Genomic DNA, 57,671 nt, shown 5'->3' with positions numbered 1-57,671 from the left:
GATGTTCGGCCAGCAGGGCAGTGGCGTCGTCGACCGCGAACGGCTGACCGAACACCGCCGCGGTCTGCACCAGTTGGCGCTCGCCGGCGCCCAGGCCCTGCAGTTTTCGGCGTGTGGCGAAGACGAACTCGGTCGGGACCTGGTCCTCCGGTTCGCCCTGTGCGCGGGCCCGTGCCACGCCGTCCAGGATCTGCGTGATCAGAAAAGGGTTGCCTCCAACTCCATCGAGCATGCTTCGGACCTTCTCGGAGGGGGTGCCGCCGAGCCGGTCCAGCGCGAGGGCGCCAACATCGGGGTCGCTCAGAGGTCCCAGGTGGATGAACTCCACGGGGATCAACGGGATCTCGGTTCGCAAGAGGTCCGAGACCAGGCCACTGGCGGCGTTCCGCCCGGCGACGACCCACACGATGGGTGACCCGGCCAAACGTGCGGGCAGGGCCTGCACCACGAACCTGGTCAACCGGTCCGCCCATTGGGCGTCGTCGATGGCGAAGATCACCGGGGAGGCACAGGCGAGCTTCTCAAGATGGGTGCTGACTTGTTCGAGCAGTTGAAGAGGCTGGTCGACGCTGCGCTGGAGTTCGTCCAATGTGTCGGAGGCGATGAGAGGAGACGTACCGGAGCGCAGCGCCACAAGCAGTGGTGCGCCCGGGGAGATTTGCCCGGCCTCATCGGCCTTGCCAGTCCCCGAGGCGAATCCTCGAGTCCGGCCCTGAGCGATCAGTTCCTCGAGCACCGCAGTCTTGCCGATGCCGGCTTCGCCGGTGAGGACGACGATGCCGCTGCGTCCGTCCTGTTCTGTACGCCTGACCACCGAGAGGGCCGACGACATCGCCGTCGCACGTCCCCGCAACACAGTCCTGGCCACTTCAGGGTCTTCCAGCGCCCGCGCGACGGTACCGGAAGCGGCTGTGGTTCATGATTGCCGCGGAGGCCGGGTGGGACCAGCGACGCACGTTGTACATGACTCCACCTTAGTCAGTTGTGTGTTGCGACCGACAACCTGCAGGGAGTGGCGCGGTGGGAGAGACCGGCACGGCCGCTACGCGAGACGGGCACAGTGCAGATCCCGCTCCGTGGCCGGTACACGATCCGATTCGCCCGCATCCGGGATCGTCACCTCAGGTCAGGCTTGTTGTCGAAGTTGCCGGCCTCCCACAGCTCGTACATCCGGGCCACCGCCGTGGGGCGAGGTTGGACACGGCGGAGACGAAGCCCGCGCCGCCGAGCGCGAGCAGTGGCAGGCAGAGCAGATCGATGCCGGAGCAGACCAGCAGCGAGCGTTCGCAAGCGTGCAGGACGCGGGAGAAGTGCTCGAAGTCCTTTGTCGCCTCCTTGACTCCGACGGCCGCGTCTGCGCCCAACTCGAAGGCGGCGTGGGGCATCGCCAGGGTCTCGTCCAGCTTGTGCGAGCCGTGATTCACGCGTCGTCGACACGTCTGGACGGTCACCTGTTCATGTGGTGGTGCGGGCTGCGCACGCCGTGGTGTCCTCTCCTGGACACGGCCGTCTCTGCTCGGGAGGACCTCTCATGCGCAGACGCGCGCCGTTGGCGGCGTTCCGGGGACGACGACTTCCAGTCGAAAGGTCACACCATGAGCAGACTCACCGCCCGCCGAACGAGCCGTAAAGGGAAGGTCTCGCTCGGGCTTGGTGCCGCCGTGGTCAGTCTGGCGATCTTCGGCAGCGCGGCCGCAGCGTACGCCGCGTCTCCTCCGGCACCCGGGCAGGCAGCCCGCACCACCGGCGGGGGCGTCACTCTCAGCGAGGTTGGTTGCGCTCCGGGCACGATCACGGTTAAGCCGGTTCCGCAGGAGCCGGTCGGTGCCGGGGGCGAGAAAATCGTGGACAACGCCAACTGCAGAGACATCGCGCATGCCATTATCGGCACCTGGCTGAGCAAGGACTGCGAGACTGCGAGTCAGGACCTGACGCGGCGGCGCACCTATGTGTTTGACAGGCATGACGTCGCCACCATCACCTACGATCTCTACGGTGGTCCTGGCTGCGACGAGAGCGCAAAGCTCTTCACGATCACGACCCGTGGGATTGCAGCATTCGTTGGTCCGTCGGCCACGGTCGCGGGGGCCTCGAACGTCCTCTTCACGTTTCTGAGCCGCGCGGCCACGCCCACCACCGCCGGGCTAGGCGCGCTGCAGAAGGCGTGCCCGCAATATGACTGGGCGCCGGGAGCCTCCGTGGACCTCAGCAGGGATGGTTGCGGCGCGCTCGTTCAGTCGAACACGGAGTGCCCCGTTGAGTACGACCTCGCAGCGATCGTCTCCGGCGTCGCCTATTTCGGTGATCGAAGCCACCCACTTTGCACGGAAGCCACACGACCGACGAAGCTCGCATCGTGGGGTGTCGTAAAGAAGCGGAAGCCATACGACCGATGAAGCGCGCACCGTGGAGTCTGGTAAAGAAGCCGTAGACGGTCTGTCTGAGCTCGGCTCCTTTATGCCGAGCTCAGAGGGCATTCGATGGTGCTGCTTCCATCTTTTTCCGATTAGCCAGTTTCAGTATCGGTGGCGTCCCATCGAGTGGTGTAGCTGGTCGCGGATGTGTCCCGGCTTGTTGCGTAGTCACGGGACAAGCTCGTTCGGTTCCCGTTGTGGAGGGAGTTGGTGGCGGGACCACACGGGAAACTCAGGGGTCGGTGTCGATTGTTCGGAGGTCGAGAGTTTCGCGAACGTCCTCGATCGAGTGCGACCGAGAGCGGGCGACAAGGTCCTCAAAGAAGACCATGTACCCCTGCCCTGCGAGTTCGGCCTCCTTGCGAATGTAGGGCTCCATGATCTTCCAGAACTGATCGAGATAGCCGCCGAAGAAACCGATGACGAGTTCTTCCGACACCACCCGGTGGGCAACAAGTAGTCCGAAGTTGTCGAAGAGAAAGCCGACTTTGCGGAGCGCGGCGCGGGCTTGTGGTGGTTGCCGTGTCACGCCTTGGGCGGGAGAAGCCTCGGCGGCCAGCCGCTCATAGATGAAGTCGCGCGCCTCGAACCACTCCGGGCTGCGAGCTTCCCTGAACGCCTCCAGGACGACAGGGACCAGGCTCTGACGTGACATGAGCCGCGTCTGCCGTAGAGACAGCGCAACCGCAACAACGGCCGTCAATGCGCTGGCCACGCTCACCACACCTGCGATGCCCATCGTGTCCCCCCTGATACCGCTGCCTCTCAATCCCATCCGCCCGGCAGCATGTTCAACCGACGGAACTGCGCCATAGCGCACACCTCCGACCTACCGCAGCCTGCGACGTGCGTCACCACTCAGTCCTCTGAGGGACCGGCGCCGAGGCAGAGCACGGTTTCTGCAATTGGAGATGGTGTCCCGTCGAGTGGTGCAGTCGGTCGAGGGTCGTGAACGCGCGGGTGTCTGCCCGGGGCGTGCACCCGCTGTCGCTGCTTGCTCCCTGAACAAGAGCAGGCCATCGCGCAAGTCTCCCTGGTGAACGGGCAGTTCAACCGGAGGAGCACACGATGGCCTTGTCCCAGTCTGACCTGATGCAGCTGCTGGAGTCACTACGTACGGCCGACGGAGTTGAGACGATCAGGGTGCTGTGTGAGCGCATCCTGCAAGAACTCATCGAGGCCGAGGCGACCGACGCCATCGGTGCCGCCCGAGGCGAGCACTCCGACCAGCTCACCACCTGGCGCAACGGCCACCGCGAGCGGCTGCTGACCACCCAGGCCGGCGACCTCGACCTGAAGATCCCCAAAGTGCGGACCGGTTCCTTCTTCCCCTCGCTGCTGGAGCGGCGCCGGAGGATCGACCGGGCGCTGTTCGCCGTGATGATGGAGGCATACGTGCACGGGGTTTCGACCCGTTCCGCCGATAACCTGGTCAAAGCCCTGGGGTCGACACCGGGATCTCCAAATCCGAGGTGTCACGGATCTGCGGCGAACTCGACGCCGAACTGACCGCGTTCAAGGAACGGCCGCTGGACCACACCGTCTTCGCCTATGTCTTCCTGGACGCCACCTACTGCAAGGCCCGGGTCAACCACCGGATCGTCTCGCAGGCCGTGGTCATCGCGACCGGGATCTCCGCCACCGGGCACCGCGAGATCCTCGGACTGATGGTCGGCGACAGCGAGTCGAAGCCGTTCTGGACGAAGTTCCTGCGCTCGCTTCGGGCCCGCGCGCTGGACAACGTCCAGCGGGTCATCTCCGACAGCCACAGCGGTCTGGTGGCCGCGATCCGCACCGTTTTCCTCGGCTCGGCCTGGCGAAGGTGCCGGGTTCACTTCGTGCGAGACGTGTTCGGTGTGATCGAAAAGGGGTCGGGAGAGATGGTGGCGGCGACCATCCGCACCGTCTTCGCGCAGACCACCGGCGAGGTCGTGCGCACCCAGCTGAATGTGGTGGCCGACATGCTCGGACGGCAGTTCCCCCAGGTCAAAAGCATGCTGCTGGACGCCGCGACAGATATCACCGCGTTCGCGGACTTCCCGCCGGCGCACTGGAAGAAGATCTGGTCCACCAACCCGCTGGAGTGGCTGAACCGGGAGGTCAAACGCCGGGCCGACGTCGTCCAGGTCTTCCCCAACCCTGCCGCTCTGGAGCGGCTGGCCGCCGCGGTCCTAGCCGAACTCCATGACGAATGGCAGGTCTTCGACTGCCGCTACTTCTCCGAAGCCTCCATGGCCGAACTCCTCACCGCCAAACCGGCCGAGGATGACCACCAGCTTCCACAACAACAGGAAGCGAATCAGCTCGGCCAGTGACTACACCACTCGGCGGGACACCATCTCAGTATCCGACTGATTCGCCCGATATTGCGCTGGCGTTGGTCCAGTGCGTCGGAGGAGGTCAGAGGAGACGCGCCGGAGCGCAGCGCCACAAGCAGTGGTGCACTCGGGGAGATTTGCCCGACCTCATCGGCCTTGCCAACCCCCGAGGCGAATCCTCGAGTCCGGCCCTGAGCGATCAATTCCTCGAGCACCGCGGTCTGCCGATGCCGATTCGCCCACATCCGGGATCGTTGCCTCAGATCATCCTCGCGCTCCCCGTACTCAGCCGCACAGGGGAAGCCTCAGGTGGAATCTGGGACGTACTCGACTCGTTCGGGTCTGCGGAGCGGCACCAGGGCCACGCTGGGTCAGGCCACCGTCTGATCGCAGTGCCGACAGGCCAGTTCGGCCTCCAGGTGATGACCGCAGTCATGCCAGAGCTCCAGGTCGGGCTCATCCACTGCCCATTTGCTGGCCCACTGGAACCGCGCGAGGAGTAATTTCGCGACCGGTCGTGGTGTGCGAACCGGCGAATCCGGATGGGCGGTGTCAGCACCCCACCAGGTATTCTCCGGTCCGCGAACCGGATCAGGCGTGTATGCCCCGTTCGACGTCTTGAAGCTCGGCTGACCCGACAAGTGGATCACGGTCGTGGTTCTGTGGCCGTCACCGGAATCCATCAGTCCGCACGGGCGGTACAGGTCGACTTGTGCCGCCCCTTACCTGAACAGGTGAGGGACGGCTCTTTGCGGTCGGCGAAGCTCCTGCCTTGTCGACCTGTTGGGAGCTCTCCTTCGGATTTGGCCTTCTGCGTGTCGGGCGGTCAGAAGACGAGGTCCTCGATGCGCTCGGAACCGGAAGTGACCGCGAACTGGTGCCGAATGCCGACGCCCTCGCTAAGCAACCGGGCGATCAGCGCGGCCACGTCGGCGCGAGGAATGCTTCCGCCGCCGATCCCGTCGCCCAGCTGGACCCGCCCAGACCCCGGCCGATCATCCAATCCGGAAGGACGCACGATGGTCCAGTCCAGTGCGCGCGCACGGAGGTCCGCATCTGCCTCGCTCTTGAGACGCAGATAGATCTGGAACGGATTGGCCGAACCGCTGTCGAAGTAGTCGGCACCCATCGAGGAGATGAGTACGTAGCGGTTGACCGCAGCCTTCTCGGCTGCGTTGGCCAGCAGAATTGCCCCGTCGCGGTCGATGGCCTCCTTCTGCCGGGTGGTGCTGCCATAGCCGGCACCCGCCGCGAACACCACGGCGTCGACACCGGACAAGAACTCGGCAAGCGCCTGCACACTGATGGTCTCGATATCGAGCACCAGTGGCGTGCCTCCGGCCGTGACTACGTTGTGCCCCTGGCTCTCGGAGCGCACCGTGCCTACCACTGTGTGGCCTTGTCGGCTCAGAAGAGCTGTCAGCAGCAGTGCAATCCGGCTGTGCCCACCGACGATGACGACCTTCATGTCTTCACACCCATCCATGTCCGTGGACCCGCGTCGCAGCGGGCCCGAGCCGTTCGCCCAGGTGGACAGACCGCGATGCCGGGCCAGAGTCGGCGTGTCCGCGGCTCGCTCTCGTGCCGATCTCGTTCAGCCGGGACGCTGCGACGGCGCCGGTACCGGCCGGGGAGACCGGTGCGCCTCGTGCAACCAGCCAGTCCGGCCACGGGTTGTGGTGTAGGAGAGTGCCTCATGGCCTTCAGCTCCTTGTTGCACGACCGATGCCAAGTGCAGCCAGGCATGTGCCCGCAGGAGGGAGGTGCAGGCGCTGCCGCCGGACGTGCGCTGGCCCTGTTCTCCGAGTCCGCGTGCATCGATACGTCGAGGACCCGACGTGCCTGGGAGTGCTCAGCCTCGGTGGTCGGCATCAGCCGTTTGCTTCCGTGGGAGGTCTGCCTTGTGGTGCGTGCGGTAGTGAGGTCGGCTGGCCTGCATGTACAGGCAGCCGACTGGCCGCTGATGTTCAGGGACACGCGCTTCGGTAAGCATTCCTCGTGCTCGTTCGTAGCGTGCGGCCACAGCACGTCTACTGCGCTGCTTCCGTGTCCGGGACCGCGCCCATGTGATGGCCCATCCGGACGTCGAAGTCTGCTCCGGTGGCCCGAGCGTAGGCGCTGACCCGCCGGAACCGGTCCAGGAATGCAGGGTTCTGGACCAGTGTCTCCGTGGTCCCCTGGGATTCCAGCAGATCTTCGGGAGCGGGCAGGGTGTGACGGTTGATCATAGTTTTCGCTGTGCCGAGCGCCACGGAGTCGAAGGTGGCGATGCGTCGTGCCAGTGCGTCAACGTAGCCAGTCAGTTCCGCGCCCGGAAGGGCTCTGTTGATCCACCCGTATCGCTCAGCGGTCGCCGCGTCGAAGTCGTCCGCGCTGAGAACGATCTCCAACGTTCGTCCCCGACCCACGAAGGCCGCGAGCCGTTCGATACCCCCGCCGCCAGGGATCAGGCTGCTGCCGATCTCAGGCTGCCCGAACAGGGCTGTCTCTGCGGCGGCGAACCGCATGTCGCAGGCGAGCGCGAACTCGTTTCCGCCGCCCCGTGCCCTGCCACGGATCTCCGCGATGGAGATCACCGGCACCTGGGAGAGCCGAACCGTCATGTTCAGGAACGGCGGCAGCCCCGTCGGGCCCGGAGCGGTCGGCAGGGCACCGCCGGAGAGGTCGTAGCGGGCGAAGAAGAAGTCCGGGTTGGCGCTGTCGAACACGACCACCCGCAAGTCGTCCGTGTCTTCCACCGCAGTGACGATGTCCTGCAACTCCGCGGCTGTCGTGGCATTCATCAGGTTGATTGGCGGGTTGTCGAAGGTGACCCGCCAATATCCCGGCAAAGGGACTGTGATCGTGAACTGCGTCAGCTGGGGCGTCGTGGCAGTCATGGTGACCTTCCAGGTCAGGCGGTCTGTCGCGTGGGCAGGACCGCGATCTCGGGCAGGTTCACGCGGGCGGGCAACCCCACCGCGTAGGCGACCACGTCGGCGATGTCCTGAGGAATGAGCCACTCGATCGTGTCCCGGGTGGCGGCCAGCCGTGTGCGTACGTTCTCGTCAGCGATATGGCTCTGCAGCTCTGTGCCGACGATGCCCGGTTGGATCGTGGTGACCCGCACGTTCTTCGGTCCCAGCTCCGCGCGCAGGTTGTTGCCCAGGTGGATCACATAAGCCTTTGATGCCGCGTAGACCGAGAACGTCGGAAACACGCCCCTGCCGGCAACCGAAGCCGTGTTCACAAGGTCCGCTACACCGATAGTCGCCGCGGAGCGCACGAGCTGGTCGGTGAACGCGATCAGCGTGTTGTTCACCGCACCGATATTCAGCTCGACCTGGCGGCTCCAGTCCTGTGGATTGAGGTCACCGAGCGGCGTCGGCAGCATGATGCCCGCATTGCTGACTACGATTCCGGCATCGCCGAGCTCACGGGCAATCTCGCCTGACACCGCTGTGGTGGCTGCTGCGTCGGTGAGGTCGACCGGGTAGGACGCCGCTCTGCCTCCCGACGCCGTGATGTCCTCGACGATCGCATCGAGCTTGTCCTCGCGGCGGGCAAGCAGGGCCACCGATGCACCGCGCGCAGCGAATGTCCGTGCGATCTGTTCGCCGATGCCGCTGGATGCTCCGGTGACCACAGCGACACGGCCGCTCAGTTCTGTCGAAGCGGACATGGTCCACCCTTTCAGGGAATGCGGTGGGAAATTGACCCCGGATTCGGCCGCCGAACGGGGGAGGCGGCAGCCGGATCCGGGGAGCAAATGTGGGGCTAACTGAGACGCCGTACGAGACCGCAGAGTCACCAGCACGTTGAATGGTGTTCCTCAGATGCCTGGGCGGTGCTGACTCCCGCCTGCAGAGTGCAAGCGCGCCACCAAGCGGCAGGCACCTACGCCTTGCTGAGCAGCTCCCGCACGTGCTGGACGATCTCCTCATTGGTGTAGGCGTGGCCGGCGATGCCCCAGCCGCCAGACACCGCCTCGGTGAGGGCAACCCAGGTGCGCCCCTCCAACGTCGGGTCACCTGCAGCCTTGGCGACCAGAGCGGTGAAGTCCTTGACCAGCCCAAGCTGCTGCTCGCGGTCCAGCGCGCCGGCGTTGGTGGTCACGTTCACGCGAACACTGGTGCTGCCGCCGCCGGCGGTCGAAAAGGAGTCCGGGTCCAGTTCGTGGATGAACGCGGCGGTGTTGTCGAGGAAGAAGGGGATCGCGGGCACCTTCTCCCATCGCATGATCGTCTGGGCGAGTTCCTGGGCGAGCGCATGCTTGTCGGCGAACGTCCCGGTCGGGGCGTACACATCGATCATCGGCATGGCGATGTCCTCTCGTGAGTGGGGATTCGTGATGACGAGACATCCTCGGGACGGGGCTTGCTCTACCCGGCCCCGGTCGGTCCGCTGGCCACGGAGCCAGGAGAGCACGATCTTCCAGCCGGACAGCCGTCCATTCAGTGCACTATCCACAGTCTGGTCTTCTGCCACTTCCCGCTCACTCACCCAAACACGTTAGAGAGCCCCCCAAGAGCCCCGCGAGGGTCAGGCGGGCACCGGCGACTGCATTGGCGGGTTCGGCGTAGTGGTCCTGCCACTGCTGAGCTCAGGCGAGAATGGCCAGCTCGATCGCGCGGACCGTGAGAAAATGCAGGTCGACGCCGACGCCATGTTCGAGCAGCACGGACTCCGTGGATGGCACTGGCTGGGCCCACTGCGCGATCGTGTGTCTTGGTCCTGCGAACCCCAGCCGTGCCGAGCAGGGCCGGCAGCTGGTCCACGCACCGCCGAGCCCAAGCCCCCTCGGCCTCCGGCTGGCATCCAATGCCACCGTGGTCACGTCGGCAGGGTCGGGTGTCATCTCCAGCCTGACCGTCCGGCGCCAGGGTGAGGAGCACGGCCGCTCCGTCCGTCCCGGCACCGAGGCACTGACCGGATTGCACACGTTGTAACTGGGATCGATACGTGGTCCCCTGGCCGGAACTCCACGAGCACATCAGCGACGCCGGGCACGGCGCTGAGCTCGTCCAGCCGGTGCACGGCGACCAGCGCCGGGTGCGTCTTCGTTGCCAACGACATACGGAGCTGAGCACCGCCCTGAACCCCGTCGATCATGTCCGGACGACGACCGAGGCAGCATTCCACGGAGTCATGGAAAAGCCGCAGGTCAGAGTGACTAGCCCACAGACGTGCCCGTGAACCGGGCCGCGAGCTCGATCAGACAGACGTCGTCTCCGTCGCCACTGCGTTTGACCTCGAGGTGGCCTGGATCCTGACGGAGGTAGAACGCGTCGAGCACCCTGCCTGCAAAACCGCTCCACCGATCGTAGTCAGGATGGGCGCCGCCGATCTGGGTGATGTCCCACAACGGAGAGTTGCGGTCGTCGGGTCGCCGGTACTCCCAGATCTCACTTCCACCGTCCACACCGTGTCCGCCTCGTCCAGAGCCGCCGCGTTACTGAATACCGAAAGTCCGTGCGGCCCCGTTCCCATCGTCCGCTTCACGATGACGGGCAAGCCGATGAAGCAGGGTGTGGCCCTCGTTCTGGCTGGTGGGCACGTCAGAGGTTCCCGCTTCGACTGCTCCAAGGCGGGCCAGTTCGACGCGGGACTTGATGGAGAGCTTGGCGAAGATATGCCGCAGATGGCTATTCACGGTGTGCGGCGAGAGAAATAGCTGCTCGGCGACCTCGCGGTTGGTCAGTCCCTGGGCGACGAGTCTGGCCACAGACTCCTCGGCTTCCGTCATCGCGGCCCAGCCGCGAGTGGCTGGTTCTCTGACGACGATCCGCCGCCGGATGCCGAGGTCGCGCAGCTGGCCGCGGACCCGCCGAGCGTCCCAGACAGCTCCGAGATCCGTGTAGCGGACAAGGGCTTGCCCCAGAGTGGCCACCCCGGCTGCGCGATCGGAGGCAAGGAGGCAGATACCGAGATCCTCGGTGGCCATGGCCCACTCCAGCGGACGGCGGCACCGCTCGAAGCCGTCCACCCCAGCTCGCAGTTCGCGCTCATCATTCGACAGCAGGCCATGGACGTATGCCTGAGTCGCTGAGATCGCCAGCGAACTGGTGTTCGTGGCAGCGCGGCGTCGTGTGTTGGCCAGCGCGAGTTGTGCGAGCAGATCATCCCCCGTCGCGGCAGCGATTCTGGCCAGCACCATCTCGTCGGTGACGTCTTGGGGGAAGCGTGGAAGCACGGGTGAATCCGCGAGACCTGTCAGCCAGTCGCGTGCCGCGTTCATGTCGCCGTCGGCCATGGCGGTCAGCGCGAGCATCCAGGCAGCATGCTGCTTGATCACCGGTGTTCCGAGCTTGAGCATCACTTTGCCGATCTCGCCGGCTCGGCGAAGCTGCCGGGTGTCTGCCATGTGCATGGCCGCTCGCGCCATTGCGCAGAGCGCTGCCCCGTCCAGCGCGGCTACGGCACGCGTGCCGTCTTCCAGCTCGAATCGGCCCTCTAGGACGGCGGCGGCCTCGGAGATGCGGCCGAGACGCAGCCACAGGCGTGCCTGCCAGGTCTCGTACATTTCATAGATCCAGTCCTGGCGGTCGCGCTGCGCCGAGGCAAGCCCTTCCTGCGCGATCGCAAGGGCTTCGTCCTCCCGGCCGAGGTGGGACAGGATCTCGCCGCAGTACATCTGGACCATCCGGATCCGGGTGTTCTCGCCCGCCGCCAAGCCCTCACGAGCCGTCTTCGTGAACAGCTCGACAGCCTCGTCGAACCGCTCGTCGGCGTAGGCGATACCGGCCTCGGCGACACCGAGGATGAGCGATGCACGAGGATCGGCAGTCGCGGCAGTAGCTATGCGCGCCTCAGGGATCGACCGCCGTGCTTCCTCGATCCGCCCGGCGACAAGGAGGTTGTAGGTAAGGCACGCCAGATGTGCGGCCCGCAGCGTTGGCGAGACGTCCGGAAGCCTGAGAGCTTGGCGGCCGGCTTCCGCACGGGCATCGGGGGAGAGCGCGAACATGCCGGCGATGCTGAGGCGGACCTGCGCTTCCTGTTCAGCGGGGAGGGTGTCACGCAGTGCGGCGTCAGCGAACGCGATGGCCTCTCCGGAGCTCCCGCTTGTGTGAAGGGCCACGGCGGTGACGCTGACGATCTCTCCTCGTCGTGGGTGCTGGAGCGGGGAGAGATCCAGTGCCCGGCAACCGAAGTCCGAGGCGGCGGTGGCATCGGTGGAGACGACCGTTTTGGCGGCCTGCAGCAGGGTCGTGATCGCCACTTCGTCACCCAGCTCGGCGCTGGCGGCAAGTTGGTACGCCACCTCCACGGGAAGTGCGCCGCGCTCCAGAAGGATGGTCGCGGCTTGGCGGTCCATTGCGCAGCGCGCGCTTACCGGGACGCTGGCTCGTACCGCCTCGCGGGTGATGTCGTGCCAGAACGCCAGCTTGGCCTCGTGTTCGACGAACAAGTCGGCGTCCAGTAGCTCGCCTACAGGTGCGAGGAGGTCAGACGTCGGGCAGTCGAGCAGCTGCGCCATGTCCGTGAAGGAGAAACGCCGACCGAGGGACGCTGCGACGATGACCGCTTCCCGGGCCGGCGCGGACAGGTGAGCCAAGCGCTCGCGCATCTTCTGAGCGACGCGGCGTGGTAGCTGAGTGTTGCGGACGTCGGCGAGGCCGCCGACGATCTCGACGCGCGCTTCGTCCTGAAGGCCCAGGAGCGTTTCGACGAGGAGAAATGGGTTGCCGGCTGCCCGCTCGGCGAGCGTGAGGACGTTCCGGCCCGGCTCCGCGCCGAGAATTTCCGCCGTGATTGCGGCGATGGCCTCGGCTCGCAGCGGGCCCAGGCCGACCTTGCACAGGCCTCGACTCTGGAGGTAGTCCAGGGTCCTGGCGATCGGATTCGATTCAGGAGTCGGCCGCGCAGCGATGATCCAGGCGATTGGGACGTCGCGCAGCCGGAGCGGCAGCTCGCGCAGAGCCGCCGCCGTGCCGGCATCGACCCAGTGGGCGTCGTCGACGCATACGGCGAGTGGTGACTGGAGGGCGTTCTTCTCGAGGATGGCTTCGATGTCCCGGAGCAGCCAGAACCTCTGGTTCGGCTCTGGCTGTGTCGGCGGCAGTTCCTGCCGTGAAAGAAGCGGTTCGCGCCCACCGAATAGTGCTGACAGCAGCGTGGACATCTCGACGGCGCTCTCGTTCGGCTCCGCCGCCACGCTACCTGTTCGGATCCCGAAACGATCGGCGACGGTCTTGGTCTCCGCCAGGAGCCTGGTTTTACCGATACCGGCGCCGCCGGTGACCACGATGGCGCTGCCGCGTCCATCGGCGACCCGGCGGAGCTCGTCCTCGATGAGTGCGAGCTCCCCTGAACGGCCACGGAGTTCACAGGGCCACCATCGTTGCCTGTTCATCGGCCGTCTCCTTTGACCCTTTGCCGACTGACGCAAGATGCTGGATGACGGTCGCGAACGCGTTTCCTGTGGCGAACCCAGATCTGAAGTCGCAATGGGGTCGGGTTCTCGGTGCCGGTTCACAAAGTATCGCAGCCACTCAAGACGATCAGTAATGCGCCAGGGTAACAAGCGAGGTGACGTTGATAGTCACCAAGTTGACGATGCCAGGACCTGGCGGACCTGAGTTCTATAGACCTCGGCGACCAGGTGGACCTGGTAGACGCGTGGGGTCTTTCAAACGAACGGGTCTGTCATGTTGGTCATGCGGCGAGCACGCAGATGCTTGCGGTAGGGGGCGACGAGGGTGGGCCGGCAGGTGGGGGCGGTGCGCAGGAACCGTGCCCTCGTGGCCTTCCTCACCGGCCGGTCGTTGTGGCTGATGAACGTGGTCACACGCCGAGGTAACAGCTGTTTGGCTCCGACGACTTCGCGCTCTGAAAGCCAGTAATCGCGTTTCGTCTTTTCCGGATTCCGTCACACGGCTCTCTGTCTCGTCGGGATGACACACTCAAACCTATGGCACCCCGGGGTTTCCGCTGCGGATGCACCTGTGGCACAGGGTCAGATGCCAGGCTGTGCCTTGCTCCGTGCGGTGAGGTCGGCGAGGCGCCGCCACTGGGCGCGGGGCGGGGCCTCGGTCTGCTCCTCGGTGATGAGCTGCAGGGCCAAGTGGTCGGCGCCTGCTGTGTGGAACTGGGCGAGGCGAGCGCTGATCGCGTCGTCGGTGCCCCAGACGACAAGGGCGTCGACCAGGAAGTCGCTGCCGCCGCCGGTGAGGTCGTCGTCGGTGAAGCCCAGGCGCTTGAGATTGGCGGCGTAGTTGGGCAGCTGGAGGTAGTAGTCGAGGAAGCGGCGCGCGGTCTCGCGTGCACTCCTGGGCTCGCTCTCCAGGACCACTGTGACCTCGGGGGCCAGGAGTGATGCGTCGCCCAGGATGTGGCGAGCCTGCTCGATGTATTCCGGGGTGACGAGGTATGGATGGGCGCCGACGGCCCGGTCGCGGGCAAGGCGCAGCATCCTCGGTCCGAGCGCCGCCAGGATCCGGCTCTGCGCCGGCACGGGCGTGGTGGCTGAGTCGAGGGCGTCGAGGTACTCCACCATCGTGGCGTAGGGCCGTTGGTAGTGCTTGGCCAGCTGTGCGTGACTCGCGCCCAGACCCAGCACGAACCGGTCAGGGTGGGCGTGCTCCAGCTCGGCCCGTTGTTCGGCCACCGTGTCGGCGGCCTCGTACCAGATGTTCAGAATTCCTGTGGCCAGGACGACACGGTCGGTTGCCTCGGCCAGGTGCGCCGCGTGGTGCACGCCGCTGCTGCCGCCGAGCCAGATCGCGCCGAAGCCGAGTTCCTCCAGCTCTGCTGCCGCGTCGAGCAACTCGCCTTGTAGTGCGGGAGCTTCGGAGCGCAATTCCTGGCTGAAGATTCCGAAGCGGCCTACCGCGTCCTTGAGCGCCGCGGGACGTTGCGTGTGCATGTCTGCTCCCTCGTAAGGATGTTCGTGGGCGGTGCCGCTTTTAAACGGCTTCGCCGATTGCCTTGAACTCGACGTCGGTCAGGGTGATTTGTGCAGCCCGCGTGTTCTCCTCGAGATGGGATACGCGGGACGTGCCGGGAATGGGCAGCATCACGGGGGAGCGGTGTAGCAGCCATGCCAAGGCGAGTTGGGAAGGGGTCGCACCGTACGCCTTGCTGAGGGAATCGAGCAGGCCGCCCGGACGCGCCAGCCGGCCAGTGGCCATCGGGTACCACGGGATGAAGCCCAGATTCTCCCGCTCTGCGTAGTCGAGTACGTCCTCGGCCTTGCGGTTGGCCAGGTTGTACAGGTTCTGCACGGAGACGATGTCCGCGATCTTCCGGGCCTCTTGGATCTGATGGACCGTCACCTCGGAGAGGCCGATGTGGCCGATCTTGCCCTCCTGTTGCAGCAGGCGCAGCTCGCCGACCTGGTCGTCCAGCGGGACCTTGGGGTCGATGCGGTGCAGTTGGTAGAGGTCGATGCGGTCCACGCCCAGGTGGCGCAGGCTCAGTTCGGTCTGCTGCCGCAGGTATTCGGGTCGGCCCAGGGCACGCCAGTCGTCCGGGCCCGAGCGGGACAGCCCGCCCTTGGTGGCGATGACGAGGTCCGATGGGTAGGGGTGCAGGGCCTTGTGGATTAGCTGCTCGCTGACAAAGGGGCCGTAGGAGTCCGCGGTGTCGATGAGTTTGACGCCCAGATCCACGGCTCGGCGCAGCACGCGCACGGCCTCCTCAGGATCCTTGGGTGGTCCCCACACGCCGGGACCCGTGAGCTGCATGGCGCCGTATCCGAGCCGGTTGACAGGAAGGTTGCCGCCGAGCTGGAACACTCCTGAGGCGTCGGCAGGGCTTGAGGCTTGCTGTGTCATGGTCTGTACTCCCGTTGTTGTGCTGGGTTCTATGGGCGCCGGGGGACTGACGGTCAGTGCGCCTCGGCGACCGGCTCCAGGATGAAGAGCGGGATGCTGCGGCCGGTCCCGGCCCGGTATTCGGCGAAGGGCGGGTAGGTGGCGTCCGCGCGCTTCCACCACTTGGCCTTCTCTTCGCCGTGAAGTTCGCGAGCGAGCATGTCTTGCCTGGCCGCTCGGTCCTGCACTTCGACGAGGGGATGAGCAACCACGTTGTGGTACCAGGCAGGGTGCTGGTCGGCGCCACCGTTGGAGGCGGCCACCGCGTAGGAGCCGTTGTGCGCGACTCGCATCAGGGGCATCTTGCGGATCTTTCCGGAGTTCACGCCTTTGGTGGTTAGGATGATGACCGGCAGGTCCAGGAAGGTCCCGCCTTGTTCGCCGTCGCTGGCTTCGTACTGTGCGACCTGTTCGCGTACCCACGAGGTTGGGCTCGGTTCGTACTCACCTTGCAGAGGCATTGCTCGCGCTCCTAGTCGTTCTTCGGGACATGGGCCATGGGGTTCGCGGCCCGAGTGTGAGAGCTGGTGATGCCTGGAACGGACCGTTCCGGCTCAGTGACGTGTGTGGATGCGGTACTGCGCGATCAGCCCGAGGACGGCGGTGGCGATGATGGCGAATCCGTAGCCAAGGACGGTGTTCATCAGGCCCACCGGAGCGATCAGGAGTCCTGCGATGATCGCCGGGACTCCGAAGCTCAGGTACGCGACCAGGTAAACGGCTGCGAAGAGGCCTGCCCTCTGATGGGGTTGCGCGAGCGGAGCGACAGCCCGGATGGCGCCGGAGAAGGAAGCGCCGAAGCCCACACCACCGATGACGCCTCCCACCCACAGCAGGGGCAGGGTCCCGGAGGCGACACCCACCATGTTCACCGCGGTTCCCAGCAGTACGCCCGCACCGCCGACAAATATGGTGCTACGTGGTGTCAGACGTCCGAGGAAGAGGCCGGCAATGGCGGCCGCGGCCGGCTGGATGAAGGCCGTAACGCCGTTCAAAAGACCGCTGTGCAGGCCGAACAGGTCCCGAATGATGGTGGGCACGAGCCCCATGGACAGGCCTCCCAACATCCATGCCGCCACATGAACGGGAACGCTCGCCGCGAACTCATGGCGTGCGGCTCGGGGGACGGACACACGGGGAACGAGAGAGCGTGCCGCCCCGGGGCGCGTGGAAACCGTCTCGGCCGAGAAGACGGCGACAGCCGTGCCGACGACCATGATCCCCGCGAGGGCCGAGAACACGATGACGGACGCGTGGCTGCTGAACTGGACCGTTGCGCCTGTCAGCAAGGCCCCCAGACCCAGCCCGCCGGCCGGGGCGATGCTGGTGATGATCATGCCCAGCTTCTTGCTGCGCTCCGGGGCGTGTTCCACGACCGATGCAGAGAAGGCGCTCGTGGCTGCGCCCGTGGCGATGCCCTGGATCGTGCGGGCTGCGATGACCCAGCCGATGTTCGGAGCGAAGACGAACATGAGCATCGCTCCGAGCTCCACCAGGAGGGAGCCGATCAGGACGGGCCGCCGTCCGATGTGGTCGGACAGTGACCCGGCGACGAGCAGAGCCACGAGCAGGCCGAGCGCGTAGGCGGCGAAGGCGATCGTCAGCACCCAGGCGGAGAAGTGCCACTGCTGCTCGAAGACGACCAGGAGCGGAGTGGGTGCGCCTGCGGCCACATAGAGCGCTGCGAAGACGGCGGCCGACCCGGCGAATGCCGCGGGAGCGGGAAGCAGCCTTCGGGTCTGTAGGGGCTCGGGGGTTGCGAGGGCAGGACTGTGGTCATGCCTGGATGCGATGCTGAGCACCTCTAACCCTCCTAAGGCAAAGGTTTGTGCGTTAGGAGCACAGTAGACCCGGAGGGGACTTAATGCAAAGTGTTGTGCGTTATAGTGGGGTGCATGGTTGGAGAATCGTCCCGGCAGCGGCGCACCGGTGGTCGCAGTGCGATGGTGCTGACGTCCATTAGGAAGGCCGTCGAGGAGCTGATCGCCGAGCACGGCAGCGATGCCATCACGATCCCGATGGTCGCCGAGCGTGCGGGAGTCAATCACTCGAGCATCTACCGGCGGTGGGGCGACGCGCGGACCATGATCAACGACCTGGCGACCTACCGGCTCGACCCGGACCGCGGCCTTCCGGACACCGGAGACCTGCGGGGTGACCTGACCGTATGGGCCGACGAACTGGTCAGTCACTACAGCAGGCCGGTGAACGCTGCACTCCTGCGGGGCGGAGCTGCCGCAGCCGGCGAGAGCGAGTCGGACTGCCTGCGGGACCGCCGGGCGGAAGCGGCCGGCTTCGCCGCCCGGTCTGCCAGCACCTTCAGCAGCGACCAGGTCATCGACTGCGTGGTGGCCCCGATCATCTACCGGGTCATCTTCCTGCCCTGGACGTTGCCCGAGGTAGATGTGCGAATGTACGTCGACGACCTCTGCAAGCGCTCGGCGTGACCGCCGCCCCCACGCCGGAGGGCTCAAGCTGATCCGGTCACGGCAACCCGAGCGTCGGCGTCGTCGGCAGCCGCGGCGATGGAGGACTGCAGTCGGCGGACGGCTTCGAGATGGTCGCCGGTCCAGATGATGCGGACGCCTGTCCTCGTGGCCCGGCCATCCGCATCATGCAGGTCCCGGCGTACCGCCTCGATCAGTCGCGAATTGTTTCTGCGGTCGGATACCAGCGGACGGGGCACTGGTCCATCGCTCTCCATTCCCCCGGCCAGGCGCTCGTACCACTGGAAGATCCGTTCGGCCATGATCAGCAACTCTCGCTGTGCGGCGGCCCGGTCCTCGAGCGGCTCGCCACCCGCGGGCCGCCGCCACAGCTCTAGGACGGCGTCGGCGGCCAGGCGGAGCCCAACAACACCTGTGACCAGGGTCGTCATCTCACCCATCGGGATGGCCTTTGCTCCGCGCTCGGCCAGGTACGTCCGGAAGGCGTCGTCCAGTCGGCGCGCGGCGGCGGCCGCTTGGCGGGCCTCCTGTGGGATCTCGAGGGCCGCGGGTCCGAAAGTGCAGCAGGACACCGCGTAGCTCACCGCACTGAGCAGATACCGGGCGCTGTCGACATACGCCTCCGCCAACGTTTTGGCCAGGGCGGCGGACGCGCCTCGCGGCCAGAAGAACAGGCCCACGACCACGCTCACCGCACAGCCGAGCGCGATGTCCTCGATGCGAATCAGGATGACCGACAGCCCTGCAGGCTGGGCGATGCTGAAGAGGATCACCAGGGTGAGCGTGAAGGCCGCCTGCCCGGCGGCGAACGAGATCGCGGCCGGGACGATGCCGGCGGCCATCACCGCGACCGGCAGCAGGATCCACAGTGCGATCGTGTCGTGCCCGATCAGCTGGAGCAGAACGGCGCCCAGAACCGATCCGGCCAGGGTGCCCCCGACGGCCCGGAAGACGCTCTGCCCAGTGTTGAGGGCGTTGGAACGCAGCACTGACAGGGTGCCCAGCATGACCCAGAATCCGTGCTGGACACCGGTCGCATCGGCAAGCGCGACTCCGATGCCCAGGCCGATGGCACCGCGAATGCTGTTGTGCAGCCAGACCGAGTGCGGTTCGACATGCGCCGCCGCCCGCTCCCAGGCGCTGGTCAGCGCACCCGTCGGCGACCCGGGTTCGCGGCCAAGGAGGCGGTCCGACCAGCTGCGCTGGTCCGCAGCCCGGGCGATGTCGACGTTCCCTGCGATCTGTAGAACGACGAAGGCTACTTCCTGCGCTCGGAAGGACACATCGAGGCTGTTGATGAAGGTGTCGACATCAAGCCCGCCGCCTGCTTGGTTGTCCGGAGTGGGCAACCGGTTGACTGCCCCGTCCTCCAGTGCGGTCAAAGCCTCACGAAGTTCCTGTGCCGCTGCGTGCAGACGGTCCTGAGCGGCACCGGGATCATCAAGCATCTCCGCCGATGCATCCAGCACTTCAGCAGCGGCTCTGCGCACTGCCGAGGACTGAAGGCCGCCCGTTGGACCGGGTTCGTCCAGGGAGGATGCCGGCGCCAGAACCGCGCTCAGCCAGGTCAGCTCGTCGACGAGGCGGACGAGTGCCCGCGAACCGGTGGACAAGCCGGTGGGACGGTAGGGAGTGGCGGTAAAGGCTCGCTGCAGATCCTGCGCACTCGACATGGTCTGCAGGACGCAGGCACGGCACTCCCCGAAGGCCGGACCGTCGGCGCGGCCCGCGAAGTAGTCCGCGTCGGTGCGCAACTGCCGCGCCGCGGCTCGGCAGACCTGCGCCGCGGGCGCGCTGAGCGGATCGTCCTGAGTCCTCGGCCAGAGCAGCCAGACCGCGATCATCGAGGTCACGCCCGCCAGGACCACGCCGATCAGCCGGTCGGGCAGCTGCGCCAGTGGGGCGGGCGCCGACACCGGCAAAATGAACGCCAACAGCAGCGACGTTGTGGCTCCGGCCAGGACCGAGCTGACCACACCTGAGAAGAGCACGGCGAAGCCCACGACGACCGTAGCCGCTGTCGCGGTCCAGACCGACTGCGCCGCCAGGGTGCCCAGAGCGACCAGCACCAACCACGCCCCGGTGAGCGCCGCGTGCGCCCGCAGTCGCTGTGCCATGGGGCCGGTGAAATCAACCAGCAGGAGCATCGCGAACGCACCGAACGCGGCGAAGGTGCCCACGGCGGGTGCGTGGAAGACCTGGGTGCACAGGGCGAATAGGGAGGGCATCACCAACGCGTTCCTGGCGGCCCGCCGTGTGGCGGCCAGGCCCGGATCCCTGAGGCGCAGCCACGCGGTGATCTGGCGAATCTGGTTCATCACGACCTGCCTCGGTGGGGTGGTGGACGGCGACCAAGCAGCGCTTTCAGCCAGCGGGGTTGGCGATGCGCCGCAGCAAGGCCAGTACCTCGGCGTCGAGTTCGCGGGCTACGGTCAGGGAGCGCTCGTCCTGGTAGATGGACACTGCGCTGGCGACGGAGTCATAGATGAGACGGGTGCCGTCGTCGGCTATCTGTTGTACGAGGATCGCCGCAGGACAAGATGCGCCGGCATCGGGTAGGAAGCGGACCAGGTCCCCGGAGGCCGTCGGCATGTCGACGAGCAACCGGATCAGACGGCTGGTTCCGTGTTCCCTGCCCCAGCTACCGCTGATCTCAAGTTCTGCGATTCCGATGAGACGGACTTGAGCCAGCGTGCTGTTGACGCGCCGCACGGGACGCGCACGCTTGCCCGCCGTCGTCCGGCGGCGCAACTGGATGCCGGCCTCGGAAGTGCCGAGTGTCTCGCGGATGTCCTGGATGACGGCGGTGAAAGATCGCCGGGTGTTGAGGACGTGCCGCTCGATCGGGATTCGGAGCACGTATTCGCTCACCAACATTGCAGGCGCCTTCCATGAGGTGCCACCGGCCGACGGAGTCGTGGCACGGTGACGCCGGATGTCGCCGATCGGAGATGGACCGGGAGGTCCGTACGCTCCGACGCCACCGAGCATGTCTTCGACGTCGGCAAGTCCTGTTGGTCGGCGCACTGCTCCGCTCAGCGACGCGGAGCCGAAGACCTCAGCCGTCGGCGAGAGTCGCGCGCAGGGTGACTTCGGGGACGCCCGATAGCGCACGGCTGACCGGACAGTTCGCCTTCGCGGAGTCGGCGAACTCGCGGAACTGGTCCGCTCCGACCCCGGGGACCGCGCCCTCCGTCACGAGCTCGATCTTCGTGATCGTTGGAACGCCGTCGACCGGCCGCAGGGTTACTGAGGCGGTGGTCTCGATCGACTCGGCGGGGAAGCCCGCATTGGCCAGCGCGCCGGCCAGCGCCATTGAAAAGCAAGTGGCGTGAGCCGCGCCGATGAGCTGCTCCGGGTTGGATCCGGGGCCGCCCTCGAAGCGGGACTTGTACGTGACACCCCCGGTGATGCTGTCGCCGGCCGTGAAATCACCGGCACCGCTAGGGATGTCGCCGTACCACGTGGCGTGTGCCTTCGAGACAGGCATGTGTCCTCCGATACCTGTGGTGCAACGGGCGAAGCCGCCCGTTGCAGCGATCGTTCATGATGGCCGACGTTCCACGACATCGCCCATCGAGGTGAGTGGACGTCACTGAGGCTGAGCTGCTGCTTCGCCTTCGCGGTGCAATCTCGGTGAGTTGAGAGCAGCCGACGAGTGTGCCGGAGCTGCTCGTCTCAGACCGCCGTGGCCAGCGTCTTGAACTCCTCGTCCGAGAGCCGCACTGCCGCGGCGGCGACGTTCTCCTCGAGATGCGCGACCGACGACGTTCCCGGAATGGGCAGGATCACGGGGGATCGGCGGAGCAGCCAGGCGAGTGCGAGCTGGGACGGTGTCGCGCGGCGACTCTTGCTGATCCGGGCCAGCGGGCCACCGGCATCGGCGAGACTGCCGGTTGCGATGGGGAACCAAGGGATGAAGGCGAGGCTTTCGGCTTCGCAGTAGTCGAGGACGTCTTCTGAGGCGCGGTCGGCGAGGTTGTAGCGGTTCTGGACCGATACGATCCCGGCGGCCGCGCGGGCTTGCTTGAGTTCGGCCACTGAGATCTGCGACATGCCGATGTGGCGGATCTTCCCCTCCTGCTGGAGTCGTGTCAGCTCGCCGAGTGACTCCTCGACCGGCACCATCGGGTCGATGCGATGCAGTTGGTAGAGGTCGATGCGGTCGACGCCGAGGTTCCGAAGACTCAGTTCGGCCTGCCGCCGCAGGTACTCCGGCCGGCCGTTCGGATGCCACATGCCAGGACCGGGCCGGGTGAAGCCGCCTTTGGTGGCGATGACCAGTTCGGCGGGATACGGGTGCAGGGCCTGCTTGATTAGTCGCTCGCTGACGGAGGGCCCGTACGAGTCCGCCGTGTCGATGAACGTCACCCCGAGCTCGATCAGTCGACGCAGCACGCGCACCACCTCGTCGGGGTCCTGCGGTTCACCCCAGATGCCGGGCCCGGTGATGCGCATCGCACCGAATCCGAGGCGATGCAGGGGCAAGTCGCCGCCGAGCCGGAAAGTGCCCGAAGCCGCTGCGGGGGAAGGAGCGGTGGTCACGGTGGTTCCTTCTTTCCACGTGTGCTGAGTTGGGAATCGACGGCCGGGATTTCGTATCGAGTTGGGCTCACCGGAAGGAGAAAACGGTAAACGCCACGAGTTCCGCGTTGGCAGGTGCACTCGCCTCGAAGCCGTAGAACTGGCCGTACTTCGGCCGCATGATGTCCACCGCGTCCTTGGCAACGGCGGCCAGCTGCGCCGGGAACCAGGCCGTATGCGCACCCTGCGAAAGGTCGATGAAATCGCTGAACGGATGGGCCTTGAAGGCTTGGGACACCGCGTCCGTCATGTCCCCGTAGTACCCGAGCTCGAACTGGACGTCGGCACGGGAGCCGATGTTTCCGTGACCCGCCGAGAGGAAGTCCCAGTCCATCTCGTCGACTTCGTTCAGGTTCCGCTCCGCGAACAGGAATCGCTCGTTCGCGGTGAAGCGCCCGAACGGCGGCTGGTCGGGCCCCATCAGGTCGGGACAGTGCACGATCTTTTCGCCGATCAGCTGCCACGCCGAGTGGTCGTCCGTGTGCGCCGCCCATTCGAATCCGTGCATCCGGACGCTGAGATCTTCGAAGGTGAAGGTCCCCTTGGGCCAGTCGACCGTTTCCGTCGGGCGCGGCAGCACGCTGCCCACGGCCTCGAGTTTCCTGGCCGTCATCTCGCTGGCCACGATGCGAAGCACCCGGCCGTCCTGACTTGCCTGTTCGACGTACCTGGGGGCGTCGCCGATGTGATCGGCGTGGAAGTGCGTGTAGACGATGGTGGAGATCGGTTTGGCGGTCACCGACTCGATTGCCGCAAGGACGCCGTCGTAACAGTGCTCGATGGGATCCATCAGGAGGACGGATTCCTCTCCCACGTAGAAGAGGGTGGCGAAGACTCCGACCTCGACCCAGTACGCGCGCCCCGACAGTCGCTGCAGGACGAAGGGCTCGGTCATGGTGCGCCGGAAGAGCTGGTCGACATGGGCTCCGACCGGTAGGACGACGTCCTTCGAGGGGACGACGAACCGGCTGGCCGTGGTCGAGGGAAAAGTGGGGAACTCGGACATGAACTCGCCTTTCGTGTGCAGGGATACGGCATTCGCGGGCATCGACGGTCGCCGCTCCGGGCCTGCCGACTCGGAGCGGCCCCTGGCGCGGTCTGTCTGCTCGAGCAGGCGGCAGACCCCTGGAGGTGCGATACCCGCCACCGCGTGAGGCCTTGATCGTGACGAGGTAGACGTGGCCCGGTTGTTGTTGGTGCTCGCCGCCTCGCGCTGACTGCGCCTTATGCCTGGGCAGGCCATCCGGGCGAGAGTGGCCAGCGTCGCGGGAGGAAGGCGCGCGGCGGAAACAAGCTGGGCGATGAACGCTACATATGCCCCGTCCATCGCCAGTGTGGTCGCGCCTCGGGGTGGAGGAGCGCCAGCTCCTGGCAGGGCTCTCGGACGAGGGGGCGAGTCAGTCGATGAAGACGCTCCATGCGACGGCGTTGAGATTGTCGGCGAGGAAGATGTCGTTGCCGCCGAGGCGCTGGTCCCAGGACTCCGGCATGTGCTCCGCCGCCCGGGCGACGACCGCGTCCATCCAGACCTTCAGCTGAGCCTGGCGATTGTCGCTGGGCACCCCGGCATCGGCGGCAGCCTGCCGCAGGTCCACCTCACCGAGCGCCTCGGCGGCGGAGGTCCGCAGGTCTTGGATGTACTCGCGATTCGTCGCCACGTCCTCGGGGGTGCCGAAGAGGGACATGTGACCGGAGACCACGGTGTCGAAGTCGTATTCGAGCATGTCATCCATGGCGGTGAAGTACGCGGGCACATGCGGGGCAAAGAGAAGGCGGAAGAAGGGTGCGTTCTTGACGGTGAAGCTGTCGATCGCCGTCAGGATCCGCTGTTCTGGGAGATGTATGAACAGGTTTCCCGGCTGATGCCAGTCGCCCTTGTACTCGAGGACGAGCAGCTCGCCGTCGATCTTCAGTTCCGTTCTCGTCCCGCTGAACGTCTCATTGGGCAGAGGCCGGTGGTCGTCGTGCGACTCCTGGATGAACTCAGCGGTGGCCTCGTGTGCGATGATCTTCAGCCCGTTGCGTACCAGCAGGTGGGCGGAGCCGATGTGGTCGGCGTGTGCGTGGCTGTAGATCAGGTGGGTGATCGGATTCGAGGTGACCTCCTCGATGCCGGCCAGTAGCCTTTCGTCCAGGTCTGGCGGGGCGTCCACGACGACCACGCCCCTCTTCGTCACCAGGAACATGGTGTTCACCATCCCGCTGCTGATGCCATAGGCGCCGCCGCCGAGTTCCGTGACGAGATAGCCGGAGTCGGGGATGTCGGGACCTTTGGCGAATTCCGGAACGGGTGTGTATTCAGCCATGGAGGGATTCCCTTACCGTTGGGATCCGGGTGGTATGGATTGCTCCGCTATTTTCACGCGGGCGCTGATTCCGTTCCCTCACCCGAACACGTGAGAGCTGTCCGGTCAGGACGGTGCTGTGGTTCCCGCGCGGAGCTGTTCGGCGATCCAGGAGGCCGCGAACCCGGTCCAAGTGGCCGCGTCCCCGGCGCCTTGGGCGAGGCCCAGACTGTGCGGGCCGTGGGCGAAGACGTGCACGGTGTGCGCGACGTCGTGCGCGGCCAAGGCCGCGGCGAGGCGGTAGGTGTGCTCGGGCGGAACGTAGACGTCCTCGGCGGTGTGCCACAGAAAGAACGGTGGTGACGCCTCGGTGACCAACGAGTCCAGCGACGTCGCCCGGCGCAGGTCCGGTGAGGCGTCCTCGCCGAGCAGGATGATGCGCGAAGGCCGGTACGTCTCAGTCTCCATCGACGTGATCGCGTAGCCGAGGACGGCGAACTGGACGGACTCGCGTGGGTCGTTACTCGGCGCGAGTGCTGCCAGCCCCGCCAGGTGCCCGCCGGCCGAGAAGCCGACCACTCCGATGCGATCGGCCCCCTGCGCGCGGCGCCGCCGTATCTCGGACCGCAGCGCTACGAGGGGTGCGGGGTGGCGTGCGTTGAGTGGGTATCGGAAGACGCTGGCCGACAGGCCTAGTCCAGCGAGCCAGCCGGTGACGGGTTCTGCTTCGTGCGGGGAATGTGCCGCGTAGCCCCCGCCGGGCAGCACGATCAGGTGTGTTGTTGCGGGCCGGACGGTACCCGCGAGTCCGCGACGTGACTGTGCTGTTTGGGGTCGATCGTTCACGGCCAACCTCCACAGTGTTGTGCTGGCGTTGCTGGGGCCTGCTGTCGCGGTGCTGTGGCAAGGTCATCACCACATTGCGTTCCTCTACATCACTTGAACAGGTGAGGTGGGGCGGGGCGCGCTGGGGATGTTTCTTAGGTGGTCACCGGTGTGGCCATCGGTGTGGTCCGGTGATCAGGGGTGTGTGTCTGGGTTGCCACGATCTGGTCGTGGTACTGGTTGCTCAGGTGGGACCTGGAACGCACGCCGAGCTTGGTGAAGATGGATCGGGCGTGGGTGCCGACGGTGTTGGTGGACACCTTCAGTTCGGCGGCGACCTGTTTGTTGGAGTATCCGGTGCCCATGAGGCGGGCCACGGTGCGCTCGGCCTGGGTCAGCGCCGCCCAACCAACTGCCGGGCCGGGCTCGGTGGCGGCCCAGTCCGCGCGTCGGGCGCCGGCTTTGCGCATCACCTGCTGGACGCGCAGCATCGGGCCGATCGCGCCGGCCAGCTGGTACGCCTCCCAGGCCTGGTCCAGTTGTGCGATCCCGTCCGTGCGCCGCTGCTCGCCGAGCAGGTGTTTGCCGAGGTCCTCGCGTGCCCCGGCCAGCAGGAGCGGGCGGGGGCCGTCGGTCAGTACGTCGACCGCGCGGTGGAGGAGATCACCGTCTCGGCCGACCAGGCCCTGGATGTGCGCCGAGATGCCCTCGAAACTGGACACGCCGGGGTTTCGGGTGGCACCGATCTCGGCCAGCGACTGTGCTTGTTCGAGGAACTCCGCGTCGTCCTCGGCAATGCCGATTCTGGCCAGGACCGGCAGCCAGCCCGGCTTCCATGGCCAGGCGTCGCGGTCGGCGTGGGCCGAGCGCAGGAGCGGCGAGAGTAGACGGATCGCGGCGGCCGGCTCGCCTTCGGCCGCGGTCAGCCAGCCACGAGTCAGCAGCAGCGGCGGCGCGTGCGCCTCGTCGTCGGCCGTCGGCCCGTTCCCGTCGAGGGCCAGCTCGTGCCGGGCGTCGTCCAGTCGTCCCCGGAGCAGAGCGACCATGCTCACGATCGACGCCGCCTCCAACTCGCACATCCGCGAGCCCAATTCGCGAGCCAGGGTGAGCAGCCTCCGGGCGCCCGCCTCGGCATCGTCCAGACGACCCAGGTTGTAGTCCTGCCAGATCTGTGCGTAAAGGAGCGCCGGCAGTACCGCGGCCGGATGCTCGGCCGACTCGCTCCACGCCTGCTTCAGCAGCGCCTCGGCGTCGCGATAGCGGTCCAGGTTCTGCAGCGCCATGATCTCCTGGGCGAAGAACACGGGCTGGGACCGGGCCCGCAGTTGTCGGAAGTACGACAGGGATCCGGCGTGGTCGGCGCCGTTGCGGCTGATCTCGGCGAGGGCATGCAGTGCGGTGAACTGGGCCTCGCGGTCATCGAGCCGCCGGGCCGCAGCCAAGGCTGCTTCGGCCTGCGGGCGCATCGCCTCTGCCCCCTGCAACCGGGAGTCCACGAGTGCCTGGAGCGCCGTCAGTCGGGCACGCATCGGAGCGGTCAGGTCGGACCGGGCCAGGCCCGAGGAACATCGCACCGACGAGGACTCCCAGAGGCCGGCCAACCATAGGGCTCTGGCGAGCACGAGCTCTACTCGCCCGATCGAATCCCCGTCGTCCAGGTGCGCCAGCACCAGATCGCCGATGGTGATCGCGTCGTCGCAGCGCTGCACCAGACCCAGAACTCGGACGCACTGTTCGCCGAGGGTGGGGTATGCCGGATCAGTGGGTCGCAGCGCACGGAAAGCCGTGATGGCCAGGTCGCCGGCTGTGTGTGGTGTCGACGCCGCTAGATCGACTGCCGACTGCATGACGATCGCTGCGCACTCCGTTTCGCCGGGCTCGATGCCTTCCCGGGCGTGCACGGCGATCATCGAGCTCTCGGCATCGACGGCCACCAACTGCCTGGCGCATCGGCGATGCAGAGCGCGCCGGGTCGGCTCGGCCATGTCCGCGTACACGGCTTCGCGCACCAAGCGGTACCGGAACGCGATTCTGCCGCTGCGCCGGTCCAGCACACCGGCGCCGATCGCTTCGTCCAACACGGTGGCTGTCTGTACGCGTGAGAGCCCCGTGAGGTCCTGAACGTCACGGGGCGTCACCGGCTGACCGAGGACGGCCACGGCCTCGATCATGTCGACGGCCTGCGGGCTGAGTCCGAGCAGCGTGCGGTGCAATTCCTGGGTCACCTGGCGCGGGACGCATGCCGTGGTCGATGTGGATCGCCAGGCCATCTCGTCGACGGAGTCGCCCATGCCCGTCAGTGTGTCGATGACCTGCACGGCCAGGAGGGGACTGCCGTCCACCTGCACCAGGAGGTCAGCGGCGGCGAGCGGCGGGGACGTGCCGAACCGGTCGTGGGCGAGGTCCAGGATTGCCTCGGCCGACAGCGGCTGCAATTCCAGTCGTTCGACGGGGATTTGGCCGGCTCGGGAGCCGTTCAGGGCGCTCAGATCGTTCAGAACGCTGTCTTCTGCCGTGCGCCCGACCAGTAGCCAGACAACAGGGCACGACGCCAGTCGGAACGGCAGGCTCCGCAGGAGGAACCGGGTGAGCTGGTCCGCTTCCTCCAGATCGTCCAGCAACAGGAGAACCGGGCCTGCAGCGGTGGCGGTCTCCAGCCGGTTGCCAATCGCTTCGAGGAGCAACAACGGCTCGTCCACCTGCGCGACCAGCTCCGTCAACTCAGCCCCGGTCAGCAGGGGGTGAGGTCCGTGGCGCAGAGACAACAGGATCGGAGCGCCCGGGGACAGCTGGGCGATTGCGTCGGCGTTGGCAGCGCCGGTCCGGAAGCGCAACGCCCCGGCCTCCGCGGCGATCGTGCGGGCCAGCTCGGACTTTCCCATGCCCGGTTCGCCGGTGATGATCAGCATCTGCCCGTGTCCGCCTCGCGCCGTCGCACGCAGCATGCGCAGAGCCGTTGTCATCTCCTCGGTACGACCGCGCAGGACACTGGTACCAGTCACGCGTCGCGCAACTGTGTGCCTCTTCTCAGACCGCTTGGCCGGTTGCGACATCGTCGTGTCACCATGCCTCAACTCTGCCATCGATTCGCTCTCTGGGCTGCTCATGGCCTTGCCTCCTCGAGGCATCTGCGCTTCTGCCGACCTTCGCTCAAGAATCAGCCAGACACCGGCCTTGCCGAATCACTCGATCGAGCCATACGTCATGTGGTGCCTCACTCTTTGCACGGTCCGGAGAGGTCTCCGGCAGCGCACCGCTCATGAACGCAGTGCCGGTCCGTCAAACGCTGTATGCCTCGGCGGCGATCCGCACCCCGGCGGCATCACCTGCACGACCCAGTGGGAACCCGTCGTGAGCGGTCCGCGGGGAAGTCATCGCCATGCATGGGCAGGCCGCTCAAGGACTGCGCCCGGGAGGCCTCGTCCTCGATCACATCCCAATGTTCAGCCAGCACGCCGTTCTCCATGCGGAGGAAGTCGGCGGCGATCCACGGGGCGGGCAGTCCGTGCCCCGAGAAGCTTCATGGGCGATGGCCTTGTTCCTGTCTTCCGCAGTGCTCATGAGACAACCACCTTCGTGTTGCCGGTCGCGGAGTCGGGTGCCGACAGCCTGCAACGGTCCAGGTCAACGCCACGGCTCCGTTTCTGCAAGGGTGACCGTGCTGCCGATCCTCGTCGAAGGCGCCATGGATCAACGACGGTGTTCAGTGCCAGGGCTCGTAATTTTCGGGACATCTCAGGCCGACCTGGCCAGCTGGCCTCACGGTGCCGGATTCGCGGGTTTCCCGTCCGGTCGGACCAGCGCTGTGCCGTCCGACGGCTGGAAGGCCCGGCGGTAGGCAGAGGGCGTGGTGCCGAGGGCGTCGCGGAATCGGGCTCGAAGGTTGGTGCTGGTTCCAAAACCGCTATGGGTGGCGATCTGCTCGATGCCGAGGTCGGTGGCTTCCAGGAGTTCACGGGCGTGGTTGATGCGGGCGGTGAGTAGCCATTGGTGCGGCGTGATGCCGGTTTCCTGGCGCCACATGCGGATCAGGGTGCGTGCAGAGACGCGCGCGTGCCGGGCAAGGATGTCCAACGTGAGGGTTTCGTTGAGGCGCCCCAAGGCCCAGTCGCGGGTGTCGGCGAGGGTGTGGTCGGTGGGGGAGGGCAGAGTCCGATCGATGTACTGGGCCTGGCCGCCGTCGCGGTGCGGTGCGGCGACCAGTTCGCGGGCGATGCTGTTGGCGACCGCGGTACCTAGGTCCTTGCGGACGATGTAGAGACACAGGTCGATACCGGCGGTCATGCCCGCGGAGGTCAGCAGGGGATCGTCGTCGATGTAGAGGACACTGCGGTCCACCCGGACCTCGGGGTAGAGGCGTTCGAGTTCGTCGGCGCTGGACCAGTGCGTGGTCACCGTACGGCCGCTGAGCAGTCCGGCCGCGGCGAGCGCGAAGGCGCCGGTGCAGATGGAGGCGATGCGGGCGCCCCGGTTGAAGGCGGTATTCAGCGCGGCCGTGACCTCGGGCGCCGGTGGTCGCTGATACTCCCAATAGCCGGGGACGATGATCGTGTCCGCCCTGGCAAGCGCCGACAGCCCGGCCGTCGAGCCGATCGTGAAGCCGGTACTGGTCGTGACGCTGCCGCGGTGCCCGCTACACACCAAGAGCTCGTACGGCGTATAGGACCGCTCGTTGAAGATCTGCGTGGGGATGGCGAGGTCGATGGGGATCACAAACGGCAGCGCCAGTACCGCGACACGATGAGGAGCCATGGCTGTAATATTACGGCCGTAACTATCCTGAAGGCTTGCAGGCACAAGACTGTGCGGACTCACGCGGGAGGGCCCTGGTCCGCCGGTGCCGCTGTCCCTGTTCGGCGAGTCGCTCTTCCAAGCAGCGTGTCGCGAAAATTGCGGATGGTGGCGGACCGGCTTGTGGTTGATCGAGAAGGGCTGGACGACCATCGAGCCATGAGCAGCACGGCCCGACGGCCGGGCTCACGTCGGCAGCGATCGCGGTAGAGCGGCTCGGCGCCGGCCCAGGCAAGGACACCCGACTGCTGTGACCACATACACCCCGATCGGGCGGTACTTCGCCGTGAAGGACGGGCGGCTCTACGGCCATGTCCGCGAGGGCGACGGGCCGGCCCTGGTCTTCCTGCACTACTGGGGTGGCTCGCACCGCACCTGGCGGCCGGTCATCGAGCGACTGAGTCCCGCCCAGGCGTTCGTCTCCTGCGACAGTCGCGGTTGGGGCGAGTCCACCGAGGTGCCCGGCCCCTACGGCATCGAGCAGCTCGCCGACGACGCACAGTGCGTCATCGAGGGGCCCGGATACGGCGAGTATGTCGTGGTGGGGCATTCGATGGGCGGAAAGGTGACCCAGGTACTCGCTTCCCGCTACCCAGCGGGGCTGAAGGGCGTGGTGCTCGTTGCACCCGCTCCGCCAGCTCCGGTCGGTGTGACGCCTGAGTTCCAGAAGACGCTGTCCCACGCCTACGACAACGCGGAAACCATCGACCAGAGCATCGACCAGGTCCTGACCAACGGCGAACTGTGGGCCGAAGTACGTCAGCAGGTGCACGAGGACAGCTCCCGGGCAGGAGAAGCGGCACGCATGGCATGGCCGCGAGGCGGTCGCCCGCACGATGCGCGGATCTACGTATCCGGCGCATTGCTCAGCCGATCACCGGACGTGTCAGCCGCCCGGAGAGGATGGGGATGGGGACACCTGTGGCGACCAGCCTGCCGACGGGAGGGCTTGGGGCGACAGGGATCAGCCCCAGCCGATTTGGCGCGGCCGGGCCCGTCGAATAGAGCCGTTGATACTGCCCCGGGCGTGACGGGTACTTTGCAGCACGGTCAGGTGTCTATAGATCCCGTACGGCCTGGCCGATGGGCGTGTCCCCGCTGACCAGCTCGAGGGTGCGGTGTGAAACGTCGGATGTCAGCAGCGCGGCGATCACAGCGGCCACGTCGGCCCGCGGTACGAAGCCCAGGTCAGTGACCTTGTCCGTCAGCGTGACGCGGCCGACTCCGGGCTCGTCGGTGAGTCCGCCCGGCCGCAGGATCACCCAGTCAAGGTCCCGGCTGCGCAGGTCGTCCTCGGCAGCCGCCTTGGCGGAGAAGTAGGCAGGCCAGTCCCCGTCGCTGAATTGTGCCGGGGGAGTATCGACGCCCATCCCGCTGATCTGCAGGAATCGACGTACCCCGACCCGCTCGGCGGCGTCGGCCAGTAGGACCGAGGCGCCACGGTCGACCGTGTCCTTGCGGAGCACACCGCTGTTCGGCCCGGCACCGGCGGCGAAGACGGCCGCGTCGGCACCCTCCAGCACCTGCGCTACGGCATCGAGGTCGACCGACTCCAGGTCGAGGACCACAACCTCCGCACCCGTCGCCGTCACGTCTGGCACCTGCTCCGGCCTGCGAATTAGGCCTACAGCTGTGTGGCCGGCTGACGTCAGGTGCTGCTCCAAGAGGAGAGCGATCTGCCCATGGCCGCCAGCGATCACGATTCGCATGTGTCCATCCTCTTTGCCGAGCTCTTCAACCCCGTTTGTGCTTTGCGTAGCGAGAGTAGACGTGACCCTCGGGCCTGGAGACTTGGTGGTGACGGCGGATCTCGTCTCTTCTCGTCCGTGCCTTTCTGTCGACGGGCAGTCGAGTGCCCGGTGACAGTCAGTGGCATGGTCTCGCACGGCAGGCGGACCGCAACATCACCTGAATATGTGATCCCCAACCACTGGGTTCCGGGACGGGTTGCTCCGCGGCAGCGCCACGAGAGGATGCCCACCCGCCATCGGGCAACAACTCATAAGGTCGTTGCTCATGGACAGCACCTTGCGCCAGCTCGCCGCCTACGCGGCAGTTGCCCGGGCGGCCAGCTTCACGGCAGCGGCTGCTCAACTTCATGTGTCCCAGTCCTCGTTGAGCCGCGCCGTCGCTGACTTGGAGCGACAGGTAGGGGCGCAGTTGCTGGAACGAGATACGCGGAATGTGCAGTTGACGCCTGCGGGTGTGGAGGCGCTGCGGATCGCGGAGCAGATCGTGGCTGCTCATCATGCAGGCATGAACGAACTGGCACGGTTCATCGAGGGGGAGTCGGGTTCCGTGGCCGTGGCGACGCTGCCGTCGGTGGCCGCGGTGCTTCTGCCGCGCGTGATCTCCGACTTTCGCGCTCGGTGGCCTGCAGTCGGTATCCAGATCATGGACGGACTCGAAGGCGCTGTGCTCGCACGGGTGCTCTCAGGCGAGGCCGACTTCGCCATCACCACTGAGGAACTGTCGAGCCGTCTTGAGCACCGGCCCTTGGTGCGTGACCGGTTTATCGCGGTTGTTCCGAGAGAGCATGCGTTGGCCCAGCGGGAGGGGCTCACGTGGGAGGATCTCGCCCGCGAGCCCTTTCTCGCCATTGGCCGTGAGTCGAGCGTGCGGCGACTCACCGATGCTGCGTTTGCGCAGGTTGACGTACGAGCCATGCCCGCGGCCGAAGCTGGAAACGTAGCGACTGTGGGCGGTCTGGTGGCGGCCGGGCTCGGAGTCACGGCGCTGCCCGCCCTCGTCTTGCCGCTTCTGGGTGCCGGCCCTGTGCAACACCTCCCGCTCTCCGGCCCGGTGGTCAACCGGCGCCTCAGCATTGCACGGCGCGCCGGCCGGCCCCTGCCGATGGCGGCTCGGCGATTCCTGGAGACACTGAATGAGCACCGTGCCCAGAACGGGGAGCTGCCGACCGGTGTCTCCTGGGCTGACTGACCTTCGATTGATGCGTTGAGCGCATGTATATATCCGCTTCTCTTGCTGGACGCGCATATGTCGAGGCGACAAGCTGAGCCACATACGGCCCTGGACGGGGCCGTGAGGTTCGGTCGGGGAGAATTTCGTGTCAGGCGAGCAATGGGAGATGCAGGGGCGCGGCCAGTTGAAGGGCCTGAAGGTGGTCGAGTTCGCCCACGTTGTGGCTGGCCCGCTCGCAGGTGCGCTACTGGCCGATCAGGGCGCCGATGTCGTGCATGTGGAACCGCCCGGCACGGGTGACGCGGCCCGCGCGATGGGGCCGCGCAAAGACGGCCATCCCCTTTGGTTCAAGGTCGCCGGCCGCAACAAGCGGTCGGTCACCTTGGACCTGCATCACGACGAAGGGCGCGCGGTCGCCTACAGGCTGGTCGCCTGGGCGGATGTCGTCATCGTCACGCTGCGCAGCGGTCGGTTGCGTGCGTGGGGCCTGGACTGGGAGTCCGTTCACCGCATCAACCCGAAGGCGGTGTTGCTGCAGATCTCGGGTTACGGTGCCACGTCGTCCCTTTCCGATGCACCAGGCTTCGGAAAAGTCGGTGAGGCGCGCAGCGGCGTCGTAGGGCTTACTGGGTTCCCCGACGGACCGCCGGTGCACACCGGGTTTTCGCACGGCGACGCCGTGACCGGCCTCATGGGCGCCTACGCGGTGCTCGCCGCCTTGCACCGCCAGGACCACGACGCCGACTTCGACGGCGAATGGATCGACCTGGCGCTCTTCGAGCCGCTCTTCCGGCTCGTCGAATGGCAGGTCATCGTCCATGACCAACTCGGCCAGGTGCCCGAGCGTGCGGGCAACCAACTGGCGGTCGCCCCGGCCGCCGTGATCAATACCTATCAGTCGCACGACGGCGAGTGGATCACCGTAACGTCGGCGACACTGCGGTCCGTCCTGAACATCGCAGAGCTTCTCGGCTTCGAGAAGGAGCAATTCGCCACCGCCAAGCAGCAATTGGATCAGCGTCAACGGCTTGACGACGGTCTGCGCGCCTGGGTGGGCGAGCGCAGTGCGAGCGACTGCCTGAAGGCATTCGAGGACGCGGAGGTCGTGGCCTCACGGGTGTTCAGCATGGCGGACATCGCCGACGATCCGATCTACGCCGAGCGCGAGGACATCGTCACTGTGCATGACGCCGATCTCGGGCCGGTCCGCATGCAGGCCGTCCTGCCTCACTTCCGCCAACAGCCGGGGCGAATCTGGCGTACCGGTCCAGCGCTTGGCGAGGACAACGACCTCGTCTACCGCGAATGGCTTGGGCTGGATGAGGCTGAACTCGCGGGACTGGAGGAGCGTCATGTCGTATAGCCCGCCTCCTCGCCCCCGCCTGCGCTCGCTGCTGTTCGTGCCAGGCACGCGAACCGACCTGCTCCCCAAGGCCGTTGCCTCCGGCGCTGACGCGGTGATCCTCGATCTTGAGGATGCGGTGCCAGCGGCCGGCAGTCGGTCGGCGCTCGAGCAGGTGACGCACGCGGTCGAGCAATTCACGACGCGTGATCATTTCGCGCTCTTCGTCCGGGTCAAGCCCCTGGACGGATGGGAAGCCGCGGAGACACTGCGGGCAGTCGCAGGCCCAGGACTGTCGGGCATCATGCTGCCCAAGGTCACCGGCCCTGACGACATTCGGTTCGCGGACGAGCTCCTCAGCTGGTGCGAGCAGGAACGGGGCTTGCGTGAAGGGCACTTCGCCCTCGTGCCCCTTCTGGAGAGTGCATCGGCGCTGCATGCTGCCCATGCCTGTGCGACCGCATCGTCGCGCGTCGCCTACGCAGGTGCTGTCACGGGCGCCGGCGGCGACGTGGAGCGCGCCGTCGGCTACCGCTGGAGCCCGGAGGGCGCCGAGACCCACGCATTGCGTTCGCGGGTCCTGCTTGACGTGCGCGCCGCCGGCGCCCCGCACCCGGTGGCGGGCCTGTGGACCCGCATGGGCGACCTCGAGGGACTACGTGCATTCGCGGCCGATAACCGTGCCCTCGGGTACACCGGCATGCTGGCCATTCACCCCTCGCATGTGCCAGTGATCAACGAGGCATTCGCGGCCACCCCGGAGGAGCTTGCCCGCGCGCGCAGACTCCTTGACGTCTTTGACCAGGCACGCCGCGACGGTGCCGGTGCGGTCGACTTCGAAGGCGACATGGTCGACGAGGCAATGGCCGAGACCGCCCGCCAACTGCTGGAACAGGGCTGATGTCCCGGCGCTGCGCGAACTCGCGGCGCCGGAATGTCCCAGGATGGGCCCATCGTCCGCGATGGCAGAGGGCATTCTGCTCCACAGATGGCCATGGGTGCAGCACTTCGCACCTGGCCGAGCTTCACAACGGCGCAGAGGATGGCCCCAGCCCGAGCCGCGGAAGCTTACGCACCTGAGTGCAACGGTGCTGCAGGTGCTCGGCGACGGCGTCGCCAGCCCGCACGGGCCGAGTCTCACTCCCTACTCAATTGCGTTGTCGTACCTGGTTACGGATCTGGGGCGAGACCCCTGACGCGGAAGGATCGATCGATGATGATCGACGCAACAGCCCACTCGGTCGATGTCCCACGCCCTGGACATGGACCGATGCGACTTCGCCGGATCGGTCCGTTCCTTCTGATCGGACAGCTGGCCTGGGCTGTGCCCGGTACGGCAGGTGCGACCCTGCTGCAGTCGCTGGCCGACGACATCGATCCAGCGAACAAGGTGCGGACCGTTGCAGTGATCGCTGCCGTGGGTGCTGTCACGAGCGCGATCGGAACGGTGGCGGGCGGGCGGCTTTCGGACCGCACGCGCAGCCGGATCGGCCGTCGGAAGCCCTGGTTGCTGGGCTCCTCGATCCTGGCGACGCTGGCACTGGTCGGCTGCGGCATGACCTCGTCGCAGTTCGCCATCGGCGTGCTGTTCGCCGTGTTCCAGCTGGGCATTGGTACGTGGACGGCCGCACTGTCCGCCCTCATCCCTGACCATGTGGCGTCCAGCGAAGTGGGCCGCGCCTCCTCGTTCGCGGGGCTTGGCTTCCTCGTCGGACAGACCCTCGGCGGGGTATTGGCGGGAGTGTTCGTGACTCACCCTGCGCGCGGATTGGCCGTGGTGCCCTGGGTGATGGTGGCCGGAGCGATCCTGATGGCCATCTATGTGCCGGCCGAGGACAACCGCTCTGCGCCCCCGCCCGTTCGCAGTGCGAGCGGAGTGCGGTCCTGGATTCCGTCGGCCTCCCCGGACTTCTGGCTCGCCTTCACGGGACGGTTCCTGTTCATCCTTGCCGTCGTGATGATCACGCACTTCAAGCTGTACATGTTCACCGACTACCTGGGACTCAGCAAGAAGGACGCAGGTACGGCAGTTGCGGTCGGCATCACCTTGGTGGGTGCGTTCTCGGTCGTGACGACCGTCGCGGGCGGAGTGCTCAGCGATCGCCTCGGCCGTAAGAAGATCTTCGTGGGCGGGGCTCCGCTGCTGCTGGCCGCCGGCATGGTGCCGGTTCTCGCGGCACCGAGTACGACCACGGTGTACTTCTTCTGTGTGGCGATCGGCTTGACGCTCGGTACCTATCTCGCCGTCGACCAAGCACTCATGGTGGCCGTGTTGCCCGATCCCGACACCGCAGCACGAGACCTCGGCGTATTGGGTATCGGCTCGACGCTGCCCGGCGTCGTCGCCCCTGTCGTGGGCGGAGCGCTCATCAACACGATGGGCTACAACGCCCTCTTCCTGGTTTCCCTTGTACTGGCCGCCGCCGCGGCGGTCGTGATCATCTTCATCAGGAGCGTGCGTTGAACTACCAACTGTCCCCGACCACGTTTCCTGCCGGCTTCCTGTGGGGCACGGCCATCGGCGCGCATCAGTCCGAAGGCAACAACACGGCCAGCGACTGGTGGTACCGCGAGAACCTGCCCGCCTCTCCCGTCGCCGAGCGGTGCGGCGACGCCATCGACAGCTACCACCGCTGGCCCGAGGACCTTGACCTGGCCGCCGGTGCAGGGTTCAAGGACTACCGCTTCGGCATCGAGTGGTCACGGATCGAGCCCGCCGACGGTGCCATCTCGCGCGCGGCGCTGGACCACTACCGCCGCATCGTCGAGGGGGCAGTCTCGCGCGGCCTGCGCCCCACGGTCACGCTCCATCACTTCACGCTGCCGCTGTGGTTCGCGGCGCAGGGCGGCTGGCTGGCCGAGGACGCCGTCGAGCGTTTCCTCGGGTACGTCGACGCGCTCGCCCCTGTCCTTGAGTCGGGAGTGGTGCGCGTGATGACCATCAACGAACCCAACATCGTGGCCGTACTGCCGAAACTGGCTTCGGCCGGCGGAGATGTGGACATCACTCAGGGCCTCCCGGTGCCCGATGAGACCCTCACGAAGGTCATGATCGCCGTCCACCGCGCTGCGGTCGAGCGCTTGCGGGCCCGTCATCCGCACCTGGAGGTCGGCTGGGGCGTCTCAGTGCAGGACTACCAGGCCGATCCTGGCGCCGAGGACGCCGCCGACGCGTACTGCGAGCCCCGCGATCAGGTGTTCCTGCGAGCTTCAAATGGCGACGACTACGTGGGTGTCCAGACCTATACCCGTGGACTGATCTCAGCCGATGGCACGCCCCACCTCGGACCGGACCCTGAATTCACCCAGACCGGTTGGGAGTTCTATCCGGCCGCGCTGGGCGGCGCCGTGCGCCGGGCGGCCCGAATCGTCGGTGACGTGCCACTGATCGTGTCTGAGAACGGCGTAGCCACCAGCGACGACGAAAAGCGCATCGAATACATCACCGGCGCCCTCCAGGCGCTGCGCGTCGCGATGGACGACGGCGTGGGTGTGCGTGGCTACTTCCACTGGAGCCTGCTCGACAACTGGGAGTGGGGGCACTGGGGTCCCACCTTCGGTCTGATCGCCGTAGACCGCGAGACCTTCGCCCGCACTCCCAAGCCGTCCCTGGCCTGGCTCGGTTCGCTTGCCCCCGGCAAGGCATAGGCCACGAACCACCCACCAGCTCAACTCACTGCCCTCATAGGGACGTTCCATGAGCACTTCAGCAGTACCCGGCCTGGAGCAGGCCGCACCCGAGGACGTCGGTCTCTCCACCGCCGGTCTTGACCGCATCGACGCCGCCGTCCAGCAGAAGATCGACGACAAGGTCATCGCCGGCGCGGTCACCCTGGTGGCCCGCCACGGCAAGATCGTCCGTACCAGCGTGCTGGGCACGGGCGAGCACCGCAAGGGTGGTCGCTACACGCGGGACACGATCTTTCGTATCTTCTCCATGACCAAGCCCGTCACCGGTGTGGCGATGGGCATCCTCGCCGACCGAGGACTGTGGTCACCCGAGGACCCCGTCGCCAAGCATCTTCCCGAGCTGGCAGAGATGTTGGTGTGCACTGGATTCGACCGCCGCGGCAAGCCCGTTCTCGAAGAGCCGGAACACCCGCCCACGCTGGCCGAACTCCTGACCCATACGGCGGGATTCGTCTACGGGGGCAAGACCGATCGCGTCGCGCGCATGTATGCGAAGGAGAAACTCCTTCATACGTCGTCTCCGGACGAGTTCCTCGAGCGGCTGCGACGGCTGCCGCTGGCCTTCCAACCGGGCAGCGAGTGGCGCTACAGCATCTCGATGGAGATCCTGGGCGTGATCATCGAGCGGCTCAGCGGGCAGAGCCTGGCCGACTACTTCCAGGACCACATCTTCGGCCCGCTGGGGATGACCGACACCGCCTTCCATACCCCACCCGAGAAGCTCTCTCGACGGGCGCGTCTTTACTACACCGCCGGTCCACTGCGGCTGGTGCCCGGCCCCAACCTGCTCAACAAGGACTACACGCAGCCGCCGCCGTTCGCCCGGGGCGGGGGCGGTCTGCTGTCCACCATCGACGACTACGCACGTTTCGCGCAACTGCTCCTGAACCGAGGCGAGTTCGCCGGTCGCCGCATCGTCAGTGCCGACAGCCTGGCCGCCCAAATGACGAACCATCTGCCGGATTCCCTGCTCGCCCGTGGCTTCAAGGCCGGGCATATGTACATCCGGCCTGGATTCGGATTCGGCTGGAATGGCGTGGTCGTGCATGACCCACAGCAGGCTGATCTGCCGGTCGGTTGCGGTACCTATATGTGGGATGGCGCCGCGGGCACCTGGTTCTGGGTCGACCCTGAGAACGACTTGCAGTACATCGGTCTGATCCAGCTGCTGTCGTACAGCGCGCCACCGCTGCAGGCGATTACCCAGCGGCTCATGGCCGAGGCGATCCTCAGCTAGGAGCCGATGGAATTCTCTCCGGGGGCACTGCGCCCCCGGAGAGCCCTTTCTGCCCGGCGTTGAAGAGCGAGGTGGCGCGCATAGCGGCGCCGGATGCCGGGCCGCGGTCAGTTCTCGCGGGCGTTTGCGTACGTGCTGGACGATCTCGTAGTTGGTGTATCCACGGCCGCCGATGCCCCAGCCGCGGGGGACCGCTTCCGCAAGGGCGACCCAAATGGGGTCGGCGAGCGTGAGGTTCCGGCCGATGGCCGACGTGAGGACGGCGGTGGCCTGCGTCGAGAGTTGCGTGGCCGAAGGCGGGCGTTTCGGTCGGCTGAGGTGTACCGAGGGCAGCTCGCATATTCAGGTGATGTCGCGGTTCGCCGCCTCGGGACACCATGTCGCTGTCCGTCGTCGACGACCACTCGCTTGCACCAGGCACGGGTCGACATGTGCGGGCCGAGCCGCAGGGACGAACGGGCAGCATGGTCGACATCGGCGCGGTGATTCGGCACCGGGCGACTTCGCGAAATGACGTCGCCCGCTTGTTCAACCAGTTACGTCAGCAAGCACGATCGGACGGAGAATCATGTCCACCGACACAGCCATCAGCTACGACGTGTTCGTCGCGGACCCGCTGCCGATAAACGCGTCGGGTCTGCTGCCCAACGGGGAGTCCCGCCGCTACCAGCCCATCGCGGTCACCCTCGTCCATGGTCGGCAGGACGCCGTACTTGTCGATCCGCCCCTGACCACCGAACAGGCGGTGGCGGTCGGGGACTGGGTCGAGGCGAGCGGAAAGCGGCTGACACACATCGTCGCCACTCATGGCCACGGCGACCACTGGTTCACCGCCGGAATGCTCGCCGAGCGCTTCGGCGCCCTGGTGACGGCTTCGGCCGCCACGATCGATCAGATGCACAACAACGTCTCTGCCCGGGAGGGACTCTGGGACCAGATGTGGCCGGGGCAGATCCCACCATCTCCCGTCACGGCCGTCACTGTGCCCGACAACCGCATCGCCCTTGAAGGGCACGACCTCAACATCGTGGACATAGGGCACGCAGACAGCGACGACTGCTCTGTGCTGCATGTGCCGGACCTCGATCTGGTGGTCGCCGGCGACGTGGTCTACAACGGTGTCCACGTGTATCTCGGCGAGGCAGCCGACGGTGGGCTCGACGCGTGGCGGAAGGCGATCGATGTCGTTGCCGCGCTGGGACCGCGGCGAATCGTGGCCAGTCACCAGAACAAGAACCTCGACGACTCCGCCGAGCGAATCATCGCCGAGACCCGCCAGTACCTCGACGACGCCGAGGCCATCGCGGCAGCACACGAAACTCCGGTCGAGTTCTTCCACGCCATGCTCCAGCGCCACCCCGAGCTTCTCGGAGCGACCGTCCTGTGGGTCAGTGCACGCGCGGTGTATCTGGCGCGCAAGGGCGGCGACCCCTGGCAGAACCTTCTGGCGGCGTGGCTGTAAGCACATGACAAGCCGCTGGTGGGCCGACACGGCAGCTACGCAGTGGCGCCCCGCAGGTCCCACCTCGCTGCGATAGGCATCGGATCCCCCCAGCCCTGGCCCAGCAGATCTGCCACCTCGGTCAGCAGTCCGGTAAGCAACCAGCAGCAAGAATGGACAACGCCAATGAGCGACCTGATGGATCTCGTTCTCAAGGCACACGGTGGCCTCCCACGTTGGCAACAAGCGACAACCATCCACGCCAAGGGCGCCATCGGAGGGGATCTGTGGACACTTGTGGATCAGGAAGGAATCCTCGCAAGCGCCGACTTGACCGTCGACGTACAGCGGCAGCGGCTGGTCTTCGCAGGTTTCACCAGTCCGGAACTGCGCGGACTGTTCACGCCCGATCGTGTCGCAGTAATTGGGGAGGACGGCGTGGTCGTCGCGGAGCGCACGGCTCCACGTGAAGCCTTCGCCGACCTGAGTCAGGGTGCCCCTTGGGACGAGCTCCACGCGCTGTACTTCGCCGGGTACGCGATGTGGAACTACCTCACCGCGCCTTACCTGTTGACTCACCCCGGCGTGGTGCTGGCAGAACTGGCCCCGTGGCATGAAGCCAATGAGGACTGGCGGCGGCTACGAGCCATATTTCCGAGGGAGATAGCCACGCACTGCGTCGAGCAGGTCTTCTACTACGACGCCGCAGGACTGTTGCGCCGTCACGACTACGCACCTGACGTGCTGGGCGGGACGCCGGCCGCGCATTTCACCGGCAAGCACCTCACGGCGTCGGGGCTGGTCTTCCCCACACATCGTTACGTCGTGCCTGTTCAGGAGGATGCTCGCGCGTTGCCGGAGCCGATCCTCATCTCCATCGAGCTCTCCGAGCTTTCCGTCACCTGATGGCGATGTGGGCCGGGCTGCCAGGTCAAGCAGGTGCAGCACGACGTTTGGACCAGGACGGGCTGACCACAAACGAGGTTGGGCCGCAATGCAGTCGCACGTGCGACCCAACGCATCGCCGTGCCAGGGCCGCTGAACGTCCTGAAGATCCCCTTCAGCGCCCGGCGCGGCACGTGAGGCAAGGTAGTTGGTATGCGCGTGCTGGTGATGGACGACGATGTCAGACTCGTGGACCTGCTCCAACAGGGGCTTCGTGCAGCGGGTTTCGCGGTCGACTCCGCGAGTGACAGCCTGGACGGTATCGCCATGGCGGCGTCCGACAACTACGACGTGATCATCGTCGATGTCATGATGCCCCGCCTGAACGGCTACAAGGTCTGCGCCCACCTCCGATCCGTCGGAGACAACACCCCGATCCTGATGCTGACGGCCAAGGACGGTGAGTACGACGAAGCAGAGGGGCTGGAAACCGGCGCCGACGACTACCTGACCAAGCCCTTCTCGTTCGTCGTCCTCAATGCCCGGCTTCGTGCTCTGATCCGCCGGGCACGCCCCGAACGGCAAATCGTCCAGCACTTCGGCGACCTCGAGATCGACACAGGGGCTCGACGATGCCGCCGGGCGGGGCAGGACATAGCCCTGACGCCCCGCGAGTTCGATGTCCTGGCACTCCTCGCCGCGACCCCGGACATCGCGATCAGCAAGGCCGCCATCCTCGACCAGGTCTGGGACAGCACGTACGAGGGCGGCACGAACATCGTGGAGGTCAACGTCAGTGCTCTTCGCCGGAAAATCGACCGGCCCTTTCGCCGGGCCAGCATCGAAACCGTCCCCGGCGGGGCCTACCGGCTCCGTTCCGATGGAGCCTGACCGCGGACGCCGCCGATGGCTGAGGCCGCGGACGGTACGGGGCCGTGCCACCGCCGCCGTCGCGGCCGTCGCCAGCCTTGCGCTCATTGCCTGCTCGGCGGTTCTGCTTTACGTCGTTCACACCAACCTGGTCAACTCCGCCCACGCCACGGCTCACGACCATGTCGAGCAGGCGGCTCGTCAGCTCGCTTCCGGCGTGCCCGCGGCAGAAGTGCAGGCTTCACTGCCGGACGTCAGCACTTCTGCCACTTGGTCGTCAACCGCCCAAGAGCCGGTCACGGGTTCCCAAGCGGCGGACGGGGGTGTCAGCGCCGAGGTCGACACCTCTTCGGGAACGACCGTGGTGCAGGCCTTTCCTAACCTCGCTCCCGCCGACACCGCTGTCATCACGATGATCTGGGCCCTGGTCCCTGTCACCGCACTGCTGGTCGTGCTGATCGCTGGCCTGACCTGGTACGCGATGGGCCGGGCTCTACGACCGGTCGCGGACATCCGTGCCGAGTTCGCCGACATCACCGCCCACAGCCTCCAGCAGCGTGTTCCCGTCCCCGATTCACACGACGAAGTCGCCCTGCTGGCGGAGACGATGAACGGCACGCTCGATCAACTGCAGCGTGCCGTCGGCCGCTTGCGTACGTTCACCTCGGACGCCTCGCACGAACTGCGCGGCCCGCTCACCACCCTCAAGGCCCGACTCGAGCTCGCTCTGGCCCGTCCGGACCGCGCCGAATGGACCACCGTCGGCGACGAGGCGCTGCACGACACCACACGTCTGGAGGAGATCGTCGCTGATCTGCTGCTCCTCGCCCGCCTGGACGCGCGCCAGCCCCTGAAGCTTCAACCCCTGTGCGTGACCGATCTCGTACGGCGAACAGTCGCCGAACGCTATCCCCACCAGCCCGTGGTCCTCCTCACGGACTCAGCCCCTGACACGACGGTCCCGGGCAGCCGCACGGCACTCGCCCGCCTTCTCACGAACCTCCTGGACAACGCGCTGCGCCACGCCCACAGCAGCGTGATCGTCGAAGTGCGTGACACCGAGCGCGAGTTGGTTGTCGAGGTCATGGACGATGGTCCAGGCATCCCCGCGGCCGACCGTGAGCGGGTCTTCGACCGTTTCACCCGGCTGGACGATGCGCGTACCCCCAGCCAGGGCGGCACCGGTCTGGGCCTTGCTATCGCCCGCGACATCGCCACTGCCCACGGGGGAACCCTCACCGCTGAAGCACCCCTTGAGACAGGCTCCGGTGCCCGCATGGTCATGATTCTGCCCTTGCCCGCAATGCAGTAGCAGCCGAGCATCAACTTGACCGCCGAGCACGGCGATCCCGGTGACTGAAGGGCAACCACGTCGTCCCGATCAGGCGCAGGTAAGCGACCAAGTGCGAAGCACACTGCGGGACCGTGCCTCACGCGGCCAGCCCGACGATGGCGTGACTGACATGACGGCTGAGGGCGAGAGGTGACAAAGGGCGAAGTGCTGGCCGGCGCCATGGTGAACGGGGGTGCGGTTGTCCGCCGCCGTGCCCTGGTGGAACGCCCGGCCCTGCGCACCGCGCGCGCCCTCCACACCGGCATCGGTGCCGCGTCGAAGCCATGTTCTCCAAGCGCGCGGAGGTGAGCAGCTGTCGGCCCCAGGCCGTCCCCTGTGGGACGTCGCCATGGCCGCCCGCTACTGGGCTCCTACGCTGGATCCCGCGCCTGCTGCTGCTCTCGATCCCTCAGGGTCGGACGCCCCGACGCGACTGCGGACGCTCGCCGACTGTTACGGCTTCTCTCTGCAGCAACGTGCCGAAATGCCCGGTGTCATCGAACAGGCCACCGAGATCTGCCGCGCCTTCGTCGCCAGCCGAGTGGCAGACGGAGACCCCGTCTACACGCAGACGTTGGCAGAGCGCGGCGGCTGGGGCCGCTGGGACCGCATCCAGAACTGGCTGGTAGCTCAGCACGAGGCGTTCACGGCTGCTCTTCTGGATGACCAACCCGGAGACCAAGAACGCTCGGCCGGGAAGTCCCGGCCGAGCGTTCCCTGATGCGACTCGGCAACCCTGCGGATGCCTGCGTGCTCCGACTACCGTCGAGTGTGACCCGGAAGCGTCACCGTGTCAGGCCCTCCGTGGTGCCTTCGTCGCCGACGACGACGGGGGCTTCGTCGACCGGAGTGGCCTCGACAGGCTCCCCGTTGTCCGGCTTCGCGCCGGGCACTTCGACGACAGAGGGCTTCTCGACGGTGGTGGTGCCTTCGTCGCCGACGACGACGGGGGCTTCGTCGACCGGAGTGGCCTCGACAGGCTCCCAGCTATCCGGCTTCGCGCCGGGCACCTCGACGACCGTGGCGCCTTCGGGCTTGGGGGTGCTGCCGTCGGTCGATGCCGCTGCCGCGGCAATTCCGCCCGAGGTGAGCAGTGCGGCCACTGCGCCGGCCATCACCATGCCTCGACGACCTGAGATTCGGTGCCATCGCGTGCTCATGGGATCAGCTCCTTCGTGAGTAAAGGGACGCAAGGGAGTCGGTATCCATCCGGGCCCCCGGTCCCACCGGTTCAGGTACGAGGCAACTCTTGCTTCCGACGGCTGAGGAACCGCTGAACGTCCTGAAGATCCGCTTCAGGGTCCGCTGCGGGAAAGGGTGTGTCTCGCCGCTTTCGTTGCCGTCGCCCCGGCGAGCAGCTTCACGCCGCAGCACTGAACTGGACGTCTCCCGATTCCCGTTGAATCTGCCGCCCGCACCCGCGGCAGCGACCTGGCCGGGGCGGTCTTCCACAACGACAACGGGGCCCGGCACGCCTCGAAGGACTTCGCGAATGCATGCCTCGAACGCCGCGTGATCCGTTCTCGCGGAGCGGTCGGGACGAGCGCGGACAACGCCGCCGCGGAGAGTTTCAACGCGGCCCTGAACGGGGCACCCCGCAAGGCCGGTAACGCTGGCCCAGGAGTCCGTTACGGAGCGCTGCCAGTGCTCCGACGCCCGGTTTCAGCAGGCGGCGCGCCGACGGCGACCCCGTGGCCGTCGCTTGTGAGCCTCGCCCCTTGGCGCCCACCTCGGCTTGAAGCTCAGATGTTTGCGTTAAGGCGATTGACTGCTAGCATCACCCTAACGCTCAGATCTGTGCATTAAGTGCGCGGTGGATTCCGCCGTCCGGGATGTGACCCGGCGCTGTTTCACGGGTGTGCTGAGCCCGACTTTCCAGAGGAGTTCCAGTGACGAGTTCGACGCAGCCGCTGCTTCAGCCGTACCGGATGCGGGACCTCCCGCTGTCGAATCGCATGGTCATGGCCCCCTTGACCCGAGCCCGAGCCCGCAACCGCGACCTGCTGCCAGGGGATCTGCACGCCGAGTACTACGCTCAGCGCGCCTCGGCCGGCCTGATCATCTCCGAGGGTGTGTGGATCAGCCGTGCCGCGATCGGCTGGCACGACGTCCCGGGGCTGTTCACCGACGAGCAGGTCACCCACTGGAAACAGGTGACGGACGCGGTCCACCGCGCAGGAGGAGTCATCTTCGCCCAGCTCTGGCACACGGGGTCCGCCTCGCACCCCGACTTCTTCGAGGGCCGCCCGCCACTCGCGCCCTCGGCCGTCGATCCGGGGTTGCTGACCCCCACGCCGGAGGGTCGCAAGCCCACCGTGGAGCCCCTGGCGATGTCAGAAGCCGACATCCGGCAGACGGTCGCCGATTTTGCGACGGCCGCCCGGAACGCTATGCGAGCAGGATTCGACGGAGTGCAGCTCCAGGCCGGCTTCAACTATCTGATCAGCCAATTCCTCAACCCCCGCACCAATCGGCGCGCGGACCGCTTCGGCGGCTCGATCGAGAACCGCGCGCGCTTCCTCTTCGAGATCATCGAGGCCGTCGGTGACCACGTCGACCTGCGCCGCGTCGGTGTGAAGGCTGGACCCGCCTGGTCTGAGACGGGGGCGTTCGTCTCCGATAGTGGCGCACTGGCCGACAGCGAGTACGTGCTCGGCCGCCTCAACGACTACGACCTGTCCCACTTGCTACTCATGGGGATGATGGTCGACCCCGCCGGAGGACCGCTGGCGGACTTGGTCAACGATGAGATGTTCCGGCACTTCCGGAAGGTCTACCAAGGCACGATCATTGCGAACGTAGGGTTCGACCAGGACCGGGGAAACATGCTCTTGGAGGATGACCTGGCGGACATGGTCGCCTACGGGCAGGCGTTCATCGCCAACCCCGATCTGCCGGCCCGCTTCGCCGCCCACGCGCCCCTCACGGAACCGAAGTCGCACCTCTTCTATGGCCCGGACGCCGCAGGTTACACCGACTATCCGCTGCTGCAGGGGGCGAATCAGGAAAGGTGATCCGTAGCCGGGCCGAGTCATGTCGCAAACGGCGGACTCGGCCCGTCAGCTCCGCGTGGTAGCCGCGAAGCCGAAATGGCGATGACGAAAGCTGGCGGCTGGCAATGGTCGTCGAGATTGCCGAGGACCATCAGAAGGGTGCGGGTGACCCGCACCGACATGTCGGTGCGGGTCACCCGTTCCTGGCTGTTGGCTGGTAAGACGACCTGGTTGAACGCAGGGTTTTTCGAGGAAGGACTGGCCAAGTCGTCGGTGGCGCTAGGACAGACCGCGGGCTACTGAAATCGACTGGAAATCGGGCTGTTTGCTCTGGATAAACAGTGGCCAGCTCAGATCAACGCGATCGAGTAGCAGTTGATGGCCCTTGCTGGGACCTCATCAAAGTCGTGAACGCAGCTGCGAGTAGGCGTCCCGCCAGAGACTGACCGCGGCCCACCTCGACGGGGTCAGTCCCCCCAGGAGTTCGCCTCCAGGGTCATGTCCCAGGTCACGTAGGGCAGAGATGGGTGGCGCTGGTGGACGAGCTCGCCGGCGAGCGTCCTCGGGGGCGCTTTGAGAGGGTTGGCGAGGGCCTGTTCTTCGATTGTCTGGGAGAGGGCGCGGATGCCGCCGAGTCGGGGATAACGGGCGTGGACGCGGTCAGCGAACCCGGGCGGAAGCTGGGCGGGACCGCCGGGAGCGCCCGCGTCGATGCCGACCCCGTTCAGCGCGATGGCGATCTCGGCAGGGCGACGGCGTAGGAACACCGGTGACCGGCGCAGTTGCGAGGTGTGCAGTGCGATGGCGTCCCACACGGTGTCCACCCTGCGGTCGGTGACGCCGTTCTCTTCCAGGAACCGCGCGGCGATGTCGGCGCCGGTGGCCTCGAACTGCTGGTTGTCGGTGTTTCCCTCTTCGGTCAACCCCATGTCGTGCAACACGCTGATGAGGTAGACCAGTTCGAGGTCGTAGTCCTCATTCGGTCGCTTGCCCTGCTGGTCGGCGGCCGCGCGAGCGAACAGGAAACTGCGCAAGCTGTGGTACCGCAGGGACGGTTCCTGTGTCTCGGTTACCAGCGTGTGGGCGCGCCGGGCCAGTCGGGTGGTGGGAAAGGACAGGTCAGCGTCAGTTTGGCTCGCGCTGGCGGCTGGCCCACCGATCATGACTCCGGCGGCGCCTGCAATGGCGCCGCCTAGCACGACACGGCGGGGAACGGGACGGGACATCAGGTTTCCTCTACTAGTAGGCGAAACGTTGTCGGTATGCGGTTGGAGTGGTGCCGAGGACCTGGAGGAACACGCGGCGCATGGTCTCGTCAGAACCCAAGCCGCAACGGCGGGCCACGGCCTCCACGCTGACGTCGCATGACTCAAGGAGCGTGCGGGCCGCCTCGACGCGGACCCGGGTGACGTACTGGCCTGGTGTGATCCCGAGCTCGCGCCGGAACAGGCGGGTCAGGTGGCGCTCGCTGACCATTGCGCGGGCGGCCATCCCGGCCAGGGTGTGGTCGGCGGCAGGCTCGGCCGCGACCTTGTCGAGCACGGTGCGCAGAGCGGGGCTGCGTGGCAGGGGGACGTCGCCCCACACGCTGAACTGGGACTGACCGCCCGGGCGTCGCAGGAACACGACCAAGTGCCGTGCGACGGCTCGGGCCACATCCGCGCCACAATCCTCCTCGACCAGGGCGAGGGCCAAGTCGATACCGGCGGTCACTCCCGCCGAGGTCACCACCTGGTCGTCGCGCACATAGATGGCGTCTGGTCGCACTGCCACATCGGGAAACTGCGCAGCCAGGTCCGCGCACATCAACCAGTGCGTCGTGGCCTGTCGTCCGGCCAGCAACCCGGCCTCCGCCAGGAGGAATGCACCGGTACATACCGAGGTGACGCGGCGCGCGGCACCGCCAAGCCGGCGGATCTGGGCGATCAGCTCCGACGGAAACAGGTCGAGCAGACCTGGCGGAGGTCCGGGGACGACGAGAGTGTCCACTCGCTCTGTCACATCGGACAACGCACAGTCGACACTCAACACCACCCCTGTATCCGAGCGCACCGCCTGGCCGTCGAGCGAGGCGAGGCGCACCCGGTAGCTGCCTGCACTGTTCAGGACCTGTATCGGCCCAGCGAGGTCAAGCAGCACCACACCCGCACACACCACAACGACGACATCGTGTTGGTTCACATCTGCCACAGGAGAAGTCTTGCTAGGAAGCGATAGGACCTCAAGGACAACCAACCCACAGATCCGGACATCCGGCGTGTGGCGCCAGGTGTGCGGACGGTGGACTTCCAGCACGCCGTGCGCGACCTGCCGGATGACGTGGATCGGTGGCCAATCCTGAAGTCACCACCCGAGCACGTGACCGGCGTTCCCGGGCCGAGCCGTCGGGAGCCATCGCCTAGTGGCTTGCGGACCCGAACGGCGGGCGGGATTCGCAGCTGTAGAAGACGAAAACTCGATGAGAAAGGCATCAGCGAAGCAGAGATCAACGCGGCGGGTTCCGGACTGCTGGGAGTGGAGCGGGTGGCGGTGGTGCGGACCGAGTTTGACGGGGCCGGATTCGCGGTGAGCTGCTGGTCGGCGCGGACGCGTCGGCGCGTGCCTATCCCTGCTGCGGAGTCATATCCACCCTCCGCAGAAGCGGGCATGGTGTCTCGTCGGGTGACGTGGCCGGTCAAGGTTCGTGAACGCCCGGGTATCTGCCCGCGTGTGCATCCGCTATCGGTGATTGCTCTCTGAGCAAGGGCAGGCCACTGCGTAAGTCTCCGTGGTGAACGGGCAGTTCAACCGGGGGAGTGCGCACCATGGCCCGCCCCGTCGCCTCTCGTCGTGCGACGGTGTCTTCCGCTGCGGCCGGAGCAGGCACTCCCTGGGGGCGTGGCCCCGATCGCACTCTTTGCTTGAGAGTTCAAGTAGTCTCCCGTACGCTCGGCAATCGATACAACCCTTCACTAAAAATTTGTCGCTAAGGGGCTAATTGTCATGTCTTTTCCAGGCTTAGTGCCGGATCCGACCACTGTGCTGATGAGCGGGCGCGCGCTCGAGGAGTTCCTCGCCGCGGCCGTCGGTGAGTACCAACTGATCACTCCATCGAGCCCACTTCCTTGCTTCGCACTGCTGCTGGGCACCACAGAAGGGGCGACTCACTACGTCGAGCGTGTTGCTTTCGGCCGTAACGCCCGAACCTCCGACCCGGGGGCACGCCAGGAGTTCGCCGAGTCGATCGTGCCCCGCTTCGGTCCTGCTTATGAGAACGAGGTTCGCGGCTGGTGGATCGACTCCCGCGACCTTCTCCGCACGTCACGTGAAGCCGAGGCCGCGGGGCTAGAAATCCTCGGATCGATCCACATGCATCCCGACTGGCACCGCATTGGTCCTCCGATGGAGCGGCAGTTCGTACTCAGTGAGCGCCCCACTCCCATGGACCAGCATGTCTTCGCCAACACCGGCTGGCCCATCAACGTCGTCTGCTACTTAGAACGCCGAGGCGGCGCCATTTACCATGCGCTCGCGGCCTGGACACCGCCGGACGACCCCACAGGTCAGTGCACCGCGCTTCCCCTGCGCGTACGAACCCATGCTCCAGCGGATGCGTGAGCCGATGACTGCATTCGACGACCAGATTCGCGCCCTGTGGACCGCCATGGAACGCGGCTGGAATGACGGCGACGCCGCCGCATTCGCCGCCGTCTTCGCCGAGGACTGCGACTTCACCACGGTGCGTGGCGAGAAACCTCCCGGCCGAACCGGCATAGCCCACGGCCACGACCGGCTGTTCCGCACTACTTACCGGGCAACGCGCCTTGAGGTGGACATTCGGTCCATCCGTTACCTGAGCCCGGACATCGCCGTAGTCAACGCCGCATCGGCCGTCGTCTCGCACGACGGTACCAACCTCGTTGGCACGCACGCCGTGGCCGTGGTGGCACACACGCCGACGGGCCAAGGGGGGTCGGCATGGCAGATCGCCATCTTCCACAACATGGTCCCGGTCTCAGCAGCGAGCAATACCCCCGCCCCCCGACCTGAGAAGGAGCTCTAATGTCGAACACGCGCCCCGCCGAGAAGCCGAAGCTGCGCCACCTTGCGATTGTCGTCCGCGACCCCGAGCAGCTCGCCGCGTTCTACAGCGGAATCTTCAGCATGGAGATCTTTCACCGGGATCCTGACGGCAGCTGTTTCCTCTCCGACGGCTACTTCAGCCTCGCCTTGATCAAGCACCAGCTCGACGGCGAGACGCCGCTGGGCATGAACCACTTCGGCTTCCAAGTCGCCGACACGTCCGAAAGCATGGCAGCCCTGGTGGCAGCTGGGGCGGACAAGCCTGCCGAGCGCTTCACGAACCGTCCCTTCGCCGAATACCGGGCCATCGACCCCGAAGGGAACTGGTTCGACCTTTCCGCGCACGGCTTCGGCGGGCCCCGTCCGCCGGCGGACGAAGACACCGAGTAACACCGGAAGCACGGCGCTACAGTCCCGGTGCACCTCCCCGAACGTCGGCCTGGCCAGGCGTCGCAGGAAACCACGTCGAACCGCTGATGACTCCGGCTTCGGTAGTTCCGTGCAGGGCGCCTCCTCACTTGGAGGGCGCACATGCACTGCACTGCATGGCCTCGTCGCACCAGATATCAGCCCCGCAACGCGGGGTGCCCATCGGGGCGGACTGCGCTTCGTCCTCTGCGCTCACCGATTGGCTCCGCCAGTTCACCAGTCCGTCGACCCGTTGCGGAGCAGGACTACATCAGAGTGCCGGCGCATGAAGGCAGGGCCCCGGGTCCAGCACCAGGGGTGCCGAAGCCAACTCGTGGGAGAGGAGGCCCTGCTGATGCAGCCGTAGGCGTTTTTGTCCTCGAGTTCCACTCGGGTGCCGTCGCCGTGCGATTACCTCGTCCATCGGTTCGGGAAGCAGCCGACCGACTGGACAGGACGTATCTGTCGGACACGACCGATACAGGGTGGGCAGTGGTACGCAGCGCGTTGCCGGTACCCGCTTGGCCGGAGGGCCGGGGCGGCCAGCCAGAGGACTCCTGCAACCGGCAGATGGTGGATGCGTTCTTCAACGTCACCGACAACGGCGTCAAGTGGCACAGTGATCCCGCCGAACGCCCCCGCACGGGACCCCGTCTGTGGCTGCACGGGAGCCTCAGACGTCGCGCACACCACTACCATCCCCCGATTAGTGGCCGCGCCACAAAGCCTCACCACGCAGGGGAAAGCTGGTAACGAACCGTAGACGTGGCGCCGGTTCGCCGCGGTCCGGCGGTGGCCGGGCCGCGGCGAGGGTCGGCCGACGGCCGGGGGTCAGGATCCCGTGAGGGAGATGGCCAGGTCCGTGATGCTCAGCGGGAACTGGCCGATGGACGTGGCCTCACCGGTGAAGACGTTGATGCTGTACAGCGAGGGGGTGCTAGCGCCGTACGGGATCAGGGAGGCGAAGGCAGCATTGTCAACCGTCTTCCCGCCGGACAGCGTGCTGTAGATGTCCATGCCGGCATTGAGCCCGGCGTCGATGCCGAGGCTGCCGGTCGGAGCGAGCGTGCCGTTGTTCGCCGGGGACTGGAGAACGACCTGGTCGGTGGTCGTGTTGATGTCGACCAGGGTGGTCACGGTGGCCGCGTTGAGGTCGTTGTTCGTGTAGGCGGCGGCCGAGACACCCTTGGTCGTGCCCTCGGTCGGTGGGGTGGTCAGGTTCAGGTCTTGGATGGTGCTGTGGTCGTTGAGGTTGTGCCGCAGGTTCTGGCCGTTGTCGCTGATCACGCGCAGGCGGTCGGCCGCCGGGTTGAAGTCGACGCCGAAGTTCGTACCGTTCAGCGCGTACTGGAGCTGGGACACCTTGGTGACCACGACGTCCGCGGTGGCTGGTGGGGTCTTGATCGTGTAGATGCCGCCCTTGTTGCCGACGCCGTACATCAGACCGTCCTGCACCCGGAAGTCGATCCCGATCAGGCCCGTGTCGCCACTGAGGCCGGTGACGACCCTGACCCAGTCGAGGACCTGCGGCCGGTCGGTCCAGAACGTGGCCATCAGGGTGCCATCGCCGCTGATCCCGAACGCGCGCAGGCTGGGCGTGGCGGCGGGGGCGGCCGAGCCGGTCCCCGGTGTACCGAGCATGAGCGCGGTCGACGTGACCATGACCGCGACCGCCGCCATGATTCTCTTTCTCGTGCCTGCTTTCATCAGAGTTTCCCTCCCGTTTGAGCAAGCGCCGTTCGAAGCGCCTGGCTGATAATTCACCTACTCCCGCCCGTACTGATTACCGCAGTCGTGCCGAAGTCGCGCTGGAATGATTTTTGCGGTGGGCCTTCCTGCGGGCGGGTGCACGGTTCTCATTAAGGCTGCTTCACAGCTCCTCCACAAGAAGAAATGTTGAGGAGAACGCCCCGATCCGGGAATTTTGCGCACTGTGACAAAACCCCTGTCGATATACTTGCCGCCGTTTTGTGCGGAGTGATGAACACCGTCCGGATCTCGTCTGTCGGCTGTTGGCGCCGAATGACATGCTCGCGTTCATGGGGAGCCTCTTCGCCGAGCTGGCCCGGCAGGCGTCGACCAACGCCCGCCGTGAGGTCGAGGCATACACGCGTGAGATCCAAGAGTTCGGGTTCCTTGACAAGGACCCCCGGGCACGGGCCGAGACCCTGGAACACTCGATATGGTTCCGGCATCGCACGGTCGAACTATCGCCGGACAACAGCGAGTTGAGTGAAAAGGATCTTGGGTACATAGCGTCGATGGGGGAGCTGCGGGCAGGTGCCGGGATGTCGCTCGACGCGCGGCAGCGGGTGTTGCGCGTCCACACCGCGCTCATGCTGCGTGAGATCAACGAGGCGACCGAGACCCAGCGCGGCGGCGGTGTTGACGAACTCATGCGCATGATGACCTGGTTCGCTCCGCAGGGCGAACGCGGCATCGGCGCCTACCGTCAGGGATTCGTGCGCGTACTGCGCCGCCGAATCCCGTATACCGAACAGGTCGCCCTGCTGGCCCGGTCATTACTGAGCGGAGATCCGATTTCGGCGGAACTCGCCGCAGCCCTCGACATAGAACTGCCGGATCACTGCGCGGTGACGGTTTTCCGGCTTCAGGACCGGCCCACCATCGATCGTTTTCTGGAAAACGAGATCGGGGTGCTGGTGAAGAGCCACCAGGCGCCGGTCATGTGGGGACCGGAAGGCGAAAACGGGAGCGGTGAGCTGATCGCCCTGCTTCCCCTGTTCTCTGGAGCCGTGGCAGCGGAAAATGCACCGCCACACGTTGTTCCCGACCTCTTACCCGACCTCATCCCCGAACACCTGCCGGATCTCGTACGGGACTTCGCCGGCGCCCTCGGCCGCCCCTGCGCCGTCGGCACGGCCACGGCTCCGCTGCCGGAGCTGGCCGACGCTCTGGACCGTGCCCGACGGATCAGCCAGGTAGCCCCGCTGCACCGAGCGTCCGCCCGGCTGCGGCCGCACACTCTGGCAGATGTCTTCGTCGAACTCGCCGTCGCGGACGTGCAGTGCGTCGACGACTGGCTCCGTGCAGTGGCCCGTCGTCTGGAGGCCGGTCCCGACCTCCTCGCCACTCTCGATGCGTACTACTGCCACGACATGCACCGCGGTGCCACGGCGACCGCGCTCAACGTGCACACCCGCACCCTGGACTACCGCCTGCGCCGGGTCCGCGAGCTCTCCGGTATCGACCCTGGCTCGACACAGGGAGTGCGTACGCTCAGTGCCGTCGTCACCCGGCGCCTGTCGGGAGCGTGGCGCTGAAGACGTCCGGTTGGTTACACCGAGATCGGTCAGGAGCTTGGGCGACCTGTGTGGCGGTCATAGAGGTGCCCCGGTGTGCACGGCGTGCGGCACGACGCCGTTGCGGTCGATGGCGGCGCGGATTAACTCCTCAGCGACAAGGCTGCCTTCACGGGCCTCGACGGACTGGTCGACGACGTAGCGGCCGCAGCGTTGTTCCCAGGGGTGATGGGGGATGGGGTGGCCGGCCCTCGAGCGCGGAGTGGCAGCGGTGGTGTCTGCAGGTGTGTAGGAGGTCTGCCAGGGCAGGTGAGTTCAGGGTTGCTGGTCCGGGCCGTGGTGGGCCCATTTGTCAGGCAGGGTGTGGGTATGGTCGACCGAGCGTCGAGGTCCCTGTTGAGCAGGGCCTTTCCCGCTCGAGCTCCTTCCGATCCGGACCGAAGCCCGATTTCCGAGCGTCCGGCTTACCATTGACTACTGCGTGAGTGTTGTGTCCGGCTCCCCGATGGGAATGCGCTCGCAGCTCCGTAGGCCCAGCAGTCGTACGGCGCGTACGGAACCGCCCCCCTCGCGGGAACGCCCCTTGTTTGCGATCTGCTCGCTCCGACTGCGGTCTCCGCTACGTCTGCGGCCGGACCATTCGGCCGTGGCTGATGACTTACCGCCTGGCGAGTATGCACTGGGGGCGCTTGCACTGCAGTCGAGCGGGGAAGGCCGTGCAACACCGCCTGCGCCCGTTCGAATTGGCCCTGGGTGGTGACGCTTTGCGGCGCGGCCATTAGTCGGGGGATGGTGGTGGTGTGCGCGACGTCTGAGCCTCCCGTGCTGTTCGGGTTGGAAGCCTCAACCCATAGACACAGAAGCTGCGTTGGGTCCGCATTCCGCCTGCCCCATGTGCTGGCCGAGCGGGTCACGAGGCTCATGGTCACCCGCGCGGGGAACCGCCGCTGCGAACTCACGCCGCACCAGCGTGCGCTGGTCGCTCAGGTGTACCTGGGCCAGCAGGACAGGCTCGCCCGGATCGCTGTCGGCTTGGCATCCCGGTGGCCACCGTCCACGCCTATACCACCACGGCGATCGGCCTGATCACGGTGTGAACGTACAGATGGTGACCGACCCGGACGGCCTCGTGCTGTGGGTCTCACCGCACTGCCGGGGTGCGCGCCCACGCCAACCCAGCAGACCGTCAATCGTGCGCTGTCCCCGGCACAGGCGCGGTCGAGAGCGGCATCGCACGGCTGAAGTCGTGGCGGATCTTCCGTACGTCCCGACGCAGTCCGAATCGAATGTCGGCAATCTCCGCAGCCGTCCTCACCCTGGAGCGGTAGTGCCGAAAAGCCCCGGTGGACGGAAAGACTGTCCAGGTCTTCATGCCGTGTCATACGACGGGATTGCAGGACCGGCGCCTGTGCTGTTCGCGCCGCTGCGACCTCAGCGGCGCGACGCTCAAGTTCCAGAGGGTGATGTCCGGCAGCGAGGGGCCAGGCAGCCCCGCTTCCCCCGAGTGTGCTGTACGAACACCTGCTCCAGACGATCCGCACCGAACAGTGGCAGGGAGCGGCTACGTGTCCTCCGCTGCAGGCACCAACCCAGCTCGCCCGCCACTCCGCGGACTTCGTACGGGTTCCGCGTGCATCGGTCGGTCAGGCCGGATTCACTGGCAACGTCCAGGCGTTGTTCTGGATCTGCTTGATGAGTTCTTCGGTGGCCGGCGGCCACACGTTGCGGTAGTTGCCGTCTTCGGCGCCGATGACCTCGACCATCTTGTCGATCATGTCCTGCGGGTCGTGCTGGCCCTTCATGATCTCCGCGAAGGTGGCCTTGATGTCCTTCTCGCGGGTGAAGTTGACGGTGTCGTCCTGCCAGTGGTAAGTCGACTCGCCCATGCGGTCGTTGAAGCCCGTGTCGTAAGCGCCAGGGTTGATGGTCTGGACGGTGATGCCGGTGGGCGCGAGTTCGGCACGCAGTGTTGCGGCGATGGCTTCCAGCGCGTGCTTGCTGGCGCAGTAGGCGCCCAGCCCGTAGGCGGTGAGCATGCCGCCCATCGAGCTGACGAGGACGATGCGACCCGCCGTGCCGGCGTCGACGAACTTGCGGATGACGCGCTGGGTGAGTTCGAGGTTGGCGAAGACGTTCGTCTCGAAGGTGCGCCGGACCAGATCGACCGGGATTTCGGCCATCGGCCCGCTGTCGCCGATGGCCGCATTGCTGACGAAGGTGTCGAAGTCCCAGGCGGCAGCAGTTGCGATGTCGCGGGCATCGAGCACATCGAGCTTGTCGACCGTGATGTGATCCTGCAGACCAAGCTCTGCGACATGCCGACGCAGTTCGCTGACCTGCGGCCAGATCTCGGTGGTGGCGATGACCTGGTGGCCGGCCTGCGCAAGACCGATGGCAGTGCCGCGGCCGAGGCCGCTGCCGGCACCCGTAATCAGGATCTTCTTCATGACGTCCTCTCGGATGAGCAGTCGGGTAGTTGGAGCTCAGACGGAGTCTTTGGCGCCGGCGCGGGCAACCTCGCCGTCCTGGGCGGGGAAGCCGCCCGAGACCCCGACCGCGCCGATCAGAGTCCCCGCTTCGTCATGGACGGCCACACCACCGGCGAAGGGGATCAAGCCGCCGTTCGTGAATTCGACCGTGGGAGCGGGTCCGCCGGGCTTGCAGTACTCCCAGAGGTTCTCGGTCGGCCCGTTGAACAGGATCGAGGTCTTGGCCTTGGCCAGGGCAATTTCGATCGAACCAAGGATCACGCCATCCATGCGGGC

Annotated in this window: 50 protein-coding genes and 3 pseudogenes (2 of these 53 running past the window's edge); 23 read left to right on the top strand and 30 right to left on the bottom strand. The window is 66.5% G+C overall.

Annotated elements, in window-relative coordinates; all coding sequences use genetic code 11:
* Window positions 1-856: the 5' portion of a LuxR family transcriptional regulator gene (locus OG219_RS00855; RefSeq protein WP_266835957.1), read on the bottom strand. Its footprint begins 1,928 nt before the window's first position; the window shows 856 of its 2,784 coding nt (coding positions 1-856); its start codon is at window positions 854-856; the stop codon falls past the left edge of the window.
* Window positions 857-1,121: 265 nt separating this feature from the next.
* Window positions 1,122-1,424: a dihydrodipicolinate synthase family protein gene (locus OG219_RS00850; protein ID WP_266821796.1), complete on the bottom strand. Its 303-nt coding sequence runs from the start codon at window positions 1,422-1,424 to the stop codon at window positions 1,122-1,124.
* A gap of 171 nt (window positions 1,425-1,595) precedes the next feature.
* Here OG219_RS00850 and OG219_RS00845 point away from each other — a divergent pair, with 171 nt between their 5' ends.
* Complete coding sequence (locus OG219_RS00845) at window positions 1,596-2,396, top strand: hypothetical protein (RefSeq protein WP_266821794.1); 801 nt, start codon at window positions 1,596-1,598, stop codon at window positions 2,394-2,396.
* 250 nt (window positions 2,397-2,646) lie between these two features.
* On the opposite strand, the gene OG219_RS00840 is transcribed toward OG219_RS00845, so the two are convergent.
* Window positions 2,647-3,153, bottom strand: coding sequence for a hypothetical protein (locus OG219_RS00840; RefSeq protein ID WP_266821792.1), 507 nt, complete (start codon window positions 3,151-3,153; stop codon window positions 2,647-2,649).
* A gap of 329 nt (window positions 3,154-3,482) precedes the next feature.
* On the opposite strand from OG219_RS00840, the pseudogene OG219_RS00835 reads away from it, so the two are divergent.
* A pseudogene (locus OG219_RS00835) lies at window positions 3,483-4,729 on the top strand (IS256 family transposase).
* 829 nt (window positions 4,730-5,558) lie between these two features.
* Here the strand turns inward: OG219_RS00835 and OG219_RS00830 are convergent.
* The 11 genes from OG219_RS00830 to OG219_RS00780 form a co-directional block, all read right to left on the bottom strand.
* On the bottom strand, window positions 5,559-6,200 hold the full coding sequence (locus tag OG219_RS00830; protein WP_266821790.1) for an SDR family oxidoreductase: 642 nt from the start codon (window positions 6,198-6,200) through the stop codon (window positions 5,559-5,561).
* Between the two features lie 562 nt (window positions 6,201-6,762).
* A complete protein-coding gene (locus tag OG219_RS00825; RefSeq protein WP_266821788.1) occupies window positions 6,763-7,611 on the bottom strand; it encodes an enoyl-CoA hydratase/isomerase family protein in 849 nt (282 codons plus the stop codon).
* Between the two features lie 14 nt (window positions 7,612-7,625).
* A complete protein-coding gene (locus tag OG219_RS00820) occupies window positions 7,626-8,393 on the bottom strand; it encodes an SDR family oxidoreductase (RefSeq protein ID WP_266821786.1) in 768 nt (255 codons plus the stop codon).
* Window positions 8,394-8,608: 215 nt separating this feature from the next.
* Window positions 8,609-9,031, bottom strand: a complete 423-nt coding sequence (locus OG219_RS00815) for a hypothetical protein (protein ID WP_266821784.1) — start codon at window positions 9,029-9,031, stop codon at window positions 8,609-8,611.
* 853 nt (window positions 9,032-9,884) lie between these two features.
* Entirely contained in the window at window positions 9,885-10,133 is a 249-nt protein-coding gene (locus OG219_RS00810; RefSeq protein ID WP_266821782.1) for a hypothetical protein, read from the bottom strand.
* A 30-nt stretch (window positions 10,134-10,163) separates the two neighbouring features.
* Window positions 10,164-13,067 carry a LuxR family transcriptional regulator gene (locus tag OG219_RS00805; RefSeq protein ID WP_266821780.1) on the bottom strand — a complete coding sequence of 968 codons (2,904 nt, stop codon included), beginning with the start codon at window positions 13,065-13,067 and terminating at the stop codon, window positions 10,164-10,166.
* A 276-nt stretch (window positions 13,068-13,343) separates the two neighbouring features.
* Entirely contained in the window at window positions 13,344-13,502 is a 159-nt protein-coding gene (locus OG219_RS00800) for a hypothetical protein (protein WP_266821778.1), read from the bottom strand.
* 168 nt (window positions 13,503-13,670) lie between these two features.
* Window positions 13,671-14,579 (bottom strand): LLM class F420-dependent oxidoreductase, encoded by a 909-nt coding sequence (locus OG219_RS00795; protein WP_266821776.1) that lies wholly within the window; start codon window positions 14,577-14,579, stop codon window positions 13,671-13,673.
* 40 nt (window positions 14,580-14,619) lie between these two features.
* On the bottom strand, window positions 14,620-15,489 hold the full coding sequence (locus OG219_RS00790; RefSeq protein WP_266821774.1) for an aldo/keto reductase: 870 nt from the start codon (window positions 15,487-15,489) through the stop codon (window positions 14,620-14,622).
* A gap of 53 nt (window positions 15,490-15,542) precedes the next feature.
* Entirely contained in the window at window positions 15,543-15,989 is a 447-nt protein-coding gene (locus OG219_RS00785) for a nitroreductase family deazaflavin-dependent oxidoreductase (RefSeq protein ID WP_266821772.1), read from the bottom strand.
* Between the two features lie 93 nt (window positions 15,990-16,082).
* Window positions 16,083-17,330: an MFS transporter gene (locus tag OG219_RS00780; RefSeq protein WP_266821770.1), complete on the bottom strand. Its 1,248-nt coding sequence runs from the start codon at window positions 17,328-17,330 to the stop codon at window positions 16,083-16,085.
* 93 nt (window positions 17,331-17,423) lie between these two features.
* Here OG219_RS00780 and OG219_RS00775 point away from each other — a divergent pair, with 93 nt between their 5' ends.
* Window positions 17,424-17,975, top strand: coding sequence for a TetR/AcrR family transcriptional regulator (locus OG219_RS00775; RefSeq protein ID WP_266821768.1), 552 nt, complete (start codon window positions 17,424-17,426; stop codon window positions 17,973-17,975).
* Window positions 17,976-17,998: 23 nt separating this feature from the next.
* Here the strand turns inward: OG219_RS00775 and OG219_RS00770 are convergent, their stop codons facing one another.
* The 9 genes from OG219_RS00770 to OG219_RS00730 form a co-directional block, all read right to left on the bottom strand.
* The gene (locus OG219_RS00770) at window positions 17,999-20,293 is read right to left on the bottom strand and encodes an FUSC family protein (protein WP_266821766.1); all 2,295 of its coding nucleotides are present in this window, start codon (window positions 20,291-20,293) and stop codon (window positions 17,999-18,001) included.
* A gap of 46 nt (window positions 20,294-20,339) precedes the next feature.
* A complete protein-coding gene (locus OG219_RS00765; protein WP_266821764.1) occupies window positions 20,340-20,852 on the bottom strand; it encodes a hypothetical protein in 513 nt (170 codons plus the stop codon).
* A gap of 181 nt (window positions 20,853-21,033) precedes the next feature.
* Window positions 21,034-21,465 carry an OsmC family peroxiredoxin gene (locus OG219_RS00760; RefSeq protein WP_266821762.1) on the bottom strand — a complete coding sequence of 144 codons (432 nt, stop codon included), beginning with the start codon at window positions 21,463-21,465 and terminating at the stop codon, window positions 21,034-21,036.
* A gap of 188 nt (window positions 21,466-21,653) precedes the next feature.
* A complete protein-coding gene (locus OG219_RS00755) occupies window positions 21,654-22,520 on the bottom strand; it encodes an aldo/keto reductase (protein ID WP_266821760.1) in 867 nt (288 codons plus the stop codon).
* A gap of 67 nt (window positions 22,521-22,587) precedes the next feature.
* Entirely contained in the window at window positions 22,588-23,565 is a 978-nt protein-coding gene (locus OG219_RS00750; RefSeq protein ID WP_266821758.1) for an MBL fold metallo-hydrolase, read from the bottom strand.
* A 391-nt stretch (window positions 23,566-23,956) separates the two neighbouring features.
* Entirely contained in the window at window positions 23,957-24,865 is a 909-nt protein-coding gene (locus OG219_RS00745) for an MBL fold metallo-hydrolase (protein ID WP_266821756.1), read from the bottom strand.
* A gap of 105 nt (window positions 24,866-24,970) precedes the next feature.
* Window positions 24,971-25,612: an alpha/beta hydrolase gene (locus OG219_RS00740; RefSeq protein ID WP_266821754.1), complete on the bottom strand. Its 642-nt coding sequence runs from the start codon at window positions 25,610-25,612 to the stop codon at window positions 24,971-24,973.
* Between the two features lie 212 nt (window positions 25,613-25,824).
* Window positions 25,825-28,671, bottom strand: a complete 2,847-nt coding sequence (locus OG219_RS00735; protein WP_266821752.1) for a LuxR C-terminal-related transcriptional regulator — start codon at window positions 28,669-28,671, stop codon at window positions 25,825-25,827.
* Window positions 28,672-29,428: 757 nt separating this feature from the next.
* Entirely contained in the window at window positions 29,429-30,421 is a 993-nt protein-coding gene (locus tag OG219_RS00730; protein ID WP_266821750.1) for a GlxA family transcriptional regulator, read from the bottom strand.
* Between the two features lie 289 nt (window positions 30,422-30,710).
* On the opposite strand from OG219_RS00730, the gene OG219_RS00725 reads away from it, so the two are divergent.
* Complete coding sequence (locus tag OG219_RS00725; RefSeq protein WP_266821748.1) at window positions 30,711-31,562, top strand: alpha/beta fold hydrolase; 852 nt, start codon at window positions 30,711-30,713, stop codon at window positions 31,560-31,562.
* Here OG219_RS00725 and OG219_RS00720 read toward each other — a convergent pair.
* Window positions 31,519-32,169 carry an NAD(P)H-binding protein gene (locus OG219_RS00720; protein ID WP_266821746.1) on the bottom strand — a complete coding sequence of 217 codons (651 nt, stop codon included), beginning with the start codon at window positions 32,167-32,169 and terminating at the stop codon, window positions 31,519-31,521. The two genes, OG219_RS00725 and OG219_RS00720, sit on opposite strands and share 44 nt — an antisense overlap.
* A gap of 307 nt (window positions 32,170-32,476) precedes the next feature.
* On the opposite strand from OG219_RS00720, the gene OG219_RS00715 reads away from it, so the two are divergent.
* The 11 genes from OG219_RS00715 (at window position 32,477) to OG219_RS00665 (ending at window position 44,901) form a co-directional block, all read left to right on the top strand.
* Window positions 32,477-33,400, top strand: a complete 924-nt coding sequence (locus OG219_RS00715) for a LysR family transcriptional regulator (RefSeq protein ID WP_266821744.1) — start codon at window positions 32,477-32,479, stop codon at window positions 33,398-33,400.
* A 148-nt stretch (window positions 33,401-33,548) separates the two neighbouring features.
* Window positions 33,549-34,745, top strand: a complete 1,197-nt coding sequence (locus tag OG219_RS00710) for a CaiB/BaiF CoA-transferase family protein (protein ID WP_266835956.1) — start codon at window positions 33,549-33,551, stop codon at window positions 34,743-34,745.
* On the top strand, window positions 34,735-35,625 hold the full coding sequence (locus OG219_RS00705) for a CoA ester lyase (protein ID WP_266821742.1): 891 nt from the start codon (window positions 34,735-34,737) through the stop codon (window positions 35,623-35,625). The genes OG219_RS00710 and OG219_RS00705 overlap by 11 nt, the downstream gene beginning before the upstream one ends.
* Before the next feature lie 312 nt (window positions 35,626-35,937).
* Complete coding sequence (locus OG219_RS00700) at window positions 35,938-37,188, top strand: MFS transporter (RefSeq protein WP_266821740.1); 1,251 nt, start codon at window positions 35,938-35,940, stop codon at window positions 37,186-37,188.
* Complete coding sequence (locus OG219_RS00695) at window positions 37,185-38,372, top strand: glycoside hydrolase family 1 protein (RefSeq protein ID WP_266821738.1); 1,188 nt, start codon at window positions 37,185-37,187, stop codon at window positions 38,370-38,372. Before OG219_RS00700 ends, OG219_RS00695 begins: the two co-directional genes overlap by 4 nt.
* A 49-nt stretch (window positions 38,373-38,421) precedes the next feature.
* Complete coding sequence (locus OG219_RS00690; RefSeq protein ID WP_266821736.1) at window positions 38,422-39,651, top strand: serine hydrolase; 1,230 nt, start codon at window positions 38,422-38,424, stop codon at window positions 39,649-39,651.
* Window positions 39,652-40,219: 568 nt separating this feature from the next.
* Window positions 40,220-41,113, top strand: a complete 894-nt coding sequence (locus OG219_RS00685; RefSeq protein WP_266821734.1) for an MBL fold metallo-hydrolase — start codon at window positions 40,220-40,222, stop codon at window positions 41,111-41,113.
* A gap of 165 nt (window positions 41,114-41,278) precedes the next feature.
* On the top strand, window positions 41,279-41,998 hold the full coding sequence (locus OG219_RS00680) for a hypothetical protein (RefSeq protein ID WP_266821732.1): 720 nt from the start codon (window positions 41,279-41,281) through the stop codon (window positions 41,996-41,998).
* Window positions 41,999-42,190: 192 nt separating this feature from the next.
* Complete coding sequence (locus OG219_RS00675) at window positions 42,191-42,868, top strand: response regulator transcription factor (protein WP_266821730.1); 678 nt, start codon at window positions 42,191-42,193, stop codon at window positions 42,866-42,868.
* Window positions 42,858-44,159, top strand: coding sequence for a cell wall metabolism sensor histidine kinase WalK (locus OG219_RS00670; RefSeq protein ID WP_266821728.1), 1,302 nt, complete (start codon window positions 42,858-42,860; stop codon window positions 44,157-44,159). Before OG219_RS00675 ends, OG219_RS00670 begins: the two co-directional genes overlap by 11 nt.
* A gap of 505 nt (window positions 44,160-44,664) precedes the next feature.
* Window positions 44,665-44,901 (top strand): hypothetical protein, encoded by a 237-nt coding sequence (locus OG219_RS00665; RefSeq protein ID WP_266821727.1) that lies wholly within the window; start codon window positions 44,665-44,667, stop codon window positions 44,899-44,901.
* 64 nt (window positions 44,902-44,965) lie between these two features.
* Here the strand turns inward: OG219_RS00665 and OG219_RS00660 are convergent, their stop codons facing one another.
* Window positions 44,966-45,340, bottom strand: coding sequence for a hypothetical protein (locus OG219_RS00660; protein WP_266821725.1), 375 nt, complete (start codon window positions 45,338-45,340; stop codon window positions 44,966-44,968).
* Window positions 45,341-45,578: 238 nt separating this feature from the next.
* Here OG219_RS00660 and OG219_RS00655 point away from each other — a divergent pair.
* From OG219_RS00655 to OG219_RS00645, 3 genes and pseudogenes are all read left to right on the top strand, one after another.
* Window positions 45,579-45,787: pseudogene (locus OG219_RS00655) on the top strand (IS3 family transposase); the annotation flags it as partial.
* A 282-nt stretch (window positions 45,788-46,069) separates the two neighbouring features.
* On the top strand, window positions 46,070-47,194 hold the full coding sequence (locus OG219_RS00650; RefSeq protein ID WP_266821723.1) for an alkene reductase: 1,125 nt from the start codon (window positions 46,070-46,072) through the stop codon (window positions 47,192-47,194).
* Between the two features lie 144 nt (window positions 47,195-47,338).
* On the top strand, window positions 47,339-47,476 hold the full coding sequence (locus tag OG219_RS00645) for a hypothetical protein (protein ID WP_266821721.1): 138 nt from the start codon (window positions 47,339-47,341) through the stop codon (window positions 47,474-47,476).
* A gap of 164 nt (window positions 47,477-47,640) precedes the next feature.
* Here the strand turns inward: OG219_RS00645 and OG219_RS00640 are convergent, their stop codons facing one another.
* Complete coding sequence (locus tag OG219_RS00640) at window positions 47,641-48,207, bottom strand: damage-inducible protein (RefSeq protein ID WP_266821718.1); 567 nt, start codon at window positions 48,205-48,207, stop codon at window positions 47,641-47,643.
* A 205-nt stretch (window positions 48,208-48,412) separates the two neighbouring features.
* Complete coding sequence (locus OG219_RS00635) at window positions 48,413-49,363, bottom strand: GlxA family transcriptional regulator (protein ID WP_323183246.1); 951 nt, start codon at window positions 49,361-49,363, stop codon at window positions 48,413-48,415.
* A gap of 792 nt (window positions 49,364-50,155) precedes the next feature.
* Here OG219_RS00635 and OG219_RS00630 point away from each other — a divergent pair.
* From OG219_RS00630 to OG219_RS00620, 3 genes are read left to right on the top strand one after another with little or no spacing between them, the layout of a single operon-like run.
* Window positions 50,156-50,770: a hypothetical protein gene (locus tag OG219_RS00630; RefSeq protein ID WP_266821716.1), complete on the top strand. Its 615-nt coding sequence runs from the start codon at window positions 50,156-50,158 to the stop codon at window positions 50,768-50,770.
* Entirely contained in the window at window positions 50,763-51,215 is a 453-nt protein-coding gene (locus tag OG219_RS00625) for an SgcJ/EcaC family oxidoreductase (RefSeq protein WP_266821714.1), read from the top strand. Before OG219_RS00630 ends, OG219_RS00625 begins: the two co-directional genes overlap by 8 nt.
* Entirely contained in the window at window positions 51,215-51,625 is a 411-nt protein-coding gene (locus OG219_RS00620; RefSeq protein WP_266821712.1) for a VOC family protein, read from the top strand. The genes OG219_RS00625 and OG219_RS00620 overlap by 1 nt, the downstream gene beginning before the upstream one ends.
* An 849-nt stretch (window positions 51,626-52,474) precedes the next feature.
* Here OG219_RS00620 and OG219_RS00615 read toward each other — a convergent pair.
* Window positions 52,475-53,323 (bottom strand): DUF4394 domain-containing protein, encoded by an 849-nt coding sequence (locus OG219_RS00615; RefSeq protein ID WP_266835954.1) that lies wholly within the window; start codon window positions 53,321-53,323, stop codon window positions 52,475-52,477.
* Window positions 53,324-53,682: 359 nt separating this feature from the next.
* Here OG219_RS00615 and OG219_RS00610 point away from each other — a divergent pair, with 359 nt between their 5' ends.
* Together OG219_RS00610 and OG219_RS00605 are read left to right on the top strand one after the other, a co-directional pair.
* The gene (locus OG219_RS00610) at window positions 53,683-54,927 is read left to right on the top strand and encodes a CdaR family transcriptional regulator (protein ID WP_266821710.1); all 1,245 of its coding nucleotides are present in this window, start codon (window positions 53,683-53,685) and stop codon (window positions 54,925-54,927) included.
* A gap of 900 nt (window positions 54,928-55,827) precedes the next feature.
* Window positions 55,828-56,234: pseudogene (locus OG219_RS00605) on the top strand (hypothetical protein).
* Between the two features lie 315 nt (window positions 56,235-56,549).
* Here the strand turns inward: OG219_RS00605 and OG219_RS00600 are convergent.
* Window positions 56,550-57,353, bottom strand: a complete 804-nt coding sequence (locus OG219_RS00600) for an SDR family oxidoreductase (RefSeq protein WP_266821708.1) — start codon at window positions 57,351-57,353, stop codon at window positions 56,550-56,552.
* Window positions 57,354-57,389: 36 nt separating this feature from the next.
* Window positions 57,390-57,671, bottom strand: partial view of a heme-binding protein gene (locus OG219_RS00595; RefSeq protein ID WP_266821706.1) — the 3' portion only. The gene runs 120 nt beyond the window's last position; 282 of the gene's 402 nt are visible here — the last part of the coding sequence; the start codon falls outside the window, past its right edge; the stop codon is at window positions 57,390-57,392.

This window comes from Streptomyces sp. NBC_00038 (assembly GCF_026343635.1).
In the GTDB taxonomy this organism is placed as follows: Bacteria; Actinomycetota; Actinomycetes; order Streptomycetales; family Streptomycetaceae; genus Streptomyces.
This window is presented reverse-complemented; position numbering and strand designations above follow the sequence as displayed.

What these genes read in the sequence shown, in the direction of transcription:
- OG219_RS00845 (WP_266821794.1), top strand. Translation starts at nt 1,596, where the DNA reads ATGAGCAGACTCACCGCCCGCCGAACGAGCCGTAAAGGGAAGGTCTCG.
- OG219_RS00840 (WP_266821792.1), bottom strand. Translation starts at nt 3,153, where the DNA reads ATGGGCATCGCAGGTGTGGTGAGCGTGGCCAGCGCATTGACGGCCGTT.
- OG219_RS00830 (WP_266821790.1), bottom strand. Translation starts at nt 6,200, where the DNA reads ATGAAGGTCGTCATCGTCGGTGGGCACAGCCGGATTGCACTGCTGCTG.
- OG219_RS00825 (WP_266821788.1), bottom strand. Translation starts at nt 7,611, where the DNA reads ATGACTGCCACGACGCCCCAGCTGACGCAGTTCACGATCACAGTCCCT.
- OG219_RS00820 (WP_266821786.1), bottom strand. Translation starts at nt 8,393, where the DNA reads ATGTCCGCTTCGACAGAACTGAGCGGCCGTGTCGCTGTGGTCACCGGA.
- OG219_RS00815 (WP_266821784.1), bottom strand. Translation starts at nt 9,031, where the DNA reads ATGCCGATGATCGATGTGTACGCCCCGACCGGGACGTTCGCCGACAAG.
- OG219_RS00805 (WP_266821780.1), bottom strand. Translation starts at nt 13,067, where the DNA reads ATGAACAGGCAACGATGGTGGCCCTGTGAACTCCGTGGCCGTTCAGGG.
- OG219_RS00795 (WP_266821776.1), bottom strand. Translation starts at nt 14,579, where the DNA reads ATGCACACGCAACGTCCCGCGGCGCTCAAGGACGCGGTAGGCCGCTTC.
- OG219_RS00790 (WP_266821774.1), bottom strand. Translation starts at nt 15,489, where the DNA reads ATGACACAGCAAGCCTCAAGCCCTGCCGACGCCTCAGGAGTGTTCCAG.
- OG219_RS00785 (WP_266821772.1), bottom strand. Translation starts at nt 15,989, where the DNA reads ATGCCTCTGCAAGGTGAGTACGAACCGAGCCCAACCTCGTGGGTACGC.
- OG219_RS00775 (WP_266821768.1), top strand. Translation starts at nt 17,424, where the DNA reads ATGGTTGGAGAATCGTCCCGGCAGCGGCGCACCGGTGGTCGCAGTGCG.
- OG219_RS00770 (WP_266821766.1), bottom strand. Translation starts at nt 20,293, where the DNA reads ATGAACCAGATTCGCCAGATCACCGCGTGGCTGCGCCTCAGGGATCCG.
- OG219_RS00765 (WP_266821764.1), bottom strand. Translation starts at nt 20,852, where the DNA reads ATGTTGGTGAGCGAATACGTGCTCCGAATCCCGATCGAGCGGCACGTC.
- OG219_RS00760 (WP_266821762.1), bottom strand. Translation starts at nt 21,465, where the DNA reads ATGCCTGTCTCGAAGGCACACGCCACGTGGTACGGCGACATCCCTAGC.
- OG219_RS00750 (WP_266821758.1), bottom strand. Translation starts at nt 23,565, where the DNA reads ATGTCCGAGTTCCCCACTTTTCCCTCGACCACGGCCAGCCGGTTCGTC.
- OG219_RS00745 (WP_266821756.1), bottom strand. Translation starts at nt 24,865, where the DNA reads ATGGCTGAATACACACCCGTTCCGGAATTCGCCAAAGGTCCCGACATC.
- OG219_RS00730 (WP_266821750.1), bottom strand. Translation starts at nt 30,421, where the DNA reads ATGGCTCCTCATCGTGTCGCGGTACTGGCGCTGCCGTTTGTGATCCCC.
- OG219_RS00720 (WP_266821746.1), bottom strand. Translation starts at nt 32,169, where the DNA reads ATGCGAATCGTGATCGCTGGCGGCCATGGGCAGATCGCTCTCCTCTTG.
- OG219_RS00715 (WP_266821744.1), top strand. Translation starts at nt 32,477, where the DNA reads ATGGACAGCACCTTGCGCCAGCTCGCCGCCTACGCGGCAGTTGCCCGG.
- OG219_RS00710 (WP_266835956.1), top strand. Translation starts at nt 33,549, where the DNA reads ATGCAGGGGCGCGGCCAGTTGAAGGGCCTGAAGGTGGTCGAGTTCGCC.
- OG219_RS00705 (WP_266821742.1), top strand. Translation starts at nt 34,735, where the DNA reads ATGTCGTATAGCCCGCCTCCTCGCCCCCGCCTGCGCTCGCTGCTGTTC.
- OG219_RS00700 (WP_266821740.1), top strand. Translation starts at nt 35,938, where the DNA reads ATGATGATCGACGCAACAGCCCACTCGGTCGATGTCCCACGCCCTGGA.
- OG219_RS00690 (WP_266821736.1), top strand. Translation starts at nt 38,422, where the DNA reads ATGAGCACTTCAGCAGTACCCGGCCTGGAGCAGGCCGCACCCGAGGAC.
- OG219_RS00685 (WP_266821734.1), top strand. Translation starts at nt 40,220, where the DNA reads ATGTCCACCGACACAGCCATCAGCTACGACGTGTTCGTCGCGGACCCG.
- OG219_RS00680 (WP_266821732.1), top strand. Translation starts at nt 41,279, where the DNA reads ATGAGCGACCTGATGGATCTCGTTCTCAAGGCACACGGTGGCCTCCCA.
- OG219_RS00675 (WP_266821730.1), top strand. Translation starts at nt 42,191, where the DNA reads ATGCGCGTGCTGGTGATGGACGACGATGTCAGACTCGTGGACCTGCTC.
- OG219_RS00670 (WP_266821728.1), top strand. Translation starts at nt 42,858, where the DNA reads ATGGAGCCTGACCGCGGACGCCGCCGATGGCTGAGGCCGCGGACGGTA.
- OG219_RS00665 (WP_266821727.1), top strand. Translation starts at nt 44,665, where the DNA reads ATGCCCGGTGTCATCGAACAGGCCACCGAGATCTGCCGCGCCTTCGTC.
- OG219_RS00660 (WP_266821725.1), bottom strand. Translation starts at nt 45,340, where the DNA reads ATGAGCACGCGATGGCACCGAATCTCAGGTCGTCGAGGCATGGTGATG.
- OG219_RS00630 (WP_266821716.1), top strand. Translation starts at nt 50,156, where the DNA reads ATGTCTTTTCCAGGCTTAGTGCCGGATCCGACCACTGTGCTGATGAGC.
- OG219_RS00625 (WP_266821714.1), top strand. Translation starts at nt 50,763, where the DNA reads ATGCGTGAGCCGATGACTGCATTCGACGACCAGATTCGCGCCCTGTGG.
- OG219_RS00620 (WP_266821712.1), top strand. Translation starts at nt 51,215, where the DNA reads ATGTCGAACACGCGCCCCGCCGAGAAGCCGAAGCTGCGCCACCTTGCG.
- OG219_RS00615 (WP_266835954.1), bottom strand. Translation starts at nt 53,323, where the DNA reads ATGGCGGCGGTCGCGGTCATGGTCACGTCGACCGCGCTCATGCTCGGT.
- OG219_RS00610 (WP_266821710.1), top strand. Translation starts at nt 53,683, where the DNA reads ATGGGGAGCCTCTTCGCCGAGCTGGCCCGGCAGGCGTCGACCAACGCC.
- OG219_RS00600 (WP_266821708.1), bottom strand. Translation starts at nt 57,353, where the DNA reads ATGAAGAAGATCCTGATTACGGGTGCCGGCAGCGGCCTCGGCCGCGGC.